This window comes from Paenibacillus sp. NPDC056722, from assembly GCF_042790635.1.
In the GTDB taxonomy this organism is placed as follows: Bacteria; Bacillota; Bacilli; order Paenibacillales; family Paenibacillaceae; genus Paenibacillus_AQ; species Paenibacillus_AQ agri.
The window spans coordinates 1-53105 of record NZ_JBHTYV010000021.1 but is presented as its reverse complement, the minus strand read 5'-3'; the positions used below and the strand labels follow the sequence as shown (position 1 = coordinate 53105).

Below are 53105 nucleotides of genomic sequence, written 5' to 3'. Positions count from 1 at the left end.
AGCGCCGATGGTACTTGGACCGAAGGGTCCTGGGAGAGTAGGACGCCGCCAAGCACATGAGCCCTTGTTGATTTAATCAACAAGGGCTTTTTTGTATTTTTAGAAATGAATAAATAGAAAAGCTCAAAGGTTATTTTTGTAAAATAAAGGCTGAATTACCTCGTTAACGTGTTTCGATGGTGGATAGAACCATTATCTTTGTCCGCCTATTGTGGACTTTTGTCCAAGAATTCGCTTACCTGTGCAGGCAAATTTTAATCCTGTAATTGATGATGTAATATTCTTGACAGTGCAAATGCCCTTTGCTAAGATAGGCAATAATATATTTTTGGACATGCATCTCAAACCTACACTGAAGATACGATTTTGTACAACTTTTGTTGCTGTACTTTTGTCTGTCGTGAATGGACTCGATCGAGTTTTTCTTCATTTATAAAGTTTGCGGGCGGGTGGAATAAATACAACTATCGAGGAGGAATGACCCAGGTGTGGGAAGACAAGTTTGGTAAAGAGGGCTTGACGTTTGATGATGTGCTGCTGGTTCCGCGTAAATCCGAGGTACTGCCGAAGGAAGTAGACTTGACGACTGTTCTGAGCAAGAATGTAAAGCTGAATATTCCGCTTATCAGTGCAGGAATGGATACAGTTACTGAAGCGGCTATGGCGATCGCTATCGCACGTGAGGGCGGTATCGGTATCATTCACAAGAACATGTCTGTAGAGCAACAAGCGGAAGAAGTAGACCGTGTGAAGCGCTCTGAGAGTGGGGTTATTACTAACCCGTTCTCGCTTACTCCGGACCACTGGGTCTCTGACGCAGAGCATCTGATGGGTAAATACCGCATTTCCGGTGTACCTATCGTCGATGAGAACAAAAAACTGGTAGGTATCCTTACCAACCGGGATCTGCGCTTTATCCACGATTTTAACATTCAGATTAAAGAAGTAATGACTCGTGAGAATCTTGTAACTGCACCTGTGGGCACAACACTTCAGGAAGCTGAAGGCATTCTCCAGCGTCATAAGATCGAGAAGCTGCCGCTTGTCGATGAGAACAATATTCTTAAAGGCCTAATCACCATCAAGGATATTGAGAAGGCGATCCAGTTCCCTAATGGTGCGAAAGATGCACAGGGCCGTTTATTGGTAGGCGCGGCAATCGGAATTTCCAAGGATACTTTCGAGCGTGCTGAAGCACTGGTTAATGTAGGTGTCGATCTGATTACGGTCGATTCTGCCCATGGCCATCACATCAATATTATTGATGCCGTTCGTAAATTGCGTGAATTGTACCCTGAACTGACCATTGTTGCAGGTAACGTGGCTACAGGCGATGCAACACGTGAGTTGATCGAAGCTGGGGCTTCTGTGGTTAAGGTCGGTATTGGTCCAGGCTCGATCTGTACGACGCGGGTTATCGCCGGTATCGGCGTCCCGCAAATTACAGCAATCTATGATTGTGCGACGGTTGCCCGTGAGTATGGGATTCCAATCATTGCTGATGGGGGTATCAAGTACTCCGGTGAGATTACTAAGGCGATTGCCTCTGGTGCCCACGCTGTTATGATGGGTAGTCTTTTCGCAGGAACAGAAGAAAGCCCTGGTGAATCTGAGATCTACCAAGGACGTAAGTTCAAAGTATACCGTGGTATGGGCAGTATGAGCGCTATGAAACAAGGTAGTAAGGACCGTTACTTCCAAGATGACGACAAGAAGCTCGTTCCTGAGGGCATCGAAGGTCGTGTAGCTTTCAAGGGACCTCTTTCTGACACCATTCACCAATTGATTGGCGGTCTCCGCTCTGGTATGGGTTATTGTGGAACGAAGAATCTTAATGAGCTGCGCAATGACACGGCATTCATCCGAATTACAGGTGCTGGATTGCGTGAAAGTCACCCACATGATGTACAGATTACAAAAGAAGCGCCGAACTATTCCGTATAATGGAATAGAATGACTAAATAATGGACAGACCGGGCGATTTTCGCCGGGTCTGTCTTTTTTTGCAGATACCCCTGTGTTAGAATAGAACAAGCACTGAAATGAGTTTCAAAGGAGAGTAGTATCATTGAAGCATAAGAAAAAACAATTCAGCGGTAAACAATTCGTGATTAAGACAGCAACGGTAGGTTTGCTTTTAAATATGCTTTTGTCACCTTCGATTCCGGCAGCTTTGGCTGAAGCGGCGAAGACGCCAGCTACAACAGATTCCGGTAAAACACCGACCACGAAGGCTGTAACGAGTACAGTCTCCAAAATTCCTTCTGTAGATTCCTTAGGTCTAAATGTACGGTCAGCCGTTCTAATGGAGCCTACTACAGGCGAAATCCTAATGTCTCTAAATGCGGATGTTCCACTTCCTCCGGCGAGTATGACTAAAATGATGACCGAGTATTTGGTTGCTGATGCTGTGAAGAATGGACAGCTGTCTTGGGATCAAAAGGTTGTCGTGCAAGAGAATGCTTCCAAACAAGTCGGTTCCCGTATTTTCCTCGCTCAAGGTGATGAGCATACAGTTGAAGAGCTGTATATAGCAATGGCAGTTGGTTCGGCCAACGATGCCACCGTGGCTTTGGCTGAGCTGGTATCCGGTTCGGAGCAGCAATTTGTAGAGCTCATGAACCAGACGGCACAGAAAATGGGCATGAAGACGGCTTATTTTATCAACTCTACAGGTCTTAGCCGGGCGGATATGCCAGCGAAATTCCGTCCAGAAAGTGACCGTGAGACTGTAATGTCTGCTATGGATGCTGCGATTCTTGCTAGATACATTGTTACCGATCACCCGGACTTTAATAAGTTCACAACCATTCAATCTTATAAATTCCGCGAGCGTGATAAGAAGCCGATCATTAACTACAACTGGATGCTAGAATCAAATAAGGATATCGCCAACTTCAAGGCGTATGCTTATCCTGGTCTTGACGGACTTAAGACAGGTCATACTGCCAGCGCCGGGAACTGCTTTACAGGTACGGCTGTCCGTGATGGCATGCGCTTGATCAGTGTGGTTATGGGAGCAAACACTGAAGCGCATCGTTTCACCGAGACGAAGAAAGTCCTCGATTATGGATTTAATAATTTTGAGATCAAGCAGGTCGTTGCACCAAAGTCAGTGATTCAAGGTACTGAAACAGTGCCAGTGGTAAAAGGGAAGAATAAAGAAGTACCGGTAGTTACGGATCAAGGCGTAACATTTATCGTACCTAAAGGAACGGCTGCTCCGAAAATTGAGTCCACTGTTCAGACCAATGATCCAGCGACACTGGTTGCTCCTATTGCTACCTCCTCCAAGGTCGGCAAGGTGACGTATACTTACAAGGTAGACGGCATGGATCTCGTTCAACAAAAGACTGTGAATCTGATTACGGCAGAGGAAGCTGAAAAAGCGGGCTGGTTCAAGTTATTTCTTAGAGCAATAGGCGAATTTTTCGGTGATCTCTTTAGCGGAATCAAGAACTTGTTCTAACGAATTTTTTGTCTAATGAAGTAAATAATCCGAGTTAACGGGTTGTATATTTACGCTTCATGCAGTAAAATTACAAGTTAGATTAATGATAGTCAATCGGGAGGCATGGACATGGAAACAGGAACATCGCGAGTAAAACGAGGCATGGCAGAAATGCAAAAAGGCGGCGTCATTATGGACGTCATGAATGCAGAACAAGCAAAGATTGCCGAGGCCGCGGGTGCAGTTGCCGTTATGGCTCTGGAACGCGTACCTTCCGATATCCGCGCAGCAGGTGGCGTAGCACGGATGGCTGATCCTACTATTGTAGAAGAAGTTCTCAAAGTGGTAAGTATCCCCGTTATGGCAAAGGCGCGAATCGGTCATTATGTTGAAGCGAAGGTCCTGGAGTCCTTGGGCGTGGACTACCTTGACGAGAGTGAAGTACTGACTCCGGCTGATGAAGTGTTCCATATTGATAAACGTGAATTTACCGTTCCATTCGTTTGTGGTGCGAAAGATCTGGGTGAAGCTCTTCGACGTATTAATGAAGGAGCATCCATGATTCGGACTAAGGGCGAACCAGGAACAGGCAATATTGTTGAAGCGGTACGTCATATGCGCTTTATCAATAGCCAAATCCGTAAAGTGACTAACCTTTCCAAGGATGAGCTTTATAATGAAGCTAAAACACTTGGCGTTCCTTACGAACTGCTGCTTGAAGTTCATGAGCTGGGCAAGCTTCCGGTGGTTAACTTCGCCGCAGGCGGTGTAGCTACACCGGCCGATGCTGCTTTGATGATGCACTTGGGTGCTGATGGTGTGTTCGTCGGCTCCGGTATTTTCAAATCGGACAACCCTGAGAAATTCGCCCGTGCTATTGTGGAAGCTACTACACACTACACTGACTACAAATTAATTGCCGAAGTGTCCAAGAACCTTGGTGCACCAATGAAGGGTATCGATATTGCGACGCTGACACCGGCTGAGCGTATGTCGGAGCGTGGCCGTTAATAGAGAGAGGGTTCAGGATGAAAATAGGAGTGCTGGCGCTTCAGGGCGCAGTAACAGAACATATTGTCAGTATTGAGAAGACCGGTGCTGTAGGCTTACCGATTAAGCGGGTAGAACAGCTGGAAGAGGTTCAGGGGCTTATTATCCCTGGTGGTGAGAGTACTACGATCGGCAAGCTGATGCGCAAGTATGGCTTTATTGAAGCGATACGTGACTTTTCTAGCCAAGGTAAGCCTATATTTGGAACCTGTGCCGGTCTGATCGTACTTGCACAACGTATTGCCAGTGGCGAGCCTGGACATTTGGAGCTGATGGACATTACCGTGGCTCGGAATGCATTTGGCCGCCAGCGGGAAAGCTTTGAATGTGACCTGGAAGTCAAAGGGATTAATGAAGCGGTTCGTGCCGTATTCATCCGCGCCCCTCTTATTACTGAGGTGGGCCCTGAGGTCGATGTTCTTACTGTCTATAACAATGAGATTGTAACTGCACGCCAGGGCAATCTGCTGGTCTCCTCTTTTCACCCGGAATTAACCGACGATTACAGGCTGCATCAATACTTTGCAGATATGGTTCAGGCCGTCGGTACAGCTAATAAATAGAACTGTATATAAGAACATCTTGACTCTTTCAATGCTGTAACAGGCCTATTGAAAGAGTTAAGGCTGTTTTCAGGAGGGAAACTTTGTGTTAGATGTGAAAATATTGCGCAGTGATTATGCCCGCGTAGAGGAAGCACTTGAGAAACGCGGAAAATCGCTGGATTTGATTGCAGAATTCCCGGCGCTTGATTTGCGTCGCCGTGAAGTACTGCAAGAAACAGAAGGTCTTAAAAACCGTCGGAATACGGTTTCTGCAGAGGTAGCCAAGAAGAAGAAGAACGGTGAGCCTGCAGAGGACCTGATTACTGAAATGCGTACGGTATCTGACCGTATTAAAGAATTGGATGATGAGGTACGTGAGCTGGAAGTCAAAATCTCCGAGCTGACGATGAATATTCCGAATATTCCTCATGAATCCGTACCGGTCGGCAAGTCTGAGGAAGAAAATGTCGAGATTCGCCGGTGGTCAGAGCCGAAGGAATTCGGATTCACGCCAAAATCCCACTGGGAGCTGGCACAGCAACTGGATATTATTGATTTTGAAGCGGCAGCGAAAGTCACAGGCTCGCGGTTTGTTTTCTACAAAAGCCTTGGGGCTCGTCTGGAGCGCGCGTTGATCAACTTTATGATGGATCTGCACAGCGGAGAACATCAATATGAAGAAATGCTGCCACCTTATATTGTTAATAAGGACAGCCTTTATGGGACAGGACAACTGCCTAAGTTCGAGGAGGACCTCTTCAAGCTGCGTGACACAGAGTATTACCTGATTCCGACAGCTGAAGTTCCAGTTACTAACTACTACCGTGAAGAAATCCTGACAGCTGCTGACCTGCCCAAATACCACGTGGCTTACAGCTCTTGCTTCCGTTCTGAAGCCGGATCTGCTGGACGTGATACACGCGGCTTGATTCGCCAGCATCAATTCAACAAGGTAGAGTTGGTTAAAATCACCTCAGCTGAGACCTCCTATGAGGAGCTTGAGAAAATGACGGCCGACGCTGAGCGTGTCTTGCAACTGCTGGGCCTCCCATATCGTGTACTAGGACTCTGTACAGGCGATATGGGCTTCACCGCGGCTAAAACATATGATTTGGAAGTTTGGCTACCTGAAAGCGGAATGTACCGCGAGATCTCTTCCTGTTCCAATACAGAGGACTTCCAGGCCCGCCGTGCCAATATTCGTTACCGCAAGGAGCCTAAAGCTAAGCCGGAATTCGTACATACGCTGAACGGATCCGCACTGGCTATCGGTCGGACTGTAGCCGCTATTTTGGAGAACTATCAGCAGGAAGATGGCAGTGTGCAAATTCCAGAATGCCTGCAGCCGTACATGCGGAATGTGAAATCCATTACCCCAAAATCGGTTCAATAATAATATAGTTGCGTAATCTTTAGGTTGTGTGATATAATTCCTATTGCATGTGATTTTAGTTTTATTGGAGAGGTACCGAAGCGGTCATAACGGGGCGGTCTTGAAAACCGTTAGGGTGCAAGCCCACATGGGTTCGAATCCCATCCTCTCCGCCATTTATTTACAAATGCACACCGCATAAGGCTTTACGGTGATTATGATTGAAACGCACTAGACTGTTGAACAACGGTCTGGTGCGTTTTTTTGTGTTCGTGACCGTTAGAGAAAAATCTAACGGGAGGTACTCAATATGAATGTGAACACAGGAAAAACAGCCCATAAACGGGGGCGAAGAAAGAATAATTTAGACATACCTCAGCGGTTATTAGACCGCCTTACTCCTTCGGTCTTGGAAACGCCCCGCTCCACGATTCAAGAAGCCGAGAAACCTCGCCCTGAGACGTTGACACTGGACAAGCTATTTAACCGCTACTATGCCGCACGGCAAGCGGCAGGAGCAGCAGAACGCACCTTAGAAGACTACAGGAAGCATATGAACTGGTTTCGACGTTTCTTGGCATCGGAGTACAGCGGTCTAGATAACTTTGTACCTAACCGTGATGTCATTCGTGTATGGATTTCATCTATGTTGACGTTACAGAAGTTGAAACCTTCGACAATAAATATCAGATTACGTACAGTTAAGGCAATGTTCAATTGGGCTATAAGTGAAGGGATTATTAGAGAATCCCCTTTTGAGAATGTAGAATTATTGAAAGTACCTGAAGAAGACTTCCAAGTAATTTCAAAGGCACAGGAACGGAAGCTTTTTAATTGCTGTGAATTGACTACCTACTTAGGACTGCGTGATGCATTATTGATGTCTTTTCTGCTTGATACAGGAGTACGTATTGGAGAGTGTATGAGAATATTTGTAGAGGAAGTTGATTTACAGAATCGCTCTGCTTCCGTGCGTGCAGAATCAGCTAAAACTAGAAAAGCGCGAACAGTTTACTTTGGAGTAAGAACCCAAGAGCTATTGGTTATTTACCTAGCTTGGCATGAGATGAACGGACAAGCTCCAAATTTATTCTTGAATGAATATGGTCAGCCGTTAGATAAGAATTGGGCAACCAGATGTATTAGCTTCATAGGGAAGAAGGCAAAGGTTACAGGGGTTCGTATAAGCCCTCACACATTCCGACATACATTTGCTACTCGTTATATAAAGGCAACAGGAGACCCTTTTTCATTACGTCGATTGCTTGGGCATTCTTCAATGGAGATGGTCAACCGTTATGTTAATCAAGATGTTGCTGATGTTCGTGAGCAATACGAGAAGTTTATGAACAGAGGAGACTGAGCGGTGTTTACAGACTAAGGTATGGCTGGGAAGATGGTGTAACTGCCACCTGAACTTCTGGGCATTTGCAGAAAATATGTAAGCGTTGCTGTAGATAAGATGATGAGCACTATATAGGCTAACATTAGCGTTATTCTTTATGATATAATATGGGAGGGAATACCACTTAAAATACAACTATAATATAACTTCACTACCCCCCTTACTAAAAAATAAGGGGGGTGTTTTGCTATGTTTTCAACCAGTATTCTTAACCACTTTGATGATAACCTAGGGAATGGAATTAAAGAATTTTTGAAAACTTATTGGTTTGTAATTGGGATGCTATTTGGTGCCATCCTGTATCTGATTAAGCAAAAGTTTAAGAAATAATCTTGGGGAGGGGTAGGCTTAAAGCAAGAGAACAAAATCATTGGAATTGAGGAATACAGAAGGATGAAAACTTTAAGGAATTACCCTAAACCATAATCTATTAAGAAACTGACGGCAGAATAAATGAAGTCGTCAAATGAGAAGAAAATACGAGAAGATTGAGAAAGTTGCGGAACATCAAACATGATTAATAGGAGTGAGGGTTATGAGTTCTATAAAGCCGTTAGAGCAAATTATCGAAGATGAAAAAGCTTTGAGGTTACTGGAGATGGTTGGTAATTATTTTCAGTATATTGATGAAGCTCGGACAACATTAGATGATATGACAATCATACTTAGAGATATAATTTTAGAGCCATACAAATGTATGGCACTACCATACGATGCTGGCGTCGAGTTAGTTCGCGGTTTAGATAGGCTTGCACTAGGAAGGGATACAAAAGAAGAGTTCGTTGAATTTGTTGAAAATTGGAAGCAAAAGCAGGGCTGATATTTATCTTTTCCGCCGCCGTAAATTCCTCGAATTTCAGTAAGAAAGAGAAGACGATACTATACTTCTCTTTAAAATCAAATATGTGATTGTATAGGCGACTTTCTAAAAGAAGGTCGTCTTTTTTTGTTTCCGCGAATCTGGCAGTATCAGCATTCCACATGCACATGTTTCGTTTCCGCTTCCTTCTCCAGCATCCATTATGAGTTTAAATTTCATTCGACTATTTGGCGATTTTTGAAGCTGTCTTCTTAAATATATAGATGTGTCCGAATAAGGCATATTTGGACTGAATCAAAGCTCTATTTTAGAAGATTAATCAAAGGAGAAGTGGTAATGGAAAATTTAGTGAACTCAAATGTAGTTTGTGTCAGGTACGGCATTTCTAAGCGTACGCTATGCAGATGGAAACTTGAGGGATTACCTTCAGTCAAATTATCGTACAACATGGTTAGGTATCAGCTTGATGAAGTGGCTAAATGGATTGAAGCTAACAAAGTTATGGCGGAAGGAGCAGGAAGGAAATAGAATGAGTAGCGTAATCGAGAATGGATTTGAAGATGAATTGAAACCCTATATTGACGAAGATACAGGAATGCAAATGGCACTAGTAAACATGCACTATTACGAAGTGCGTAATAAGAAGCAACTTGAAGGCTTTCAGAGGAAGTTAGAGAAGGAAAGAGTTATGAAAAAAAGAGGGAAGAACTATGTAAATTGCTTCGATGAACCAATCAAGCAGATAGTTCCCAGAGCCAAAGGAAATGTGCTTGGAGCTTTGTTTGTCTTGCTCCATTTCATGCAACTTAATAAAGACGGCTTACTCTTAAAGAATGGGAAACCTGCAACTATAGCTGATATTGCTGATAGATTGGGTAAAAAAGAAAGACGAACTAAGGAAATTGTAAGTAATCTAGTTGACCTTGGTTTGATAAATAAAGGCGGAGATAACACAAGGAATACTACCTATAGCATAAGCGAGGATTATTTCATTATGGGCGGATTTGAAGGGGGAAGGGACGGTAAAGGTATGTTCTCAAGGTTATATCAATTACAATCCAGGGGGCAGTTAAAGAATATCACCTTAGAGGATGCGGATATCTTACTAAGAATACTCCCGTATTTTCATTGTCAAAAGTATTATTTGTGTAGTAACCCGTACGAGATGGATGTAAGCGAAATCTGTCACCTAAATGAAACTGAACTTGCCGAATTAATTGGAGTGCATCGAAACACGCTAATCAATCGTATGAAATCCCTTGTGAGGGCGGGATATATCTTCAAGGGTATAGGTATTAGTAACGCTTACTTCTTTCAAGTGAATCCAGATATTATGACAAGAGAGTTAGACCCTAATTCACCTGATGCCCGAGTATTAAGACAGCACTTTGCAGAATTAGCAAAGATAGACGAGAAGGAACAAATGTTAAAGGATTTAGGCTTGAATTAAGCCCCTTCCACATGCACAAAGAAGTATTGCACAAAATACTACACTAATGTTGCACAAAATACTGCACTAATTGAAAGTGGCATAAACCCTTGTGGCTGTAAGGCGAAAGCCACTTTTTAAGCAATTTGGATTATATAATATATATGTTGTTGTGTAGGATGTTCATCTGTATTCCATTGGCGGAGATATTGGGTTTTTTAATCAAAAATAAAGTTTTTACCACGAAGCGAAGCAAGTAATCGTCAATCTTATTCAATATGTTCTTGTTGACGATTCAAATTATAGGCATTAGCAAACAATATATTGCTGAGATAATGATATAACCTAATAAATGATTGAAGTACCCTGCCATCTTAAATGAATGGTTGGGTACTTGCGGCTTGAACTGGATTGGCATATATGCCGCATGTGTAAAATCATATTTACATTGGCAGAGGAATAGACAATATGACGTATTAATATCAAAACTATACTCTGCTTGCCAATGAATAAAATATATCTTATGCAAGTAATCGTCTATATCTAAGCGCTCACGTAATCACTCCTATTGTTGGCGGGCGTTAAGATTCAGATAGAAGGATGTTATGAGCTTGTCAAAATATTGCCAACCAGAATACTGCCAACTAAAATGGTGCTTAGCAGAATATTGCTTAGCAGAATGTTGCCGCTGGAACCGATGGATACATAATCATGACTTGTACTTCATCCAACTAAAGTGCGCTTGGTAAATCAGAGTTTTTGTGTGTGACCCTGCGTAGCCCGAACTTCCTCGTTCTGATTCCGTTCCGGCGAATATCCCCCTCCCCCACTTCAGATAAGGTATATTATCAGAATGAGGAAGTGTTGCTCTTTCAGAAGATTGTATTAAAGCTACTCTTTTCTTCCTAATTAAATATGTTATCTGTCTTTCAGAGTTTCGTAATCAAAAATATTTATGTTTTTATAAATAAAGTTGGATAATAAAAGACAAAACTTGTTTGTTTGACCCACCAAGATTTCAGATTTATTTAGATTTAGATATTTTCTCTAAATAAGTAAAACCAACCTAATCAGATTGTTTACAAATTTAACCACGATTTATTATACTGATTATGAGTATATTTCCAATCTCACGGGGGTAAACACATGACAGATAAAATTAAAGCTGGTTATTGGTCAGTAGCTACTCAAAAACATCTGAAAGTTTTTCAAAATGAAACTAAAGGTCTGGGTAATTTAGGTAATTTAAACTTAACAGGCAAGGTGGGTAGGCTTTTAGGAGCAATTCGCGGTAATTCTACAATTACAAATATTAATAAGCTCGAATCAATGGCATATAGCGTAGGGATTCAAAGCAAGGCAGAACTTAATATGATGGTTTTCCCGGTTTTAGAAAAGGCTTCAGATGGACAAATAGAATTAATAAGAAATACTGTGGGAGATGTAACTGGTCTTGCTGAGTATATGTTTGATAATTCTGAAGTTCTTGGAGTAGCAGGACAAGTTTTTGAGAACTTATATCCATCTGAAATTGAACGTGTTGTTATAGAAACATTGGACGAAACAAAAAAAATACCATACTTACAAAGTCAGCTCATCGAGATGCTTGCAAAACAGGGGTATAGTGAGGAACAAATAAGGATATCACTAGCCTTACAAGGTAATTTCAATCTAATTCAGAGACTTAGCAGGTCCAAGTCTGAAGAACCCATTATTAGCAATGAGTATGTCTGGGGCCAAAATCACGAAAAAATTGCCATGGCTGTTTCCAATATTGAAGTAGGTAAACGAGATACTTTAAAAGACGTAATTGATATTATTCAAAAAGCCCAAGGATATCCGCTTGAAGAGCTTCCTAATGGAACAATCGAGGTTTTACAACTTGCTAAAAAAATTGGTATGATTGACCCAATAAAAATTGTTTCTACAAGAGGGTTTGATAAGGAATTTGGTTTTAGTGCAAATCTATTAAAGAAAGAAGACTATAAAGACGACATTTTAGATGATGTTAAACTATTTTTAGCTTCTATTAGATTTGGTGAAAACTACACCGAGTTCACACGCATTAATAATCCTGAAGACTTCTTAAGAAGCCTACTTCGGTATGGTGATATTGGCCCTCACACCGCCAATCTAACGGATTACACAATGTTAGAAAGAAAAGGGATTGTGCAAGTAGTTAAAAAAACGAAGTCGGGGTACTATGGACCTAGAACGGGACCATGTTTGGAACTACTTAGAAGAGATGTTGCAGAAGAAGCACTTAAAATAATAAGCAGTCCAGATTATCAAATTAAAAATGACTTGGTAATTACCGACTTTGGTTCAATTGTGGATGCTAATTCAAGTTTGACCCCAGAAGAAATGCGAATTTATATGGGGCAAACTTCGGAAGCTTCTCAAGAAATTGAAGATTATGCATTGCGAATGCTTAGAGGAGAACTTTTAGGGTAGGAGGGATTACTTTGGAAAATAAATTGGGGAAATCGGACAGTACATCCGATTCAAAGCTTAAAATTGAAAAACATGAAGAAAAACCACAGCCCCTCGATGAGCAGAAGCTTGAAAAGAAACTTCAACCTCTTGATGAGCAGGAAATTGAAGAAAAACCCCAAACCCCTGATGAGCAGAAGCGGGAAGAAAAATTTCGGTTCCTTGATGAGCAGATTAAAATGCAACTGCCAATTTCATCAGAAACATCAGTAAAGGAAAGTAGTGTAAAAGCAACAAGTACAAAAAGTAGTCCAAAGCAATATCCTACTCGAAAAAATAATTATAACGATTCGAAAGGTAAAGCTTCCTCTAAGAAAGATGCTAGTATAGCGGAAGGCTATTTATTAGAGTATAGAATTAAACGTTTAATGTTCTATATGGGCTATTTCTCAACGATAGGCATTGATTTACGCAGTGATTATGATGCCAACTCCGATAAAATTACGGATTTAGATGTGTATGGTGTATATGTCCATAAGGACTTCACCACTAAAACAATATGGGCAGACTGTAAGTCCGGTGGAGTTGAAGTTCACAAAAGAATATCGTGGATAAAAGGAATTATGGGAGAAGCAGAAATAGATGATGTTATTTTTGTTTCGCCTAAGGCAAGAACCTCTGTGAAAGAGTATGCACGAAAATCCGGTATTCAGATTATGGACGTTGGAATCTTAGACAAATTAGAGCAACATTATGGAATAGCTAAAGACGATTGGCATGGTTCTTGGAATCATAATAAGCAATATAATAAAAGTGTTAAACTTTCTAAATTCTCAATTCCGAGTAATGCGCCTTATAGGAATATATCCAAATTCATTACATCTGACTACTGGGTGTTAGATAATTATTCACGTGTAAAAAAATCAATTACAGCATTGAGGGAACTTGCTCTTGTGTGTGAATTGCCGCTTAGTAAAGATGATTCAGAAACGGTAAAGTGGGCAATTTACGAACTAGTCACATTATTTTTGCTTGCAGTTCTGAACATTTCGAAAGAATTGTACTATTTCTCTGACGAGGAGAAACAACAATCTGTTCTTGAAGGACTATCGTCCAGTGATATTCCTAATAAACGTAGGAAGGAAATGTTTGATACAGCGCTGAGAATTGCTTTTGCTAAAGTAAAATCTATGTATCCTAATGTTGAACTACCTGATAAATTGCCAGATATCAATTTAGTACCGCCCAACTACTTTGAAGCTTTTACTGATTTAATTTTAAGAGTTACAAATAACCCATTCAATTATTACGATTTGTTGAGGTATTTGGATTATACATTAATGGAATATGAGCTGAACTCCAACAATCCGGACAACAATAAAATAAACAGTTTGTTTAATAACAGTCATGAAATAATCTTCGGTGCCAAAACTGTACTGAATTTTATTGTTCAGACAACAAAAATTCCTCGTTCTTATTTCAATTTATCATTTGGAGTAAACATTACAAGTTAATCTGCATGACTTGTTGACTTCATACTTCGGAGATACTAAGATGAAGCTATCCAACGGTCACGTACCGAAACGAACGTTTTAACTCAGACCGCTGTAGCGGTTCAACAATAAAGTGCTATGAAGTCAATCAGCGTAAGGGATTGCGGGTTTTTACAGCGAGGGGCGGTCTTGAAAACCGTTAGGGTGCAAGCCCACATGGGTTCGAATCCCATCCTCTCCGCCATTTATTTTCAAGAACATCATTTATATAACGAGTTGAAGCTGTCTCCTCTGGAGGCGGCTTTTTTTGTTTGGTTTCATTGGGGAATAAAAAGATGGGTTTCTCGGCAATGTATTAGAGAAGGAGGGTGATTATAACAATGAACCGAGATTTGCAATTGGATCAACAGCAATTGGTCTCCGCCTGGCAGGAACGCCTGCCTGCGCTTATGGAGGATGGCGACAGCTTCACTGTGCAGGGAGACGCAGCAGACCGCACTAGCCTGCTTATTCATTTTAATGCAGCAGGACATCAGGATTACTCACTGGATTTTCGCTGCACGTATGTGGACAGCAGGGAGGTAGCTGTGAACCTGATTGATGTGGAACAAGCAGGACGGCATATAGATGAACATACGGATGCCGTACAGGGCCTGGCACAGCAGTATGCGCGGCAGATACATGAATGCGCACAAGCCTTGAAAGATATTACTAATCCTTAGGAGGAGAGCGTATGAGCAAACCTAAAACGATTCAGGTTCCAGGAACGCAGAATTCCGGAAGAAGTCGCAAGGAGGAGCCTAAATCTAATGGACAGGAGCCACTTTCCGGTTCGAAAAAGGTGAAGCAGGCCAACCATGTGGATCATCATAATCCACAAGGATAAAAATTAAACCGACTTTAGTTCTTGAGTAATGTTTCTCAAAATTGTCAAATGGTATATCATTAGGGGAGGGAAACATTTCTTTGCATGGGAGAGGAGATATATAATGTTTAAAAAATGGGGGCTATCCGCGGCAGCGCTGTTGGTTGCAACAGCTGTAATTCTGCCAGGATGTGCAAGTAAGCAAGAACCACCGAAAGAAGCACTAAAGAATGCCGCAGCTAAAGCGGTAACACTCAGCTCTTATGAGCTGAACACCAAATTTGTGGTCAATAATTTATCTATTGATGCACCTACGGATGATCCATCGAGTGCGATGGCTACGCAGGTAATCAGTATGCTGAAGAACGCAGAGATTTCCGTGGACAGTGTATATCAAGCGGATCCGATGCAAACCGAAGCCACGCTGGTGCTTAACCTGAAGGGCGATATGGCTATGAGCTTTACTATTCCTATCGTTGCCACTAAAGAAAAAGTGTATATTAAGGTTCCATCTATACCGTTCTTCCCGATTCCAGAGAACATTGTTGGCAAATTTGTAGAGCTGGATCTCAAAGAACTGGCTGAAAAATCAGGTCAAGAGATCAACACTGCAGCACTGGATACTGAGAAAGCGCGCAAGCTTCAGAGCGAAGTTCTGGACGCTGTTCTGGCTCAGTACGACGAAGCTAAATACTTCAAAGATATCAAACCTAAGGATGCAGGACTTCCCGAAGGTGTGGATGCGAAGCAGGTCATTCAGTTTGGGCTGAACAATGACAATATTAAAGAAGCGATCACGATCTTCATCAATAACGCGCTTCCTAAACTCTTCGACGTAATCAGCAAGGAAGAATATAAGGATTTGTTGCAAGTAGATCCTGCGGATCTAGCAAAAGCTAAAGAGGAGATACTTGCCGGAAAGAATAAAGAAGAAATTGACAAAGATCTGGCCGATCTCGAAAAATACTTAACGATCAACCAGTTCCAGTTCAATACTGCAATCAATAAGGATGATTTCCCGGTGTATCAGAATCTTCTGATGGACTTTAAAGTGAACATTCCGGAAGATAGCACAAACATCGGACTGTCGGTCACTGGCAGCAACCAATATAGCAAAATCAACGAAAAAGCCGATTTCAAAATCGGTATTCCGCAAGGCGATGCTGTTGTAACATTGGATGAGTTGCAGAAGCAGTTTGGTGGTAGCTCTGATACATTTTAATCGGTAAAATATAAAAATCCCGCATGTGCCCTTTAAAGGCATGTGCGGGATTTTTTAAAAATATAATAATTTATATGTTTTACGCTATAAATCATCTTTATATTTCTCGTTGAAACGGATACCCTCCCTTAGAGGATGACAAAGCCGTTTCTACTTGACTCTACTTAAATTCGTCGGCAAGGATGGAAAAGGTCTGGTGATCCTGGTATTCTCCGTTGATCTTAAGGTACTTACGGGCCACGCCCTCGACCTGAAAGCCGTTCTTCTCAAGAACCCGGCGGGAACCTTCATTGTGGAGCAGGATACCTGCCTGCACCCTGTGCAGACCCAGTGCGCGGAAGGCATATTCCAATACAAGTCTGACCGCTGCGGTCATATAGCCTTTACCTTCGGTGTCCTTATCAATGAAATAGCCGAGGTCTGCATATTGAGCTACTCCACGTGCTACATTAGACAAAGTAATTTGGCCAATGAGTTTGCCATCCAGCGCATAAATTCCGAACATATAAGCCCGATCTTGTTCTGCATCGGCAGTCCGTAGGCTTATATGCTGCTGCTGGGCTTCAAGTGTGAAGAAATCATTGTCCCGCTTCGGCTCAAATGGCTGATGTGCGATTCGGTTGCGCAGGCGTAGAGCAAGCAATTCCTCGGCATCTTTAAGGGCTAGAGGGGAGAGATAGATTCCTTTGGATGAGTTGGATAAAGTGAGTGTCATTGTTCTATTCCTTTCTAATATCTTGACTTGCTATCGGAATTTCTAATTTGTCGGCTGTGGCCGGCTTGCGGCGCAAACGACGGAAGAAGGAGGTCAACAGTTCAGCGCATTCCTCCTGTAGAATGCCCTGAATGACCTCCGTACGGTGATTAAATCGCGGTTCCTCCAGCAGATTCATCAGGGTCCCCGCACAGCCCGCCTTAGGATCCGTTGTGCCGTATACAGTCAGTGGTACTCTGGATTGTACCATCGCTCCTGCGCACATGGGGCAGGGCTCTAGCGTAACGTAAAGTTTGCAATCCAGGAGCCGCCAAGAATTCAGAGCCTGACTGGCTTCTCGAATGGCTACCATTTCGGCGTGTGCAGTCGAATCCAGTGTGGTCTCCCGGAGATTGTAGCCACGTCCGATGATTTTATCATCATGTACAATAATTGCACCAATGGGAACTTCACCGAGCGCTTCTGCCTTGCGTGCTTCTTCGATTGCATACCTCATCCAATACTCATGGGCGGCTTGTGCATCTATAGGCGGTTCATATTCCATCTTACTCAAAAGTACATCTTCCCTTCGGATTTTGTTCCTATTGTTCAACGAACAAATATTCGTTCTGAACAAATTGTGTACAAGTCTGTGGATAACCGCCGACTTATACACATTTTTGTACACAATACGTTCTGATAATTTGTTTATATGTGCATAAGATGTGGATGGTTTCATACCCATTGTAGTGAATGTGTTTCTGTATTTCAATCCCCGTTCGTATTCCTACATTATAATGTTCTTTTCAAATGAAGGGGCAAAAGGTATGATAATGATGAACACTCCGCTAGGATTTACCAGCGGTAAGAGGTGAAAAGCGAGCTTGTCCATAAAAACTAAATTATCAGCCATTTTATTTGGTTCAGTGCTGCTTGTTCTAGTACTGAATCTGACACTTAACCTCTATGATGTGCGAAATAATTTGCAAAATGAAACGGAAAGAAACATGAGAATGACCGCCATGCAGATTGCCGTTTCCGTTGAACAGAGCAGCTATAGTTCCAATTATGTCGAAAGCCAGATTGCCAACAATTTGCGGATGGCTGCGATCCTGGCTTCACACGAGTTGGACCCTGATATTAAGAATGTGGACAACCGCCAACTACGAGAGCTATCCCACAAGCTGGGTGTGTCTAATATTTCGCTGCTTGTCAAAACTAATGATGATATCGTGATTGCCAAGTCTTCTGACCCCAAAGAGGTGGGCTTGTCCACCAAGGGCTGGGGTTTTTGGTATATTGCCTTCCTGGAGCTGTTCCTCAATCATCAGGTCACCATCGACCAAGGACAGACGCTGGACCATTTTTGGTCAGGGCCCTTCGAATACTCTACCTCCAATCCCGAATTTATCGAGAAGTGGGGATATTATTATGATGGGACAAGCAATTATATCATTGATCCTTATGTTCGTAGTACTTCCGTTAACGATTATGTCAAGATTATGAGCCCAGACGAAATTGTGAAGCAGACGCAAGAAGTTAATCCAGGGATTCTGGAGATTACGGGAATTAACCCAGAGACCTTTGCCCTGACCAGTATGTCATCAGATGGAAGCGATACATTGAATCTGAAGCTGCGCAATCGTCCCATTAAGTATGGCAGCTATGATTATGGCAATGTGCAGCAGGATAAGGCGGCTGTGGCTGCAGCTATAAGCCGGCAACAGCCAGTGCTGCTTGATACGGAAGCTCTGGGTAAAAGAGTGCTGAAAAGCTTCATCCCCATTATGCAGCCAGGGAGAGGCTCCTATGTCATCAGTGTGGTTATGGATTACTCGGTCATATCCTCGGTGATCCGTAAACAGCTGGTCAACAATAGCTCAACTAGTCTTCTGTTGCTGGTGACCTTCTTTTTAGGCAGTTATATTCTGTCCGGCTTTGTTACACGTCCAATTAAAGCAATCCTGGCCAAAGTCAATGATGTCGCCAGGGGGAAATTTGAGACGACGCTAAAGGTCAGTAGCCGGGACGAACTGGGACAGCTGGCTCAGCGGATTAATGCAATGTCTGATCATCTCATGCAGCGTACAAGCCGTCTCGGCCAGACGCTGGAAGAGAATCGTGCGGTCAAGGAGCACTTGGAATCGGTGATTAACGGAACATCCGATGCGATACACACGATGGATATGAATGGCCAGATTCTTAGTACGAATCGTGCATTTGAGGAGCTGTATGGTTGGAGCATCAATGAATCGGCAGGGAAAACCCCGTATCTCGTTCCCGCAACGGCCTTCAAGCTGGAAGCAGAGCGGCTGGAGGAACTAAAGAAGGGGAAGGTACTTCCGCCTGTGGAGACCTTAAGATTGAAGAAGGATGGTTCTATCATTGAGGTCAGCGTCAGTACCTCGGTGATCCGGGATGAGGAAGGCAATCCGCTGTCCTTTGTCCACGTCTCACGTGATATGACTGAGCGGAACCGGATGGAAGAACTGCTGAGACGCTCAGAGAAGCTGACTACGGTCGGTCAGCTTGCGGCAGGGGTAGCGCATGAGATCCGCAACCCGTTGACCACGCTGCGGGGCTTCCTGCAGCTGCAGCAGGAGAAGAAGGTCCTAATCCCGCTACATATTGAGCTGATGCTGTCCGAACTGGAGCGGATCAATCTTATTGTCAGCGAGTTTCTGATTCTGTCCAAGCCGCAAGCGGTTCACTTTCAACAGAAGGATGTCCGGTTTATCCTCAGTGATGTCATTTCCCTGTTGGATAGTCAGGCCCATCTGTTTGACATTGAATTCGTAGCCAGGTTCTCCGATGAGCCCGCAACGGTTCATTGTGAGGAGAATCAGTTGAAGCAGGTCTTTATCAATATTGTCAAGAATGCCATCGAGGCCATGCCGCAAGGCGGCACAATCACACTGGAACAGTATATCGCTGATCAAAGCGTAGTCATTGTGATTACGGACGAAGGTGAAGGAATTCCAGAAGACATACTGCCTAAGCTGGGAGAACCATTTTTCACCAATAAAGAAACCGGTACAGGATTGGGACTTATGGTTAGCCAGCGTATTATACAGGCGCATAAGGGCAGTATGGAGATAGCAAGTGAGGTAGGCAGCGGCGCTAAGGTTACAATTACTATGCCTGCTGCGGAAGCTGTTATCCCCCGCAAGAGCATGAATGAAGAACGGAGTGAATAGCAAGGTGAGAATCAATAAATTCATCAGTGAGACAGGCTACTGCTCACGCCGTGAAGCTGACAAGCTAGTTGAAAGCGGCAGAGTAACGATCAACGGAGAACAAGCAGTGCTTGGCAGTCAGGCTGAGCAGGGTGATGAAGTACGGATTGATGGGAATTTGCTGGAGACGGGCAATACTATCGTGTACATCGCATTGAACAAGCCAGTAGGCATCACCTCTACAACAGAGGAGCATATTAAAGGCAACATTGTTGATTTTGTAGGGCACTCTGAGCGGATCTTTCCGATCGGGCGGCTTGATAAAGATTCGGAAGGCTTGATTCTGCTGACTAACGACGGAGATATCGTTAACAAGATATTGCGTTCAGAGGGTCGCCATGAGAAGGAATATATAGTGACTGTCGATCGGCCGATCACACCATCCTTTATTACAGGGATGTCGAGCGGTGTGAAGATTCTGGGGGAGAAGACGCTGCCTTGTACCGTTACACGCATCACGGAGCGGGTCTTCCGGATTATTTTGACTGAAGGTAAGAACCGGCAGATTCGCCGTATGTGTAGCGCTTTCGGTTATGAGGTCAGACGTCTTCAGCGCATCCGTATTATGAATATCAATTTGGGCAGTTTACCGGTCGGACAATGGCGTGATCTGTCGCCTAACGAAAGAACTGAGCTAGGAGCCATGTTGAATTATGAATTGCTGTAGGCTCAGCAGTACCTTATAAAAGAATAACAACAAATAAGAGCGGCTCCTAAGGTTTACCTTTAGGAGCCGCTCTTTACTTGCCCACGACGGATAGCTAATTATCGGATGGAGGAATCCCTGTGAATTGCTTGAACTCCTGATACTTCCGAATGATGGAGACTTCAACCCGGCGGTTCTTCGCACGCCCTACAGGTGTGGAGTTATCCGCGATAGGATGGTATTCACCGTATCCGATCGGACTGAATTTCTTTGGATCGAGATTAGGGTTAAGCAGCAGAATCTTCATGAAGTGCAAGGCCCGATCCACACTGAGATCCCAGTTGGAAGAATAGCTAGTGTTGGAGATCGGGATATTGTCCGTATGTCCCTGAACGACTACATCGTAGTCGGGGAATTGCTGTAACATTGTTGAGATGGACTTAGCCAGCTGTCTGGATTCATCCTTGACTACAGCCTGCCCGGAAGCGAACAGGGCATTGTCGCTGATGGTAATCATAAGCTGGGACTGGTTCAGCTTGGTGCTGAGCAGATCGGTCAGTCCATTGTTCTTGATATATTGATCGAATTGCTTCTTGAGCTTCTCAAGATCTTCCTGTTCCTTCTGGCGCAGCTTGGCCATTTCTGCTTCTCCCGTATTCTTAGAGATGACATTGTTCATCTTATCGCTCTTACCCTGGTCCAGATTACTCTCGGATGGGGTTGCTGCCCGTTCTGTCAGCACGCCGGTTCCGCCGTTCAGAACGGAACTGAAGGCCTGGGCCATCTCTTCGAACTTCTTGGCATCGGTGGCGCTCATGGCATACATAACGAGGAACAAGGCGACAAGCAGGGTCATGAGGTCGGAATACGGCAGCAGCCAGGATTCATCGGCATGCTCCTCATGTTCCTCGTGTCTAGTCTTTTTGCTCACTCGAACCGGCCTCCTTCTCCAGCAGCTTGACGCGTTCCGTAGGTGTTAGGAAGACTGCCAGCTTCTGATTAATCGCAATGGTGGAGACCCCGGATTGAATGGACAGCAGACCTTCTACCATCATTAGGCGGACATCAATCTCTTGCTTGGAGAGCCGTTTGAGCTTGTTGGCAATCGGGTGCCACAGCACATACCCTGTGAAAATACCGAGTACGGTAGCAATAAACGCTCCGCCGATCGCATGAGCGAGCTTTTCCATCTCGGTCATATCGGCAAGTGCAGCGATAAGCCCGATTACGGCTCCGAGTACCCCAAGCGTAGGCGCGTACATACCGGCCTGGGAGAAGATCAGTGCACCGGCTTTATGACGATCTTCAGTAGCACGGATATCCTCCATAAGTACATCGCGAACGAATTCCTGATCGTTGCCATCGATAATCATCCGCATCCCGTTCCGGAGGAAACCATCCTCTATTTCATCAACCTTGGACTCCAAAGCCAGCAGACCTTCGCGGCGTGTGATGGATGCCCATTCCATAAATGTAGTAATTAGTTCCGCTTTGCTGACCATTTTCTTTTTAACAAAGATCATTTTGAACAAGCTAGGTACCTTTTTGATTTCTGAAAATGGAAAAGCCATAAAGATTGAAGCGGCGGTACCCAATAAAATAATTAAGTATGCAGCGGGAGTGGCCAAACTTTGGATGGGAGCGCCTTTCAGCACCATCCCGAAAAGAACAGAGACCAGACCAAAGACTAGACCGATTATTGTTGAGATTTCCATTATGCACCTCGTCCATGAGATTTAAGAAGTGATCCGACTTAGCCGCGTTAATCATCCTTGAAGCGCGGCAGGGCATCTTAACCCAAACGGAATAACTTATATTCTTATTTATCGACATCATTCCCTTTTTTGTGAAGTCATTTTTTCGGCTATAATGGATAAGGTAAGTTATTATTCATCAGTGAAGAAAACGGAGTGATACACATGGGCGTTAAACATGGCAGAGATTATGCAGAAATCCTGAACGAATTGACAGAAGCAGCCTCACGTATTACCGACGGATTTTTATTTTTTGAAATGGACCCGGAGGAATGGCAGGAGCTGCCACAGGAGTCGAAGCTTGAGGTATGGGAAGCGCTTGCCGAGGATCTGTTCTATGCACTGGGCAATGAACCGGTCATTGAAGTGGGGAGCGGGGTTGTGATTTACGACAAGGATACACACCGGATCAATATTTTGCTCGGCGATGAGGACTTGGCCTCTGTTGTTCTGGTTTAATAGGAATACAGGTGAGCGGAATTTGCCGCAGTCTGCCGCCCGTGGTAAAATTGACGGAGCGGAGTACTATTTACCGGGATTGAAGAATACAATTAAACCGAAAATTGTCTTTATCCTGGCACATCCCTTGGACCTCAGAAGCTAAGGGATGTTTTGTTTAAACAAGCAAAGAGGCAAGGCGATCGGAACTTTGCTACTAATAAGGTAAGGGAGGTAATAATGTGCTACTTACAGAGGAAGAACTGATCGAGCAGATCGGCAAGCTGGAAGGCTGGAAGCTGGTGAAAAATACGATTACACGCAAATATATGTTCAGCGATTATATGAAGGGAATAGCCTTCGTCGATGCGGTGGCCGCCATTGCGGAGGCTTTTGACCACCATCCGCATATTACGATTGATTATAAAGCGGTCACGCTTCGCCTGACGACACATGAAGAGGGCGGAATTACGCCGTTGGACATTCGTGGTGCACAAGAGTTTAATGAAGCCTTCGAGAAGGCCCGCTAGTCAGTCGTATAGTCCTTTAACATAGCAATGGTAAAAGAATACTCATACATGCGAAAAAGCCCGTGTCGCAGGATGTAGATCCTGACACGGGCGTATTTGTGTTGTCTCTCTAATGAAGCTCTACTTCTTCTCAGCCAGCCATGTGGCCACGTTCGCAATTTCCTCCGGCGCCAGCTTTTCCTTGAAGGAAGGCATTTGGCCCCGTCCTTTGGTTACTATACTGTAAATCCCGGCAGCGTCATGCTGGCCACCTTCGTTTTTCAAGCTAGGTCCTATCCCGCCCTGAAGCTGATCGCCATGGCAGGTGATACAATTGGCTTTCACAGTCGCTTCTGCCTTGGCGGCATCAAGCTGAATTTCAGGCATAGTAGGCTTGTTCTGTTCCGCTACCTCTTCTTTACCTGGAAGTGTGAACATTAGAACTACCGCAAAGGCACAGGCGGCAAAAAACAATCCGCTCATGATCCATTTTTGCATCCCCAATCGTCCCTTCTATGTAAGCTGCTCCCTACATTATAGCGGAAGGTGAAGCGTTATCATAGCATTTGTGGCAAAAAAATGAACGACTATGCGATACTTCTCTAAACTTCCTTTAACAAAGCATCATTTCTCATAGACCATACAATAAAATGGTTTACTTCCAGTGGGTGTCATTCGTTCGTAAGTGTCAGTAATCGTAAAACCACTTTTTTGATAAGTCCGAATGGCCCGCTGATTCCAGGTTAGTACCTCCAAATCGATTTCCCGCTCAGGGTAGCGTAGAACTGCAGCTTGGACGATGGCACGGACAAAGTGTTGGCCCATTCCGTGACCACAAAGCTCTGGACGCATACCAATCCCCAGACGCACCACACCCTCCATCGGGAATAGCTGTGCGAAGCCACAGAGATCGCCTTCATCGTTCAGCACAGACACATACTGCTCACTGCGCAGCCGGGCATCGCCAAACTCAATGCCGAGCTCCTCCATCTGTTGCCAGGGCATCCAGCCATATATATTGTAAGGAGGCTCATAGCTCCATTGGCAGATGTCTTCGGCATGGCTGGTCTCCATGGGTACCACATGGAACGTAACAGGTAAATGAATCATCGGGTGAGACCTCCTTTCCACAGGATAAAGCTCTATAATTTAATTATATACAAAAAGCATAAGATCAGGCGCAGAAAGTCAGGAAAATGTTGTTTGGTGAATTTCAGGAGGGGTAATGAAGAGTAACAGAAACGACAAAAAAGCCCTTCTCCAGATTTCGATAAAATCGGGAAAAGGACTGGCTTATGACTTATAAATTATTGTACATCGTCAAAATCTTGAGCATCCGTCGCAAGCGCCTGATAAGCATCCGTGCTCATCACGCGTTTAGCACCCACATAACGACTAACATAATAGCTTTCACTCAGCGAGCTGATCGTTACACCACGAGAAGATGAAGCATGGGCGAATTTGCCTTCGCCAACATAAACGCCAACATGGGAGATTCCTTTGCCACTGGTATTGAAGAATACCAGGTCGCCCGCTCTAAGTTCATCACGGGACACCGTGGAGCCCATCTGATATTGGGAACCGGATTGGTGTGGTAGGTCAATACCGATCTTGTTGAAGACATACATTGTAAAACCAGAGCAATCAAATCCACTTGTAGTCGTGCCGCCAGCTACGTACTTGGTGCCGATAGCCTTGTCAATCACCTTATCCATCTTGGAATCGGCGAAAGCGCTTCCTGCTCCAATAGCGGTAAGCATCATTGAAAAGCCAAGCACTGCTGCTGCTAATTTCTTCTTCAAAAGTGTAAACCCCTTCCAATGCCTACGAGGTTAGCTTAAGGGTTCGGTTGAAGGTCCCCTATGACCCCTCTTCAAACAGGAGGTCAATTCACCCAAAGTGGTTCCCCCGTTTCCCTAATGATTAGGGAACTCGGCATATACCGTTGATTAGAATTAGACTGCTATATGAATACATGACAAAACCTTATAAAAAGGTGACTCAATAATTACAAAAATGTTACTAAAAACTCACTGCGCTAATTGTAACAAACACAGCGTCGCTTGGCAATCATTTATAGCATATTTGTGCGCAAAAAATGGGATTTTAAGAGCGGATTCTCACTATTAACGTTGAAAATAGAGGACAAACTAAATTTTCCAAAATTTATTGAGTTTTTTGGCGCAAAATATGATTCATCTATTCCAAAGAGGTGTATACGTATACTATAAAATAGGAAAAACCCGGAAATTGACTATGATGATAATCAAGTCTCCGGGCACAGTATAGGTATGAGGTTAAATGGAATGATTGTATTTTAGAGGTTAGTTTAGTCGTAGGCAACCGCTTTATAAGCAGTTGTGCTCATGATTCGTTTGGCACCAATGTAGCGATCAGCCCAGTATTTCTCACTCAGTGAGCTAATAATGACACCGTGGGAAGATGAGGATTGAGCAAATTTACCATTGCCGACGAAGATACCGACATGAGATACACCGTTGCCGAGTGTGTTGAAGAATACGAGGTCTCCTGGACGCATTTGACTGCGAGAGATGGAGGTTCCTGCGTTATATTGCGATTGGGATGTGCGCGGCAACGAAATGCCGATGCTTTTGTATACATATGTAGTGAATCCAGAACAATCAAATCCGGCCGTGCTTGTTCCTCCAGTTTTGTAGGAGGTTCCGAGGGTTTTTGTAATAACCGTGTCCATTTTGGAGTCTGCTGAAGCGCTATTGGTTCCGATACCGATGGCGAGTGACAAACCTAGTGTGGCTGTAACAATGATTTTCTTAAAATTCTGTCTGTTCAAAAGATGTACTCCTTCCAAGGCCTGCGAGGTTAGCTTAAGGGTTCGGTAGAAGGTCCCCTATGATCCCTCTCTTACGAGATCAATTCACCCAAAATATGGTTCCCCCACTTCCCGGTGCAAGGAATTCGGCGTTTTATGCACCTAAAGTGTGACGTATCGACAACTGCATACATGACATAAGCGTAGATATTAAGAAATACCTTCAAAAGATTACAAAGTTGTTACTAGTAGTACAGAAGCCATTGTATCAAACCCGTTACCATTTTGCAAATCGCTCTGCTGAAGATGACAAAAAAAGAGTCGCGGCTCCTGTTATCCAGGAACAGTGACTCTTCTAATATGCCCTGAGGGGACGGATTTATTGTGGAAATGCTTTACTTCTCCATAGGTCATATTGAGCCGCAATGCCCCACAATTTGAGGAGTGTGGACGGGAGCGGAAGGAGTTGGCGGATCAGGAGTGCAGGCAAGCCAGGGAAGTAAATAATCCCCAAGGCGTAGAACACCAAGAGCAGCAGACTGCCTGCTCCCATCACGATTGATACCCCTATCGCGGTGAGAAGGCACCGTAGGGCGATTAGCAGGGAGGAGAACATGCCAGTTCCGGCTGTATAACCAAACTGCATGTACAATAGCAGCAAGCGGATAACATATACATAGGCACACCAAGCCAGAATATAGGGAACACCGTTCAGCAGCAGCTTATAGTCCATTAAAGACGACAGCAGCAGTGCATATATCTTGGGTGCGAACCAGTAAACGGGCAGGAGGGCGAGTAGCCACTCTACCAGGCTGAAGATCAGCACGGACAGACCATGCTTTTTCATGCCGGGGAAAAAGAACAGACCGCGTTCTCCTGAGCGCTCCTGATGCAGCTCATGAAGCAGACCCGCCCGAATGAACGGGGAAATGAGCAGTCGCAGCAAGGTTAACCCTAACAGCAGGCATAGCCAGCGCTGTACGTCAGGGTCGGAGGTAAGACTATGCTGACCCTCGATGTAGAACAGCAGCCTGGCCATACCGCTGCCCCCCGCGTTGTGGTCGGGATACCGCAGTAGGACTGATACTACGGCCTCCCGTACTAAACCATACATAAAATAGCCCCAGAGCAGCCGGTAGATGAATAGCAGTATCAGAATATAAGTTTGCTCCTTCAAACTTTGCCAGCCGCGAATAATTGATGTTTTCAAGCTCATCCACCTCACCAGACCAGAGTTCCAAGCACAGTTTCAAGCAGTTTCGACAAGGTTAGCGTCCAGCGGGAGAGGGTATCCGGCTTGATCTCCGCCAGCCTGAAATTGTTGATATGTTTGTTCTCCAGCAGAAGGGTGTGCTGGGGATCGATCTCTGCCGACAATAGCGGGGAGCTGGAGATCAGCTGGAACGCTGTATTCTTGTTGTCCCCATTCCAGACTCGCTCCACGGTGTGGCCATCAGAGAAGGTGAATTTAATGGGGACATTCGCGTAGTGGCTACCTCTGTTGCTGACCTTTACGATGGATTCGTAGCCTTGGCCGGTGCCGGCATTTTCTTTGGTACGCATCTGGATATCGTCGATCGAGAAATCAGGAGCTCCGCCGTCATAGATATAAAGATCGAAATAGTTCTGCCATGATTTCTTGGTCACGTTCTCTACGACCTTCTGAAAATCACGGGTAGAGGGATGGCGGAACCGGTATTTATTCGCATAGGTGGACAGGATGGTATCCATAGTTTTAGTGCCGACCTGCCGTTCGATGTCTTTCAGCACCAATTTGCCACGGAGGTAAACATTCTGGGTATAAGCATTTGCTCCGCTATATTTCCAGGTTTCCAGTGTGAGGGCCTGAGGAGAGGTCACCAGGCTGGCTTGAATGGGCAGATTGGCCATCACACCGTATTCTTGCTCCATTAGACGGTCTTCGGCATAGGAGGTGAAGCTCTCATCCAACCAGGCTTCCTCAAATTCGTTGCTGGCTAACATACCATAGAAATATTGATGGCCTATTTCGTGAACCACCGTTCGTTCCAATGAGGTGTCTGGAGAAGACTCGGATGCACCGAAGGCTGTAATCAATGTGGGGTATTCCATTCCTCCAGCCCCGTTGGCATCCTTGGGCGGAACCACTATTGAGAGTGTGGAATAAGGATACGGCCCGTACCATTTACTAAATGCGCTTAGGGCAGCCTTCGCAGCTTGGAAATAACGCTCCTTGAGGTCTTTATGCAGCGGGTCCAGGTATAGCTTGATTCGCACACCAGGAACTTCCGGCGTGGAGAAGGCCTCTTCGGTGACCACAAAATCAGGAGAGGCAGCCCAGGCAAAATCATGGACGTCGTCAGCGTAGAATTGATAAATTTTCTGATTCTGCTTTAGTTTAGCGGTCTTCACCGGGAATCCGGTGGCAGCCACGGTATACTCAGGAGGCACAGCTATCGTCACATTGTATATGCCAAAATCGCTGTAGAATTCTGATGTCCCGTGGTACTGATGCAGATTCCAGCCTTCCTGGGTTACTCCGCGGGTTCCGGCGGGTTCATAGACGCTAATCTTGGGAAACCATTGTCCGGCCATAACGAAGTTTCCCGCGATCCCCATCCGGGCGAATACTTTGGGTAGCTTGACCTCAAATTGCAGCTTGAGGGTTACACTTTCCCCGCCGTTTACGGGTTCAGGCAGATGTAACTTCACCAATGTGCGGTCATTGATATTTCCGTCATCGGGTTGAACATACTGCACTCTCTGGATGAGAGAAGTGCCTTCTGAGGTTCGCACATCCGTCAGGATCATGCTGCCGAACCCATTGTCGGGCATCTTGTCACTTCGCAGCTCACCGCCGGATTCTTTCATAAAAGTCGTATTGCGGGATTCAAAGGCATTGGGATAGAGATGAAAATAAAGATCGCTTACCGGCTTACGGCCGGGATGGTTCCAAGTTACTGTCTCTGCGCCTTTTAATGTGGCTGTCTCCGGTTCAAGCTTCACGTCGATATGGTACTCGGCGACTCTTTGACTCAGCGCCTCGGACACGGGAACGGGTGCGCTCTCCGGGAATGCCTGCTGCGCGTTGCCCTTTCCGGGCGAGACAGCGGGGGACTTGGCCGCTTTTTGGGCAGACATGCCTGCCAAGGCAGGGCTTGCACCTGGGTAGCTCCACAAGCTCCCGCCCAGCAGCGTTAGGGCGGCCAGAGCCAGAATGCTGATTTTGGTTCGAAATGTCGGTGGCTTCATACTGTGATTCCCTCCCGTTGACAAGCATCTACGGGATGTATATGTTTGCAATCGCCGGATTATTAGCTAAAATTAAATTATTCGTAAGAGGAAGGGCGTGCATCTGTGGATAACAAGCAACCGGAAGGCAAGAAACAGATTGCCTTGAATATTGTCAACGCGAAGAGCAAACATAAAGGATTTGGAGCAGGCTCAATTGATTTGAACAATGTGTCCCCCGTCATTATTGATAACGGCGAAGCTATCATTGATATCGGGGCTATGCACGCTAAGAGCAAGGTGGAGAAGGGCATTAAGTTCTCCATGAACCGTGAGGATGTTCCGAACGGGAGACAAGTCTGGGTCGTATGGGTAGCTGTAGACCGGACAGCCGAGGGCCAGCACTACGCCGGAATTACGGCTTGTGAGATGTGGATTGACACTGAAGCCCGTCGCGGGTGGAAGATTCTGGCCGAGCATGTGAACAAACTTGATTCTGCGTTAAAACGGAAAGTTATTGTGGAAGGGCTTGGCGAACCGGAAAAGGCGGCGCTGAAATCCCTGCTTATTTCGCATAATGAAGAGTGGTGGGAAACTTCGAGGGAAGAGCTGAAGGCGGCACTATCGGAATAATCTTCAGAATTTTGCCGGATTTATCCGTCCGTTAAGCAGACATCCCAGCAAAAGGCTGCATCTCCTGTACTAGGGGGATGCAGCCTTTTTAGTATTCTATAATTGCTAATAGAGCGGAGTGCGGCAACTCAGGCAAATCGAACGATATGGATTCCTTCCGGTACAGCCGATCAGCCGATCTTGGATTGCCTCGGAGCATTAAGCTTGCGCTTTAGTTGGCTTACCCGCGCTTGGCTGATTCCCAGGATCTCGGCGAGCTGCTTCTGATTGGCGAATGGATGCTCTTCAATGGCCCGCTCCAGTCGCTGTGTCATTTCTTCAGTCTTCTTCCGTTTGACACTGCTGCCAGGGTCGGCGGTAGCCTGAGGAAGGAGCGGAGAAGGTTCAGGCTCCTGCGGGAGACGCTCCGGATCACCGAGTTCCTTCAGGCAGCTGTTGCAGATGAATTGATCCTTGTAATAGCTCACGTGGTCCAGACTTCTGCAAAAGGTGCATTCCGTGGAGGTGTACTTTCTAAGCACAATAACATCCTCATTCATAATGAAAAATTCGATAGGATCTCCAATGTCGATATTGCGTGTCATGCGGATTTCCACAGGAACCACAATTCTCCCCAGACTGTCCAAATTCCGAATCATACCCGTATCTTTCATACCATGTCCCTCATTCACATGTTTAGATTTGGTGTTTCTTTTATTATAACAGAAATGTAAATTATTAGAGTTAAGAAAGCGTATACGTGAAGTGAACCTGTCGGTTATCCTCGAAAGACGTCCAAGTAAAGGATAGCGTATTGCCCGAACGTCCATTATATTGGAGCCGGTCGCCCGGATAATCAAAGTCCCAGTTCGGGTACTGCTCCAGCCAGGCCTGATCCTCTGACCCTAGAAGCTGTGTATAGAGCGCTGTACTTTCCCCGCTCTTGCGATCAATCAGGAACAGTGTTCCTTTCTGGTACGGACGCACCAGAAGGAAGTCCTCTTCGATGGCTTCGAGGGCAAAAGTATCGTCAATGCCGGTGAGCTCTGCTAAATTGCAGGTTTTGAAAATATGACCGTCCGGATTGACCAGGTAAAGAATGCTTTTGTTCATCATGACCAGATTTCCTTGATAGGCGGAGACATTCTCTTTCATCCCGAGATTGCGCATTCCTCCGTAGCTACTTACGGCCTGGCGAACCAGTCGTCCTTCATGCAGCAAAAACCGATAGTTACTGACATGAATATGTGGCTCACCAGAGGCATTATTAAGATCAAGTACATAGCTCGTTCTGTTCACCGTACGCACGCTGAGAGTGGTCCAATCCAACTGACGAACATTAGCGATTCCTGCCCTTACAGGTCGCCTCCCACTTTCTCCGCTATAGACAACCCCCTTTTCCTTATGTAGCCAGAACAATTCCCGCCCAGATACCGCTTTGAGATACCGTTCGGTGTATGGAACAGTAACATCTAGCTTACCGTCCCACCCAACAGGAAGGCTAAAGGCTTTGGTGAACAGGGTGGTCGGTACATAGGTGATGCCATCTCTGATGAGTGTGGGTGCACCTAGACTGATCACTTTATTGTCCGCCGTGTAGGCCTTTGTTTGTCCAACCTTTAGGCTAAGCGCCTGATAAAGACCGGTAACCTCAATACTGGATTTGTCTGCGTTCCACAGCACGTGGAGATCGAGCAGTGGTGCCATTTCTTTTAAAGGTAGGTAGATGGCGCCTTGCTGACGGAAGCCGGCATGTTCCAGCGATCGCCTGGTTTGTTCTGTCGGTGCAGCCGGAGAGACAGTAGCGGATCCTGTGCCAGCCGGAGCTGCTAGAGCAGAGCCTGATACCAACGAGCAACCCACGCTTGCGATAAAGATGATTGCGGCCCCATAGACTGCCAGCTTTGAGGGGACCATGGACAGACCTCCTTTATAAGGATACGGAATAATAAGCAGATATTTTCTGTCTGTGCGTAGAGGTTGCGGGGGTTATCTATGCCTTACATCCCAATACCCAGTTATAGGTTCTTAAATAAAAACCTCTCCGATTCAAAGGTCCAAAGGGAGAGGTTGCTTGGGGTTCTATTCTTTTATACCCAATTTTGGGCTGACGAAACGCTGAAATCCAATTCTTTATACCCAAGTAGGCCTAATTCATCCACCAGCGCTTGATATCCTGCCATAGGGAGTGACCTTCACCGGGATCATCTTTTCCGGGAACGGATTCTTCCGTTCGGTGGGCCTTTTCTCCTGCCCCGTGCAGATCGCAATATGCTGTGGGTTCTGTGCCGCTGATGAAGGTCTCCAGCACCTTGTCCGGACAATCGGCTGTAGCCAGCTTGCCGGATTGCTTATCAATATAGACACTAACTACACCGTCTGGAATTGGAAAAATCTTAGGTGGTACGTTTTCCAGCGCTTTCTCTGTGTACTGGGCAAAAATCGGGGCAGCGCGCCTACCGTCTGCCGTTGCGATATCCCGGCCTTTGTCGTATCCGACCCAGACGGCCGTCGATAATTCGGGGGTGAAGCCAACCATCCAGCCATCGGTATCGGTCGTGCCGGTCTTGCCGGCAACAGGCCGTTTGATAATGGAGGCTACGCGGTTCCCGGTGCCCCCGGTCTCGAACACGCCCTCCATCAGCCGGGTCAACACATAAGCTGCTGCCGGTTCCACTACGGCCTCTCCCTGAGGCTGAGGTGCCTCGTACAGAACGACTCCCTTGGCGTCTGTAATCTTCAGGATGGCTGTCGCAGGCATCCGGACACCGCTTCCGCCGATCACGGCGAAGGCTGAGGCCATTTCCAGCGGACTGACCGGTGAAGTGCCCAGCGCCAGGGAAGGCACGTGCTGGAGCGGGCTTTTAATCCCCATCTCCGCAGCCATCTCTGCTACCTTGTCCGCTCCAATCTTCATGATCGTATTCACAGCATAAATATTGTCCGAGGCAGCAATCGCCTGACGCATATTAATTTCACCCAGATACTTGTCGCCAAAATTACGGGGCTGGTAGGTCTTGCGGTTATTGTCATAATGGAACAGTGTGGGTTGGCTATTGAACACTGAAAGTCCGTTCATCGTCTTGGAAGACAGGGCCGCAAGATACATAATCGGCTTGAAGGAAGATCCGGGCTGGCGGGTGGTCGCCAATGCGTGGTTGAACTGGTTATTCCGGTAGTTTTTGCCCCCCACCATCGCTTTAATGTAGCCGGTGCGTGGATCTATGGATACCAGGGCCGTCTCCAATTCGCTAGCCGGGTCCATTCCTTTGCCGACGGCATCCTCTGCGGCTTGCTGCATGACCGGGTCCAGAGTGGTGTAGACATTCAGTCCACCCTGTTCGAATTCGTCGCTGTCGATATCCAGCAAACCTATCGCCAAGCCACGCACATAATCACGGAAGTAGGGAGCGGCTACGGTGGTGTCTTTTTCCCCTTGCGGCTTGAAATTGAGCTTCTCCTGTGCCGCCAGCTTGGCCTCAGCTTCTGTAATGTCGCCAAGCTCGGCCATAACAGACAGGATGAGCTGCTGGCGATTCTTGGCGTTGTCTATGTGATTGTAAGGGGAATAGTAAGTTGGCCCCTTGGGTACCCCGGCCAGCATCGCACTCTCTGCGAGGTCAAGATCCGCTGCTGATTTGCCGAAATACATTTTGGCCGCGGCTTCAATACCGTATGCTCCGTGGCCGTAGTAGATTTCATTTAAATACATGTTCAGGATTTCGTCTTTGCTATATTTCATCTCGAGCTGCATTGTATAGAAGGCTTCCTTAATTTTGCGGGTCCAGGTCTTCTCATGGGATAGATAGAGATTGCGTGCAAGCTGCTGGGTAAGTGTACTGGCGCCTTGCGAGCGGCCTCCTTCCTCCAGATTGACGAGGATGGCCCGGGCCATGCCCTTGAGGTCAAAGCCGGTGTGCTTATAGAATTTGCGGTCTTCAACCGCCAGCGTAGCTTGAACAAGCAGCGGCGAAATATGACTCAGCTCCACTGGATCGCGACTGCGTCCATCTGATGTGAAGGTGGCCAGTACATTTCCCCGGACATCAAGCAGCCTGGAGCGGACATCGTCCAGGGTAGGCGGCAGATCTTTCTGATATAGGTATCCCAGCAGGGCTCCGGCGGCCAGCAAGCATAAGATCGTTAAGGCTGACAGCAGCCGAAATGCCCGGCGGAGAGGACTTTTGCGTTTAGGCGGGTTGGCGGAATTGCTAGGCATTGCACCAGACTCCTTTCTTGCTCTTATCCTCATTATGGGAAAGGAAGTGACAGGATATTCACTGGGGCGGGGGAGGTTCTGACAGAGTAACAATTGCAGCACGGGGTATATATTAAAAGGAGGTGTTATCCCTATGAATTGGACACATCATTGGCACAGAGCAGCATTGACGCTCTTTTCAGCAGGACTGCTGGCGCTTTCAGGCTGGGGAACGGTTGCTTCTTCCGCACCAGCGCCCCAATCAGCTGCAGCAGGTACACCGGTTTGTGGAACGGGCGATCATGGTTTGCTGGAGGATTTACAAAAAAAACATGCCCAGCAAGCTGAAACGCCACTCACCTTCTCAGACATTGCATTTCTGAATAGTGACGGCCGAGCTGTTGGTAACGGCTTTATGATTGGCACCTCGGACGGCGGGTGTCATTTTCAAGAAATTTATCACGGACAGTGGAACTTCAAAGGAATTTCTTTTCCCGATAATGTGCATGGCTGGGCAATTGCTTCTATTGGAGAAGGACAGGCCAACTATCTGATAGCTAGTACAGACGGCGGCTCTACCTGGAAAAATCTCTCCGGGAAGGCAACAGCCTTCGACCGGATTGACTTTACGGACAGTAAGAACGGCTTTGCTTACAGCCGGAATGCAGTATTTACCACCAAGGATAGCGGCCAGAGTTGGACGGAGATTCCGACACCCGCCAATACGCGGGGTGCCTATTTCAGTAGCCCCAGCAGCGGTTGGAGTGTTGTCGTGGCACCCGGTAAGGGTTACCGGGTAATGAAGACGACTGACGGCGGATCAACCTGGAAGCTTTCGCTCCAATCCCGCATTGCTTATCCAACAAACGGTGAGATCTATGCGAAGGGCAACCAGGTATATGCCCTGCTGTATGGCGACTCAGGCATGTCGCAGACCTCATATTCGCTGTATGCCAGCTCAGACAAGGGCGGGAGCTGGAAGCGTGTAATTGCTCAGGCGACAGCCGGTGGTGGGCCTGCGCCGGGCATTGGATCGGCACAGCTCAAATCTGGGCCGGCATCCGGCAGACCTGGCAACATGCAGTTGGTTGGTAACAGCACCGCTTTTCTCGTCGGCTATTCTCCCGCTGGAGAGCAGGTTGCCGTAGGACGCACCGTGAACGGTGGCAGGACGTGGAGTAACTTGAAGCCTATACAGGGATTCGAGGGTACTATCTCCTTCCCGGACAGCAAGCATGGCTGGCTCGCCGTAAGGGAACAGGATCAATCAGCTGTATATGCCACCGCGGATGGCGGATCTACCTGGAAGCAAAGATTCGCCTTCAAAGATGCGGTAAGGTAGCTTCAGGCCGCTAGCTAAAGAGGAAGAGGCTGCTCCAGTCCTATTATATGGCTGGGGAAAGCCTCTTTTTGTACTTGGCGTCCATTGTTTAGTTAGTGAGCGTCTTTCGGTTGTGTAAGGAGCATCTATAGAAGAGAAAAATATGAAGCAATGAATCATCATCTTTGTAATAGCAGGGCAAGTGTCTTTTTTGTGTCGCTATGGTAAAATTAGATTCCGTGGAATCTTGCTCGAATAAGGAATTGAATTGCACCCTTGAACTGGATATAGTAGTACAATGGGAAAGCGAATTCGCCTTTGGTCTGCAGAGGCTTGCAGAATGGAGGAATGCAGGTGCCGGAAATTCAGAATCACAAATACGGCGTTTCAGTTACACTCGTAAGCCAGCATGAAGGTGAGCGTACTGTACTGAATACTACCGGAGAAGTTATAGCCAAGGGACAGCAGCTGTTCATCCGATATGTAGAGCCCGGGCAGGGCCCTCAAGGTGAGGAGACAGCTGTTCGTACAATGATAAAGATTGCAGGCAGCGAACTGAAGCTGATCCGCCATGGCGCGGTTGAGTCCGAGCAGAGCTTCCAAGAGGGACAGCGTTTGCCGGGCTTTTACCGCTCTCCCTATACGAACTTTAATCTGTCCACGGAGACCCGGAAGCTGGAGATTTCCCGAGACGGGCGCTCTCTGAACGTAACGTGGGAATATGATTTATACGTATACGAGGAGTTGTCAGGGCAGTTCGTACTCAGTTTGCATATACAGGAGGAACCAAAATCATGACACAGAGTCAAAATCCGCTCGAACTTATTAATGAACGGGTAAAAGAAGCCATTGCCGATGCAGTTGTTGCTGCGGGGCTGGTTGCACGTGAAGACCTTCCAGCCATCGTGCTGGAAGTGCCAAGAGACAAGGAGCACGGTGATCTGGCGACCAATGCCGCTATGCAGCTCACCAAAATTGCTAAGCGCAACCCGCGCCAAATTGCTGAGGCCATTCTAGAACACTTGGACAAGAGCGGCGCTTCCATTGAGAAGGCAGAGATTGCCGGACCAGGCTTCATTAACTTTACATTGTCCAAGCACTATCTTTATGATGTCATCACCCAGGTTGCCGCACAGGGAGACAACTACGGCCGCATTGACTTAGGACAGGGTCAAAAGGTAGAGGTTGAGTTCGTCAGCGCGAACCCTACGGGAAGTCTACACTTGGGACATGCCCGCGGCGCTGCTGTCGGCGATGCACTCTGTAATGTGCTGGATTATGCCGGTTATCAGGTAACCCGTGAGTACTATATTAATGATGCCGGAAATCAGGTTGCCAATCTTTGCAAATCTATCGAGACCCGCTACCTGCAGGAGCTGGGACAACCGGCAGAAATGCCGGAGGATGGCTATCATGGTGAAGATATCAAGGGATTTGCCAAGGAACTTGTGGCTGAGAAGGGAGATTCTCTGCTGGAGCTGACGCCGGGGGACCGTGCGGCATTCTTCCGTACCTATGGCTTGAATAAGGAATTAGATAAAATCAAACGCGATCTGGGACGTTTCCGTGTTCCATTTGATATCTGGTTTAGCGAGACCTCTCTCTATGAGAATGGAGCAGTCTTGCGTTCGCTGGACGATCTGCGTGAGCGTGGCGAGGTATACGAAGAGGAAGGCGCAACCTGGCTGCAGACGACCAAGTATGGCGACGACAAGGACCGCGTGCTGATCAAGAACGATGGTACCTATACGTATCTGACACCGGATATTGCCTACCATAACGATAAATACGGCCGCGGCTATGACAAAATGATCAACATCTGGGGTGCCGATCACCACGGTTATATTCCGCGGATGAAGGCAGCGATGTCGGCACTGGGCAATGACCCGGGGAAACTGGTTGTCCTGATTGCCCAAATGGTCAGCTTGTTCCAGAACGGCGAGAAAGTGAAAATGTCCAAGCGTACTGGTAAAGCGGTAACGATGGAGGATCTGATGGAAGAGGTTGGTATCGACGCCATCCGTTATTTCTTCACCATGCGCAGCATGGACTCTCATCTGGACTTCGATATGGACCTGGCGATCTCTACATCCAACGAGAACCCGGTATTCTATGTACAGTATGCTCATGCGCGGATTTGCAGCATCTTCCGTCAAGCTGAGGAACAAGGAATCGCACTGCCGGATTATGCCGAACTTGATTTCAGCAAGCTGAGTGCCCCTCACGAATATGACTTGCTACGCAAAATTGGTGAGCTGCCGGCTGAGATTGCTTCTGCAGCGGATGCTTACGCGCCGCATCGCCTGGTGCGTTATGTCTATGATCTGGCGGCGCTCTTCCACAGCTATTACAAGGCTGAGCGTGTCATTACCGAAGATTCGGCCCAAACATTGGCCCGTCTTGCTCTGCTTGGAGCAACGCGTACCACTATTGCCAATGTATTGCGTCTTCTAGCGGTATCCGCTCCGGACCGCATGTAATTCGTCCATCCTCAAGCCCCCGCCTGAACGGGGCAAGGGATGGTCAGCACACCGCCTCCAGCGATTTTTGGAGGCGGTGTGCTTGTGTCTACACAAAGAAGAGAAGTGCACATAGTTAGCTTCATGTGCTTTGCAGACGGCCGCCATCCTTGGTTACAGGATGGCGGCCGTTTTGAGCCAGTGACGCTGCGCCACTGGCTCTTGTCAATCCGCGCGCCGGCTGGCGGCATTCGCGGATGGGCCCCGCTTGGCCCTGATGCCTGCGCGTAGCAGGCGAAGGGCATCGGCAGCGCCGCCGCCAAGGGAGGCTCTGCGCTGCCCTTTACGCAGCCGCACCGGGCAAGCGGTGCGGCGCAGCAGGAGCTTCAGCTCCCGGGGGGTGAGCCCTGGCCGGAGAGCGAGCAGCAGAGCAGCGGCTCCCGTCACATGTGACGTCGCCATGGATGTGCCGCTCATTTCCTTGTAGCCCTCCTTCAGCCAGCAGGAGGGCACGCTTTCGCCGGGTCCGTATACATCGATGTACGACCCGCGGTTGCTGAAGCTGGCGACCCGGCGCTTTTTATCTATGGCGCCTACGGCGATGGTCTCCGGATAGCGCGCCGGATAATCCCCGCCGCGTTTGCCATCATTGCCTGAGGAAGCGACAATGGCAATGCCAGCGCGGTAGGCCTTCATGACGACATTATGAAGCGCCTTGCTTCGTGTCTTCATACCGAAGCTCATATTAATGATGTCGATCCGGTTCTGGACGCACCAGTCAATCCCCAGCACAATGTCGGACACATAAGCAGAGCCGTTGTGGTCAAAAGCTTTGACGGGATAGAGAATGGCTCTTGGTGCAACTCCCATCATGCCGCGTGTGCCGCCAGCGGCGGCCAGTGTACCGGCGATATGGGTGCCGTGGCCATTGTCATCCAGTGGTAGCATCCCCCGCCGCAGCAGATTGACACCTGTTGCTAGCGAATGGCGCAGATCAGGGTGACGGTAGTCGGCACCTGTATCAATAACGCCTACCTTAACTTGCACACCGGTTGACTTCGACCAGGCCTGGGGGGCATGAATCGCTTTCACTCCCCAGGGCATCACGGCGGTCCCGGTTTTTTCACTGGGCAGCGCATGGAGCTGTATGCGGTAATCGTCTTCCACGCTCAGCGTGTCTGAAAATTTATGCACCAGCTTTGCCGCGCCTGCGGCAGGCACAAAAAAAGCGCGGATCAGCGGAGAGACCTGCACCTGCCGCAGTCTCGTTTTTTTCGTACGTAGGGTCTTCCACTGGGATAAGGCTCCGGCGTAATGGCGGGCATCATAAAAGGTAACTATACGCCGTTCGTCATTCTTGGGGGCAGCCGATATCTCATCAAGCAGTATCTGCCAAAATCCGTAATAGTCCATGTGTTTTGCCGTCCCCTCCTCGGTGCCGTACTGAAATATTGTATGAGCGGAGGAGGGTAGCCGAATGGGAACTTGCCCTTTTTTAAGGAAATGGGCTGCCCATCGTGTCAAAAGACGGCGCTTCACATAAAATAAACAGAAGAGATTTAACACTCTCTTTGCAACATCCCGTAAGGAGCCATTCCTTGGCGTGGATACAGTCATGCGCGGAGGAGTTTCCTCCGCCTTTTTTAGAGAGGCCTTACACCTGTACGAACCGGCTTAGTCATTCATAAAAGTACATATTGATCGTTACCTGCGAAAAAAACGTTTCCCTGTCGGAAAATGCCGGCGGTTTTTTTGCGTCTGAAGCTTGTCCCTTTTGACTTGCATTTTGTTGCTAAATAGGTTTTACTTAGGTTTGTTACTGGATATTATTGAATTAAAGCCGTGAATAGTGAACAATGCGTGAGAGGAAGTGTCCTTTAATGAGTACGCCACTCAATTTAAAGCTGGACCCCGAGAAAGTAAAAGAAATGCCGATGGTGGACCTGGCTTTCCTAGTGCTGAAGGCGGCTAATACGCCGTTTTATTACCGTGACCTGATGGTCGAGGTGGCCAAGCTGCGCGGGATGACCGAAGAACAAACCAACGATACTATTGCCCAGTTATATACTGAGATTAACATCGACGGACGTTTTGCCTGTGTAGGAACGAACCTGTGGGGGTTGAAACGCTGGTATCCGCTGGAGCGCTCCGATGATCCAGTCGGTAATTCCAAACGTCCACGTATCATCAACGACGAGGATGACGATTTGGAAGACGATGATTTCACCGAGGAAGATGATAACTACGCATCCGAAGAAGAGGATTTCGACGCTATCGACGAAGATCGCGACGACCTCTATTCCGACGACGACAGCGAAGAAGAAGTTGACGACGATGTGGTTATTGACGAAGAAGACATCGACGAAGATGACGTGGACGATGAAGACTCCGACGCGGAAAGTGAAGAAGATTTGGACGATGAAGACGAGGAAGATAAATATTAATCCCGTTCTTTGAGGTAGTACAATTCTGCCCTTGACAGTGGAGAACCGTCAGAGTAAACTATTGCATGGGCTTATGATGAAAGTTAATATGTGTTTTCTAAAATAAAAAGTGCCCCGGTGCTACGGGTGTCACTTTTTTGTTTTTTTAGATGCCAAGGAGCCGGAATTTCCGCGATTTTAAAGGGGCGGAGGAAGGTCTTTTGTGCCGGCTAAAGTAACTTTTGATTTCCCCCGTTTGACGATAGAAAAACGGGTTACGATAAACATCATGCGTCGCCTGAATTTCTGGACTTTATTTAGGAGGGTTTTACAGTGACAAAGTATATTTTTGTAACGGGTGGGGTTGTGTCTTCCCTTGGCAAAGGCATTACCGCTGCTTCGCTGGGTAGGCTGCTTAAGAACAGAGGTCTAAAGGTGACGATTCAGAAATTTGATCCGTATCTTAATGTGGACCCTGGAACAATGAGTCCTTATCAGCACGGTGAAGTATTCGTGACAGACGATGGCGCGGAAACGGACCTTGACCTTGGACACTATGAACGGTTTATTGACATTAACCTGTCTAAGAACAGCAATGTAACGACAGGTAAAGTGTACTCCTCGGTAATCAGTAAGGAGCGCCGTGGTGAGTACCTGGGCGGAACAGTTCAAGTTATTCCGCATATTACGAACGAAATCAAGGAGCGTGTCTTCCGTGCAGGCCGTGAAGCCGGTTCCGATGTCGTAATTACGGAGATCGGCGGTACAGTGGGCGATATCGAGAGCCTTCCGTTCCTGGAAGCGATTCGTCAGATCAAGAGCGATATCGGCCGCGAGAACGTAATGTACATTCACGTAACCCTGATTCCTTATATCAAGGCAGCGGGTGAAGTGAAGACCAAACCGACCCAGCATAGTGTAAAAGAGCTGCGCAGCATCGGAATTCAGCCGAATGTGATTGTATGCCGTACGGAGCATGAGCTGTCTTCGGACATGAAGGCGAAGATTGCCCTGTTCTGTGATATCGACGCCAATGCCGTAGTGGAATGCCGCGATGCCTCCACGCTGTATGAAGTTCCGCTTAATTTGCGCGACGAGGGATTGGACGAGATCGTAGTTAACCATTTGAAGCTGACCACGCCTGCACCGGATATGCGGGAATGGGAAGGCATGCTGGACCGGATCAACAAACTGGAGCATACCGTTGAAATTGCCATTGTCGGCAAGTACGTTGCTCTGCACGATGCTTATTTGAGTGTGGTTGAATCCCTTTCGCATGCAGGCTTTGCATCCAACGCAGAAGTTAAGCTTCGCTGGGTAGATGCGGAATTGGTTACCGATGAGAACGTGGACGAGCAGTTGCGCGGTGTAGGCGGCATTCTCGTTCCAGGCGGCTTCGGCGATCGTGGTATTGAAGGTAAAATCTCTGCTATCCGTTATGCACGGGAAAAACAAATTCCATTCTTCGGTATCTGCTTGGGTATGCAGGTGTCTGTCATTGAATACGGACGTTCCGTATTGGGTCTGGAAGGAGCGAACAGCTCAGAGATTGATCCGTCTACGAATCATCCTCTGATTGATCTGCTTCCTGAACAGAAAGATATCGAAGATATGGGCGGTACAATGCGTCTTGGTCTTTATCCTTGTAAGCTTTTGCCGGGTTCCCTGGCGATGTCTTGCTACGATGATGAGCTTGTGTACGAGCGTCACCGTCACCGGTATGAGTTCAACAATGCTTACCGTGATGAGATTGAAAAAGCGGGTCTGGTGATTTCTGGTACATCCCCAGACGGACGTCTGGTAGAAATCGTGGAGCTTCCGGGTCATCCTTGGTTCCTTTCGGTACAATTCCATCCGGAGTTCATTTCCCGTCCGAACCGTCCGCAACCACTGTTCCGCGAGTTCGTCAAAGCTTCACTTACTCACTACAGTGCTCAATAAATAGTATATATAGCACCATAAAGGTGTTCGTGAGAGCCTCCATTTGGAGGCTCTTTTTCTTATGCTAGGTCCTATCTGACCTCAAGAATAATTTCAATTTTAATGTAAGTTGACATTTTGGTATTTTTAACATTTCCTATCAAGAAAAGTCGATCCGGACGATACATTTTATGGCATACATTTACGCATTTTATCCAATTAGCAGGATTTTGAATCTACACCACGAATTATAGGTTTCGTATGGACTAAGTTACAAAGGGGCCGTTAGCTGTGGAGAGCGCGGTATGGTCAATCTGCCTTAAATTCTGGGAGGGTATTGATAATGGAGAAAAATAAAGTGTTAATTGTCGACGATCAGAACGGGATCAGGATTCTTCTCATGGAAGTGTTCAACAGCGAGGGTTACACCACATTTCAGGCGGCTAACGGTAAACTTGCACTGGAAATTGTTCGTACCGAATCCCCAGACTTGGTCTTGCTCGATATGAAAATCCCGGGAATGGATGGGCTTGAAATTCTCAAGCATCTGAAGGAGATCAATCCGGAGATCAAGGTGATCATGATGACTGCGTACGGAGAGCTGGACATGATTAAAGAAGCAACGAAATTGGGCGCGCTTATGCACTTTACCAAACCTTTCGACATTGACGAGATGCGTGTGGCGGTAAATATGCATCTTCGCAATAAATCGGTCGATCAGTGCAGCTGAAGTAAGGATTCTGCTAAATGGCAGAATCCTTTTTTCGGAGGGGAAAACTTGGAAAAGGGCAGATAACAACAGGGGTGGATAAATATCGTCCCACCGGGACATTTTTTTGCTAGTGCTATTTAGTATTTGACACTGGATGTGCTATAATAAGCCTGTATGTGATAAACGGTTCTATAAATTATAGCGAAAACATCTTTAGGAGGATGAACCATGCCATTAGTATCAATGACAGACATGTTGAACAAAGCACTTGAAGGAAAGTACGCAGTAGGTCAGTACAACATCAATAACCTTGAATGGACTCAAGCTATTTTGGGTGCAGCCGAAGAAGAGAAATCTCCGGTAATTCTTGGTGTATCCGAAGGCGCAGCCCGTCACATGGGCGGTTTCACCACTGTTGTTAAGATGGTGGAAGGACTTATCCACGACCTGAAAATCACTGTTCCTGTAGCGATTCACCTGGACCACGGTTCCAGCTTTGATAAATGTAAAGAAGCCATCGATGCTGGCTTTACTTCCGTAATGATCGACGGATCTCACCACCCAATCGATGAGAACATTGAAATGACTAAGAAAGTCGTTGAATATGCTCACGCTAAAGGTGTTTCTGTAGAAGCTGAAGTAGGTACTGTAGGCGGACAAGAAGACGATGTTATCGGCGGCATTCAATATGCTGATCTTAACGAGTGCGTACGCATTGTTAAAGAAACTGGCATCGACACTTTGGCTCCAGCACTTGGTTCCGTACACGGTCCTTACCATGGCGAGCCTAACCTCGGATTCAAAGAAATGGAAGAAATCCGCGACGCTGTTAAATTGCCACTCGTTCTGCATGGCGGTACTGGTATCCCTGTACATGACATCGACAAAGCGATCTCCCTGGGTACTTCCAAGATCAACGTGAACACTGAGAACCAAATCGCATTTGCTAAAGTAGTTCGCGAAGTTTTGGCTGCTAAACCTGATGCTTACGACCCACGTACATTCATCGTACCAGGCCGCGATGCTATCAAACAAACCGTTATCGGTAAAATCCGTGAGTTCGGTTCCAACAACAAAGCGTAAGATCTGTTTTCTTAAGTTTTGAAGGACATTAGTCCATGAAGTTTTGAATAAGCATATCGGACAGGTTATACTGTCCTTTTCAGTTGAATATGATGATGTGGAGAGTACACCGCATAGCCGGTGTCTTTCCATTTTCATCGCCTTTATCATCAGAAAAGCCACAGCACGTATTGTCGATCAACCGCAATACACGTAGGGGGAACCTGTTAATTTATGGAAAAATTAATGATTGGCGGTGGACGTCCGCTGCAAGGTGTTGTTACAATCAGCGGAGCCAAGAACAGCGCGATTGCGCTTATTCCTGCGGCGATTTTAGCCGAATCTGAAGTTGTGCTGGATAATCTACCGTCCCTTAGCGATGTTGCAGTTTACTCCGAAATACTGGAAGAGCTTGGCGCAAGTGTATCCTGGTCAGGCAACCAAATGAGAATTGACCCCTCCCGTATTGTGTCCATCCCTATGCCTAATGGGCCTGTCAAGAAATTGCGGGCGTCTTACTATATGATGGGAGCGCTCCTTGGAAGATTCAAGGAAGCGACAATAGGGCTTCCCGGCGGCTGTAATTTTGAGCCCCGTCCGATTGACCAGCACATCAAGGGATTTGAAGCGCTGGGCGCAACAGTGACTAATGAACACGGCTCTATCCACCTGTATGCCAAGGAATTACGCGGGGCCAAGATTTATCTGGATGTATCCAGTGTCGGGGCCACGATTAATATCATGTTGGCGGCTTCAAGAGCCAAAGGCTCTACTATTATTGAAAATGCGGCTAAAGAGCCTGAGATTATAGATGTAGCTACACTCCTTAATTCAATGGGCGCCATTATTAAAGGTGCCGGTACGGAAACCATCCGGATCGAAGGCGTTACGGAAATGCACGGCTGCCGTCACTCCATTATTCCTGACCGGATTCAAGCTGGAACATATATGATTGCTGCAGCGGCAACGCGCGGCAACGTCCTTATAGATAACGTCATCCCTAAGCATCTTGAGGCTTTAACCGCCAAGCTGCTGGAGATGGGCGTAGATATTGAAGAGCTTGATGAGAGCATTCGTGTAATTGGCAGAGCCAAGTATGAGCATGCAGATGTCAAAGCGCTGATTTACCCGGGCTTTGCCACCGATCTGCAGTCCCCAATGACCAGCATGTTGACTCAGGCTGAAGGTGTTAGTGTGCTGAGTGATTTTGTTTACAGCAATCGCTTCAAGCATGTGCCGGAACTGGTTCGTATGGGGGCCAAGATTCGTGTCGAGGGTCGTTCGGCAATCGTGGAAGGCAGCAAGCTTAATGCAGCCAAAGTCAAAGCGGCTGATCTGCGGGCTGGTGCGGCGCTTGTTATCGCCGGCCTTACAGTAGAGGAAGGCATCACCGAAGTAACGGGCGTGGAGTATATTGATCGTGGCTACGATCATTTGGTGACAAATCTCCGTAATCTGGGGGCTGACGTTTGGCGCGAGAACGAATAGAATGAATTTATAGGGTTTCCCGCTAACTGGAAGGAGTTTATTTTGCAAGAAGACTGCATATCTCCTTCCAATTCGGGTAATCCTATTCTAATGAGGATTTTGCCGGACTCTTATTTTTTGTTGATATAGTTCAGTGTACATAGAGCTATATTCACGGACTCATTATAAAAATTGAATAGGTGGTTATTACATGGATCTTCAAATTTCCGATCTGGAAGAAATGAAGCTGACCGACTTGTACAAGCTGGCCAAGAAATACCAGATTCCTTACTACGGGCAGATGAAGAAACGGGAGCTGATCTTTGCCATCCTTCGGGCGCAGGCGGAGCAAAGCGGGCTCATGTTTATGGAAGGTGTACTGGAGATTCTGCCGGAAGGCTACGGATTCCTAAGGCCGATCAACTACTTGCCAAGTGCGGAGGATATTTATATCTCAGCCTCCCAGATTCGCAAGTTTGATCTTCGAAGCGGAGACCTGGTATCGGGGAAATGTCGGACCCCCAAAGAAAATGAACGTTATTTTGGATTGCTTCAGGTCAATGCCGTTAATGGCGAGAACCCTGCCAGCGCAGCGGAACGCCTGCATTTCCCGGCGTTAACACCTCTTTATCCGCAAGACAAGCTGCCGCTTGAAACATCCCCTACTCATTTATCTACCCGAATAATGGATTTGCTCGCTCCTGTAGGTCTGGGGCAACGCGGTTTGATTGTAGCGCCTCCTAAAGCAGGGAAGACGCTCCTCCTAAAAGAAATTGCCAACAGCATTTCCACTAATAATCCTGAGATAGAACTGTTTGTGCTTCTGATCGATGAACGTCCCGAGGAAGTAACCGATATGCAGCGCTCTGTGAAGGGTGAAGTTGTGGCCTCGACTTTTGACGAATTGCCGGAGAATCATATCAAAGTAGCTGAGCTCGTGCTTCAACGTGCGCTTCGTTTGGTCGAGCACAAGAAAGATGTTGTTATTCTGCTGGACAGTATTACGCGACTCGCGCGTGCATACAACCTTGTTGTACCTCCATCTGGACGGACGCTGAGCGGAGGGATTGATCCTGCTGCTTTCCATCGCCCTAAACGGTTTTTCGGATCGGCGCGTAATGTGGAAGAAGGCGGTAGTCTGACGATTCTGGCTACAGCATTGATCGATACAGGTTCACGTATGGATGACATTATTTATGAAGAGTTTAAAGGTACAGGTAATATGGAGCTGCATCTGGATCGTAAGCTTGCGGAACGACGTATTTTCCCTGCGATCGATATTCGTCGTTCAGGTACGCGCCGTGAAGAGGTATTGCTGAGTAAGGAAGAACTGGATACCATTTGGGCTATCCGTAAAAATATGAATGAGTCCTATGATTTTGTGGAAGGCTTCCTCAAAAAGCTGCGTGACAGCAAGACGAATGCCGAGTTCCTGGCATCATTTGATGTTGCAGGTAAAGAGTCTGCCAGTGGCACGGCCAGCAGTGGCGGTACATCGAACAGCGGAGCATCTGCACGCCGCACGACCCGCTCGAAGGCACCCACCGTATCCACAACCTAGAACGAGAATAAGAGGAGACTAACATGTATTTGGTATATGCCGATGAGAAAGGTAACGTATATGATCATCCCGAGCTGTATGGGCTAGCCCGCAGCGGGGATATGATTGTCGAAATGCTGGAGGAAGAGCTAATTCCACTGCCTGAGGGTGCTACGCTGGTTGGTCTGCCTAACACACGGGCAGTGGGCATGAATCCGGCAACCGGTGAAATGCTGCCGCTGCCCGAAGGTTCTCAAGCGGTTGGGGCATTGATGCCGCAAGGTTATACACGGTTATGCCTTCCCGGCTATGTCAAGACAGATAAGTCTTACAAGCTGCCCCTGTTCGGTTATTCGGCAGTGGTATGGAAGGACGGGCGCTTCTATGTAGGCGCAGAGCTTACAGATGATCCTGAACAGTGGAACCCGCTTAACTGTGATCGGGATCTTGTCAAGAAAGGTGTAGGCGATCTGACGGCTAAGTATCCAGAGAACCGTCTCTTTGGACATTTGTCCAATTGTGCACTTGGTTATGAATGCTTAACCTCCTCCAACACCTTCCTGGGTCGTTGGGAGGGCGCTGTACCTGTCTCCTATTCTTGCAATGCAGGCTGCTTCGGCTGTATCTCCGAGCAACCGGATGACAGTGGCTTTGTCTCTCCACAGACGCGGATGAACTTCCGCCCGCGTGTAGACGAACTGGTAGAAGTGATGTTGGAGCACCTGAAGACGCCAGAGTCCATAGTTAGTTTTGGACAAGGTTGTGAAGGTGAGCCGTCGACACAAGCTAAGATTATTATCGAAGCTATGCGAGAAGTGCGTGCTACTACCGATATGGGTTACATTAATATCAATACGAATGCGGGCTTAAGCGACCATATCCGCGGAATCGTTGATGCTGGGCTTGATCTGATGCGTGTCAGCACCATCAGTGCGTTGGATGATCACTACAATGCCTACTACAAGCCGCGGGGTTATACTTTAGCCAATGTTGAGAAATCTCTGAAATATGCGGCATCCCAGGGCGTGTACACGTCGATCAACTATCTGATCTTCCCTGGTGTGACCGATCGTGAAGAAGAGATCGAAGCCATGGTGGAATTCGTGCGACGCACCGATCTCAAGTTGATCCAGATGCGGAATCTGAATATTGACCCGGAGAGTTATCTGGAATTGATCCCTCCAGCTCAAGGGGAGATCCTCGGTATGAAGACGATGTTAGACATTTTCCGGGAAGAACTTCCCGGTGTGGTTATCGGCTCATTTACCCATGTGCCGCCTGCTAATTTGACCCGTGCCAAGTCTGGTCGGATACACGTTTAGCATTGGAAATGTAAATTTGAAACATATTGCCCATTTGCATGTTTCGTGCTAAACTATGCTCATGTGTCTATTAACTCTGAGTCCGCATGAGGCTTAGGGCAAGAGAGGTGAAATTCAAATGCAAGAAGCAATTCAACCAAAGTACAACATTACTAAGGTAACCTGCGCATGTGGCAACACTTTCGAATCCGGTTCTGTTAAACAAGAGCTGCGCGTCGAAATTTGCTCCAACTGCCACCCGTTCTTCACTGGCAAGCAGAAGTTCCTGGATGCCGGCGGTCGCGTTGATAGATTTAAGAAGAAATACGGTATCTAATTCAATTAGCCCGTTTGCGGCATAATTATTAGATCTAGCCCCCGGCTTAATGCCGGGGGTTTTTCATTGCTCCAAATTATTGGGCGTTATTATTCCTGTAAAGCATGTGATGGGGAGCTGTTAATTCTCCGAGGTTGATTTTTGTCCGAGCGTAGGATATACTTAACTTCGCCGTGCTAGACGGGGAGGTAGCGGTGCCCTGTAACTCGCAATCCGCTGTAGCGAGGTTGAATTCCTGTTAGAGGTGCTGTCGATGTGAGGCCTTGGTCCCTATGGGCTGTGTTGACGGTTGGGTCCTCCGCAATGAGTGCTTGTGAACCTGGTCAGGTCCGGAAGGAAGCAGCCATAAGCAAGTTTGCTCTTGTGCCGGAGGGTGGCCTAGCCCGAGCAGTCAGTAGGGTTGCCGCTTGGATCGCAGCCATCAATAACAGGTGCACGGTTTATATGAATAAATGACAGCATCTTTGCGATAAGCGAGGATGCTTTTTGTTTTTGGTCAAAGTCTGGAGAATATAGTATAATGAGTTAGCGACAAATGCCAGGAAAGTGGCACTTGAGAGAGGGTAATGCATAGTGGAACATATCGCGCTGTACCGTGCTTGGCGGCCGCAGTCGTTTCAGGACATGGTAGGACAACAGCACATTATCCAAACGCTGCAGAATGCTATACGGGAAGACAGGGTCTCACATGCCTATCTGTTCAGCGGTCCGCGGGGGACTGGTAAGACCAGTGCTGCCAAGGTGCTGGCCAAGGCGGTCAACTGTGAGCGCGGCCAGGGGCCGGAGCCTTGCAACGAGTGTCCATCCTGCCTGCGGATTACTGCTGGCAATGTCATGGATGTGCAGGAGATTGATGCGGCGTCCAACCGGGGTGTAGAAGAGATTCGTGACCTGCGGGATAAGGTGAAGTACGCGCCTACCGAAGTGCGTCGTAAAGTGTATATTATTGATGAAGTGCATATGCTGACAACAGAAGCGTTCAATGCGCTGCTGAAGACGCTGGAAGAGCCACCGCCCCATGTAATGTTCATACTGGCGACGACAGAGCCTCATAAGCTGCCGGCAACGATTATTTCCCGTTGTCAGCGGTTTGATTTCCGCCGGGTATCATTAGAGGAGCAGACGGGTCATCTGAAGCAAATCTGTGAGAAGGAAGGCATCTCCGCAGATGATGACGCTCTGCAGTACATCGCACGTCTCTCTGATGGGGGGATGCGTGACGCGCTTAGTATTCTCGATCAGATATCTTCCTTTACAGAGGGCCAGGTTACCTACCAGCAAGTGCTTGGAATGACTGGGGGAATACCTTCGGAACAGTTCGCCCGTCTGGCCAGAGCGATTTTGGAAGGCGATATGGGACTTCTTCTGGAGCTTGTTGAGCAGCTTATGCATGAGGGCAAAAGTGCCGATAAATGCCTCGAAAATTTATTGTATTACTTCCGGGACCTGCTTATGATTAAAATGGTTCCGAATGCCGATCACTTAACCGACCGTGTCCTGAACCCAGCGGATTTTAAGGATATGGCAACCGCCTTCAGCCGTGAGCAGCTGTTCGGAATTGTGGAGACGCTTAATCGTTATCTGGGTGAGATGAAATATGCTACCCATCCACAGACACTGTTCGAAGTAGCGCTAATGAAGCTTTGTAGCTTGCAGGAAAGTGCCTCGGTTCCGGCTGATGCGGTCATTTCTTCTGGCGCCTTCCAAGGAGCTGCTGCAGGAGGAGCTGCCGCTTCTGACCCTGGTGAGCTGGGCGTGCTTAAGAAACAGATCGCCACACTGGAGAAGAAGTTGGAACAGGCCTTGCAGTCAGGTGGTATTTCCGGAGGGCGCGAGGGTGCACAGGCTAGACCTGCCTCTGTGCCTAGTGCTGCTCCGCGGATCAGCACGGCTTCCAAGATGCCGCCACAGGTGGATAAATTCATCGCCGGTAAGGACAGTGCTGACTTTGCGTCTATTTATAAACAGTGGAGCCTAGTGCTGCAAGGTGTGAAGGAAGAGAAAATCACCGTCCATGCCTGGTTTGTGGATGGAGAGCCTGTATCGGTTATGCAAGACGCAGTTCTGGTTGCTTTCAAGAACACCATACACCGGGATACTACTGAGAAGCCGGCTAACCGGCAGGTGATTGAGGGTGTTCTGGCTGCCCGTCTGGGCAAGCCGTACCGTCTTGTAACCATCATGCTTCGCGATTGGAATGAGGCTTCTATGAAGTCTGCCGAACAGCCTGGCAAGGAAGAATTGCGCCTGGAGCATGAACACGAGGCAGGAGCAGCAAAACAAGAACCTTGGATTGATGAGGCGATCCAGCTTTTTGGAGAAGACCTTGTTGTCATAAAAGAATAATGCTTTCAGCAGATTAGCGCCAAACGGCGCATTCCAAAGGAGAGATCGATTATGAACAATATGAACCAAATGATGAAACAAGTTAAAAAAATGCAGGAGCAAATGCTCAAAGCTCAAGAAGAGCTTGGCAGCAAAACAGTTGAAGGTTCATCTGGTGGTGGCGTAGTTACCGTACAAGTGAACGGACACAAGAAACTACTGTCCATTCAGATTAAACCGGAAGCAGTGGATCCGGATGATGTGGAAATGTTGCAGGATCTTGTGATCACTGCTGTGAATGATGCGTTGACACAAGCTGAAGATTTGGCAAACAACGATATGGGTAAATTTACTGGCGGAATGAAGATTCCTGGTTTGTTCTAGACCATTACTCCATTTAGCCTAAAGGAGAAACATTACTTTGCATTATCCCGAACCGCTAGCTAAGCTGATCGATGCTTTTACGCGTTTGCCGGGGGTTGGTCCGAAGACGGCCGCTCGTCTTGCGTTTCATGTGCTGAATATGAAAGAGGATGAAGTCATTGATTTTGCTAAAGCGCTGGTAAGCGTCAAACGCAATCTTCACTATTGCTCGGTGTGCTGTAACATTACCGATACTGACCCGTGCCGGATCTGTCAGGATAAGACGCGTGATGCGTCTGTAATCTGCGTGATTCAGGATGCCAAGGATTTAGTTGCCATTGAGCGTACTAAGGAATTTAATGGTTATTACCACGTCCTCCAGGGAGCGATCTCGCCAATGGAAGGTATTGGACCGGATGATATCCGTCTGAAGGAGCTTTTGGTAAGACTCGGCGACGAGCGGGTGAAGGAATTGATTATGGCGACAAATCCCAATATTGAAGGGGAGGCGACAGCTATGTATATTTCGCGGCTAACGCGCCCTTTTGATATTAAAATCACTAGAATAGCCCACGGCTTGCCTGTAGGTGGCGATCTGGAGTACGCAGACGAGGTCACACTGTCTAAGGCCTTAGAAGGCCGTCGTGAGCTGTTTTAGATCGTAAGGTGCTTTAGAGTATGTAGAGAAGTCCCAAGGAAGCTAAGGGGCTTCTTTTTTTGCGTTCAGAGCTAATCAGGGGTGTCCTGTTATAAGAAGTTATAGATTTGTGGTAGTTTTTTAGTTCTAAGTTTGTCCCGTTCCCTATATGAATGAGAATGAACGAATGAGCGGTAGCGTTCTTGTTGTTCACACTTATTCGGAAGGGGAGCTGAGCATGGGCTGGTGGGGTGCATGGCGGGGGAACGCTGAGAAGGAACGGGAGTATGATGAAGGTTGGAACACGTTTATAGAAGTTCGCAAGGCGCAAATGGAATGGGAACGAGCCTACCTGATGTTCGATGAAGCGCTGGGCCAGGATCAGATAGATTACGCTATTTATATCTTAGAAGCGGCGGAACGTAAATATCAGATTCATCTAAAGCATGCCAAGAGTTTGGGGCTTAACTGGAAACAACTATAAAGAAATGGAACAGAGTTGATAAAGGAGGAGAGACATTGTTGAGATTAGTGGCTATTGGAGTATTGAGCATATCCGTTCTTCTATTGTTTCTGATTGCATTTCGCAAAAAACTGGGTTTCAGCTGGTTAAGTTTATTCGGAACTCATTTAATCCTGGCAGCGCTGGGTATTTACTTAGTGAACTTCTCAGGCGTTATAACAGATGCGCATATTCCCCTTAACCCGGCAACTATAGGCGCAGTAACGGTTTTAGGGCTGCCTGGAGTACTGATGTTATTGGGTTTGAAAATAACTTTGTTTTAAGGGTTGACGCAGTACCGGTTAATATGGTACATTAATTCTCGGCCCTTGAAGCAAGACATCTTCGAATGACTTGATGAAAAGGAAGCGAAAAAAAGAAATTAAAAAAACGCTTGACAGAAAAACGGTCGCCATGATATATTATAAAGGTCGCTGCTGAGACATTGAGCGGCGGACAAGCAAGACATTGATCTTTGAAAACTGAACAACGAGTGAGTATCGAATTCACGAAAGTGAATTCAAAAATGAGAATTTTTAATTCTCGTCAGATGTTTCAAAATG

Annotated in this window: 49 protein-coding genes, 1 tRNA gene, 1 other RNA gene and 2 riboswitches; of the genes, 37 read left to right on the top strand and 14 right to left on the bottom strand. The window is 46.9% G+C overall.

The genetic code is table 11. From position 1 onward, the window contains the following. Positions 1 to 486 precede the first annotated feature (486 nt). From guaB to ACFRAM_RS27585, 15 genes are all read left to right on the top strand, one after another. The gene (gene guaB, locus ACFRAM_RS27655) at positions 487 to 1944 is read left to right on the top strand and encodes an IMP dehydrogenase (RefSeq protein WP_175369938.1); all 1458 of its coding nucleotides are present in this window, start codon (positions 487 to 489) and stop codon (positions 1942 to 1944) included. A 124-nt stretch (positions 1945 to 2068) separates the two neighbouring features. Next, positions 2069 to 3469, top strand: coding sequence for a D-alanyl-D-alanine carboxypeptidase family protein (locus ACFRAM_RS27650; protein ID WP_379470157.1), 1401 nt, complete (start codon positions 2069 to 2071; stop codon positions 3467 to 3469). Positions 3470 to 3580: 111 nt separating this feature from the next. Continuing rightward, positions 3581 to 4462, top strand: coding sequence for a pyridoxal 5'-phosphate synthase lyase subunit PdxS (gene pdxS, locus ACFRAM_RS27645; RefSeq protein ID WP_175369932.1), 882 nt, complete (start codon positions 3581 to 3583; stop codon positions 4460 to 4462). A 17-nt stretch (positions 4463 to 4479) separates the two neighbouring features. Next, complete coding sequence (pdxT, locus tag ACFRAM_RS27640; protein WP_175369931.1) at positions 4480 to 5064, top strand: pyridoxal 5'-phosphate synthase glutaminase subunit PdxT; 585 nt, start codon at positions 4480 to 4482, stop codon at positions 5062 to 5064. 85 nt (positions 5065 to 5149) lie between these two features. Beyond that, positions 5150 to 6439 carry a serine--tRNA ligase gene (gene serS / locus ACFRAM_RS27635; RefSeq protein WP_379470154.1) on the top strand — a complete coding sequence of 430 codons (1290 nt, stop codon included), beginning with the start codon at positions 5150 to 5152 and terminating at the stop codon, positions 6437 to 6439. A gap of 66 nt (positions 6440 to 6505) precedes the next feature. Beyond that, positions 6506 to 6594: transfer RNA gene (locus tag ACFRAM_RS27630), tRNA-Ser, on the top strand. A gap of 134 nt (positions 6595 to 6728) precedes the next feature. Then, the gene (locus tag ACFRAM_RS27625) at positions 6729 to 7781 is read left to right on the top strand and encodes a tyrosine-type recombinase/integrase (protein WP_379470153.1); all 1053 of its coding nucleotides are present in this window, start codon (positions 6729 to 6731) and stop codon (positions 7779 to 7781) included. Positions 7782 to 8358: 577 nt separating this feature from the next. Continuing rightward, positions 8359 to 8643, top strand: a complete 285-nt coding sequence (locus ACFRAM_RS27620; RefSeq protein WP_379470151.1) for a hypothetical protein — start codon at positions 8359 to 8361, stop codon at positions 8641 to 8643. A 336-nt stretch (positions 8644 to 8979) separates the two neighbouring features. Beyond that, complete coding sequence (locus ACFRAM_RS27615) at positions 8980 to 9171, top strand: helix-turn-helix transcriptional regulator (RefSeq protein ID WP_379470149.1); 192 nt, start codon at positions 8980 to 8982, stop codon at positions 9169 to 9171. Between the two features lies 1 nt (position 9172). Beyond that, positions 9173 to 10093: a hypothetical protein gene (locus ACFRAM_RS27610; protein ID WP_379470147.1), complete on the top strand. Its 921-nt coding sequence runs from the start codon at positions 9173 to 9175 to the stop codon at positions 10091 to 10093. A 1125-nt stretch (positions 10094 to 11218) separates the two neighbouring features. Then, entirely contained in the window at positions 11219 to 12526 is a 1308-nt protein-coding gene (locus ACFRAM_RS27605) for a hypothetical protein (protein ID WP_379470145.1), read from the top strand. 11 nt (positions 12527 to 12537) lie between these two features. Continuing rightward, entirely contained in the window at positions 12538 to 14019 is a 1482-nt protein-coding gene (locus tag ACFRAM_RS27600; protein ID WP_379470143.1) for a hypothetical protein, read from the top strand. 359 nt (positions 14020 to 14378) lie between these two features. Next, the gene (locus tag ACFRAM_RS27595) at positions 14379 to 14720 is read left to right on the top strand and encodes a hypothetical protein (protein ID WP_175369929.1); all 342 of its coding nucleotides are present in this window, start codon (positions 14379 to 14381) and stop codon (positions 14718 to 14720) included. A gap of 11 nt (positions 14721 to 14731) precedes the next feature. Beyond that, entirely contained in the window at positions 14732 to 14884 is a 153-nt protein-coding gene (locus ACFRAM_RS27590; RefSeq protein ID WP_066368058.1) for a small acid-soluble spore protein P, read from the top strand. A gap of 103 nt (positions 14885 to 14987) precedes the next feature. After that, the gene (locus ACFRAM_RS27585; RefSeq protein ID WP_379470140.1) at positions 14988 to 16085 is read left to right on the top strand and encodes a hypothetical protein; all 1098 of its coding nucleotides are present in this window, start codon (positions 14988 to 14990) and stop codon (positions 16083 to 16085) included. 160 nt (positions 16086 to 16245) lie between these two features. Here ACFRAM_RS27585 and ACFRAM_RS27580 read toward each other — a convergent pair whose 3' ends face one another. Then, the gene (locus tag ACFRAM_RS27580) at positions 16246 to 16800 is read right to left on the bottom strand and encodes a GNAT family N-acetyltransferase (protein WP_175369927.1); all 555 of its coding nucleotides are present in this window, start codon (positions 16798 to 16800) and stop codon (positions 16246 to 16248) included. 4 nt (positions 16801 to 16804) lie between these two features. After that, complete coding sequence (tadA, locus tag ACFRAM_RS27575; protein ID WP_175369937.1) at positions 16805 to 17344, bottom strand: tRNA adenosine(34) deaminase TadA; 540 nt, start codon at positions 17342 to 17344, stop codon at positions 16805 to 16807. A gap of 319 nt (positions 17345 to 17663) precedes the next feature. Here tadA and ACFRAM_RS27570 point away from each other — a divergent pair, with 319 nt between their 5' ends. Both ACFRAM_RS27570 and rluF read left to right on the top strand, forming a co-directional pair. After that, a complete protein-coding gene (locus ACFRAM_RS27570) occupies positions 17664 to 19976 on the top strand; it encodes an ATP-binding protein (protein ID WP_379470137.1) in 2313 nt (770 codons plus the stop codon). Between the two features lie 4 nt (positions 19977 to 19980). Further along, positions 19981 to 20682 (top strand): 23S rRNA pseudouridine(2604) synthase RluF, encoded by a 702-nt coding sequence (gene rluF / locus ACFRAM_RS27565; protein ID WP_175369925.1) that lies wholly within the window; start codon positions 19981 to 19983, stop codon positions 20680 to 20682. Between the two features lie 94 nt (positions 20683 to 20776). On the opposite strand, the gene motB is transcribed toward rluF, so the two are convergent. Both motB and motA read right to left on the bottom strand, forming a co-directional pair. After that, positions 20777 to 21592 carry a flagellar motor protein MotB gene (motB, locus tag ACFRAM_RS27560; protein ID WP_175369924.1) on the bottom strand — a complete coding sequence of 272 codons (816 nt, stop codon included), beginning with the start codon at positions 21590 to 21592 and terminating at the stop codon, positions 20777 to 20779. After that, entirely contained in the window at positions 21576 to 22376 is an 801-nt protein-coding gene (gene motA, locus ACFRAM_RS27555) for a flagellar motor stator protein MotA (protein ID WP_379470134.1), read from the bottom strand. The genes motB and motA overlap by 17 nt, the downstream gene beginning before the upstream one ends. A gap of 204 nt (positions 22377 to 22580) precedes the next feature. On the opposite strand from motA, the gene ACFRAM_RS27550 reads away from it, so the two are divergent. Continuing rightward, on the top strand, positions 22581 to 22874 hold the full coding sequence (locus tag ACFRAM_RS27550; RefSeq protein WP_175369922.1) for a hypothetical protein: 294 nt from the start codon (positions 22581 to 22583) through the stop codon (positions 22872 to 22874). Positions 22875 to 23095: 221 nt separating this feature from the next. Next, positions 23096 to 23383, top strand: coding sequence for a 4a-hydroxytetrahydrobiopterin dehydratase (locus tag ACFRAM_RS27545; protein ID WP_066368090.1), 288 nt, complete (start codon positions 23096 to 23098; stop codon positions 23381 to 23383). Between the two features lie 120 nt (positions 23384 to 23503). Here the strand turns inward: ACFRAM_RS27545 and ACFRAM_RS27540 are convergent, their stop codons facing one another. From ACFRAM_RS27540 to ACFRAM_RS27515, 6 genes are all read right to left on the bottom strand, one after another. Beyond that, complete coding sequence (locus ACFRAM_RS27540) at positions 23504 to 23860, bottom strand: c-type cytochrome (RefSeq protein ID WP_175369920.1); 357 nt, start codon at positions 23858 to 23860, stop codon at positions 23504 to 23506. Positions 23861 to 23986: 126 nt separating this feature from the next. Beyond that, entirely contained in the window at positions 23987 to 24472 is a 486-nt protein-coding gene (locus ACFRAM_RS27535; RefSeq protein WP_379470131.1) for a GNAT family N-acetyltransferase, read from the bottom strand. Between the two features lie 197 nt (positions 24473 to 24669). Next, a complete protein-coding gene (locus ACFRAM_RS27530; protein WP_379470129.1) occupies positions 24670 to 25164 on the bottom strand; it encodes a C40 family peptidase in 495 nt (164 codons plus the stop codon). A gap of 4 nt (positions 25165 to 25168) precedes the next feature. After that, positions 25169 to 25310: riboswitch (cyclic di-AMP (ydaO/yuaA leader) on the bottom strand. 381 nt (positions 25311 to 25691) lie between these two features. Further along, the gene (locus tag ACFRAM_RS27525) at positions 25692 to 26174 is read right to left on the bottom strand and encodes a C40 family peptidase (RefSeq protein WP_379470127.1); all 483 of its coding nucleotides are present in this window, start codon (positions 26172 to 26174) and stop codon (positions 25692 to 25694) included. Between the two features lie 3 nt (positions 26175 to 26177). Beyond that, positions 26178 to 26315, bottom strand: a riboswitch (cyclic di-AMP (ydaO/yuaA leader). A 217-nt stretch (positions 26316 to 26532) separates the two neighbouring features. Then, positions 26533 to 27363, bottom strand: a complete 831-nt coding sequence (locus ACFRAM_RS27520) for a hypothetical protein (RefSeq protein ID WP_379470125.1) — start codon at positions 27361 to 27363, stop codon at positions 26533 to 26535. An 11-nt stretch (positions 27364 to 27374) separates the two neighbouring features. Then, positions 27375 to 29384: a M1 family metallopeptidase gene (locus ACFRAM_RS27515; RefSeq protein ID WP_379470123.1), complete on the bottom strand. Its 2010-nt coding sequence runs from the start codon at positions 29382 to 29384 to the stop codon at positions 27375 to 27377. A 105-nt stretch (positions 29385 to 29489) separates the two neighbouring features. Here ACFRAM_RS27515 and ACFRAM_RS27510 point away from each other — a divergent pair, with 105 nt between their 5' ends. Beyond that, the gene (locus ACFRAM_RS27510; RefSeq protein ID WP_379470121.1) at positions 29490 to 29996 is read left to right on the top strand and encodes a YwhD family protein; all 507 of its coding nucleotides are present in this window, start codon (positions 29490 to 29492) and stop codon (positions 29994 to 29996) included. A gap of 170 nt (positions 29997 to 30166) precedes the next feature. Here the strand turns inward: ACFRAM_RS27510 and ACFRAM_RS27505 are convergent, their stop codons facing one another. The 3 genes from ACFRAM_RS27505 to ACFRAM_RS27495 all read right to left on the bottom strand — a co-directional run bounded on the left by ACFRAM_RS27505 (position 30167) and on the right by ACFRAM_RS27495 (position 34194). Beyond that, positions 30167 to 30649, bottom strand: a complete 483-nt coding sequence (locus ACFRAM_RS27505; RefSeq protein ID WP_379470117.1) for an AbrB/MazE/SpoVT family DNA-binding domain-containing protein — start codon at positions 30647 to 30649, stop codon at positions 30167 to 30169. 70 nt (positions 30650 to 30719) lie between these two features. Beyond that, a complete protein-coding gene (locus tag ACFRAM_RS27500) occupies positions 30720 to 31892 on the bottom strand; it encodes a copper amine oxidase N-terminal domain-containing protein (protein WP_379470115.1) in 1173 nt (390 codons plus the stop codon). Between the two features lie 232 nt (positions 31893 to 32124). Further along, positions 32125 to 34194, bottom strand: coding sequence for a transglycosylase domain-containing protein (locus ACFRAM_RS27495; protein ID WP_379470113.1), 2070 nt, complete (start codon positions 34192 to 34194; stop codon positions 32125 to 32127). Between the two features lie 133 nt (positions 34195 to 34327). On the opposite strand from ACFRAM_RS27495, the gene ACFRAM_RS27490 reads away from it, so the two are divergent. The 3 genes from ACFRAM_RS27490 (at position 34328) to argS (ending at position 37974) form a co-directional block, all read left to right on the top strand. Next, positions 34328 to 35515, top strand: a complete 1188-nt coding sequence (locus ACFRAM_RS27490) for a WD40/YVTN/BNR-like repeat-containing protein (protein WP_379470111.1) — start codon at positions 34328 to 34330, stop codon at positions 35513 to 35515. A gap of 333 nt (positions 35516 to 35848) precedes the next feature. Beyond that, the gene (locus ACFRAM_RS27485; RefSeq protein ID WP_379470109.1) at positions 35849 to 36292 is read left to right on the top strand and encodes a YwiB family protein; all 444 of its coding nucleotides are present in this window, start codon (positions 35849 to 35851) and stop codon (positions 36290 to 36292) included. Further along, positions 36289 to 37974 (top strand): arginine--tRNA ligase, encoded by a 1686-nt coding sequence (gene argS / locus ACFRAM_RS27480; protein WP_379470107.1) that lies wholly within the window; start codon positions 36289 to 36291, stop codon positions 37972 to 37974. The genes ACFRAM_RS27485 and argS overlap by 4 nt, the downstream gene beginning before the upstream one ends. A 204-nt stretch (positions 37975 to 38178) precedes the next feature. Here argS and ACFRAM_RS27475 read toward each other — a convergent pair whose 3' ends face one another. Beyond that, positions 38179 to 39366 carry a S8 family peptidase gene (locus ACFRAM_RS27475; protein WP_379470105.1) on the bottom strand — a complete coding sequence of 396 codons (1188 nt, stop codon included), beginning with the start codon at positions 39364 to 39366 and terminating at the stop codon, positions 38179 to 38181. Positions 39367 to 39833: 467 nt separating this feature from the next. Here ACFRAM_RS27475 and rpoE point away from each other — a divergent pair, with 467 nt between their 5' ends. From rpoE to ACFRAM_RS27405, 14 genes are all read left to right on the top strand, one after another. Continuing rightward, positions 39834 to 40397 (top strand): DNA-directed RNA polymerase subunit delta, encoded by a 564-nt coding sequence (rpoE, locus tag ACFRAM_RS27470; protein ID WP_379470103.1) that lies wholly within the window; start codon positions 39834 to 39836, stop codon positions 40395 to 40397. A 312-nt stretch (positions 40398 to 40709) separates the two neighbouring features. Beyond that, entirely contained in the window at positions 40710 to 42317 is a 1608-nt protein-coding gene (locus ACFRAM_RS27465; protein WP_379470101.1) for a CTP synthase, read from the top strand. A 322-nt stretch (positions 42318 to 42639) separates the two neighbouring features. After that, positions 42640 to 43026 carry a response regulator gene (locus ACFRAM_RS27460; RefSeq protein WP_066368165.1) on the top strand — a complete coding sequence of 129 codons (387 nt, stop codon included), beginning with the start codon at positions 42640 to 42642 and terminating at the stop codon, positions 43024 to 43026. 210 nt (positions 43027 to 43236) lie between these two features. Then, a complete protein-coding gene (gene fba / locus ACFRAM_RS27455) occupies positions 43237 to 44091 on the top strand; it encodes a class II fructose-1,6-bisphosphate aldolase (RefSeq protein ID WP_066368169.1) in 855 nt (284 codons plus the stop codon). Positions 44092 to 44304: 213 nt separating this feature from the next. Then, positions 44305 to 45558, top strand: a complete 1254-nt coding sequence (locus ACFRAM_RS27450) for a UDP-N-acetylglucosamine 1-carboxyvinyltransferase (protein WP_175369903.1) — start codon at positions 44305 to 44307, stop codon at positions 45556 to 45558. 190 nt (positions 45559 to 45748) lie between these two features. Then, on the top strand, positions 45749 to 47098 hold the full coding sequence (rho, locus tag ACFRAM_RS27445; RefSeq protein ID WP_175369902.1) for a transcription termination factor Rho: 1350 nt from the start codon (positions 45749 to 45751) through the stop codon (positions 47096 to 47098). Between the two features lie 23 nt (positions 47099 to 47121). Beyond that, positions 47122 to 48399 carry a radical SAM family protein gene (locus ACFRAM_RS27440; protein WP_175369901.1) on the top strand — a complete coding sequence of 426 codons (1278 nt, stop codon included), beginning with the start codon at positions 47122 to 47124 and terminating at the stop codon, positions 48397 to 48399. Between the two features lie 118 nt (positions 48400 to 48517). Then, positions 48518 to 48715 carry a 50S ribosomal protein L31 gene (rpmE, locus tag ACFRAM_RS27435; RefSeq protein WP_066368182.1) on the top strand — a complete coding sequence of 66 codons (198 nt, stop codon included), beginning with the start codon at positions 48518 to 48520 and terminating at the stop codon, positions 48713 to 48715. Positions 48716 to 48886: 171 nt separating this feature from the next. Then, positions 48887 to 49154, top strand: an RNA gene (ffs, locus tag ACFRAM_RS27430) — signal recognition particle sRNA large type. 134 nt (positions 49155 to 49288) lie between these two features. Continuing rightward, positions 49289 to 51061: a DNA polymerase III subunit gamma/tau gene (gene dnaX, locus ACFRAM_RS27425; RefSeq protein ID WP_379470097.1), complete on the top strand. Its 1773-nt coding sequence runs from the start codon at positions 49289 to 49291 to the stop codon at positions 51059 to 51061. Positions 51062 to 51112: 51 nt separating this feature from the next. After that, on the top strand, positions 51113 to 51424 hold the full coding sequence (locus ACFRAM_RS27420) for a YbaB/EbfC family nucleoid-associated protein (RefSeq protein ID WP_175369899.1): 312 nt from the start codon (positions 51113 to 51115) through the stop codon (positions 51422 to 51424). A 37-nt stretch (positions 51425 to 51461) separates the two neighbouring features. Continuing rightward, entirely contained in the window at positions 51462 to 52061 is a 600-nt protein-coding gene (gene recR, locus ACFRAM_RS27415) for a recombination mediator RecR (RefSeq protein ID WP_175369898.1), read from the top strand. Between the two features lie 166 nt (positions 52062 to 52227). Then, entirely contained in the window at positions 52228 to 52524 is a 297-nt protein-coding gene (locus tag ACFRAM_RS27410) for a DUF2508 family protein (RefSeq protein WP_246316889.1), read from the top strand. Positions 52525 to 52559: 35 nt separating this feature from the next. Next, on the top strand, positions 52560 to 52826 hold the full coding sequence (locus ACFRAM_RS27405) for a pro-sigmaK processing inhibitor BofA family protein (RefSeq protein WP_379470093.1): 267 nt from the start codon (positions 52560 to 52562) through the stop codon (positions 52824 to 52826). Positions 52827 to 53105: the final 279 nt, after the last annotated feature.

Excerpts from the sequence above, each read along its gene's own strand:
- pdxS (WP_175369932.1), top strand. The coding sequence starts at position 3,581 with ATGGAAACAGGAACATCGCGAGTAAAACGAGGCATGGCAGAAATGCAA.
- pdxT (WP_175369931.1), top strand. The coding sequence starts at position 4,480 with ATGAAAATAGGAGTGCTGGCGCTTCAGGGCGCAGTAACAGAACATATT.
- ACFRAM_RS27625 (WP_379470153.1), top strand. The coding sequence starts at position 6,729 with ATGAATGTGAACACAGGAAAAACAGCCCATAAACGGGGGCGAAGAAAG.
- ACFRAM_RS27620 (WP_379470151.1), top strand. The coding sequence starts at position 8,359 with ATGAGTTCTATAAAGCCGTTAGAGCAAATTATCGAAGATGAAAAAGCT.
- ACFRAM_RS27615 (WP_379470149.1), top strand. The coding sequence starts at position 8,980 with ATGGAAAATTTAGTGAACTCAAATGTAGTTTGTGTCAGGTACGGCATT.
- ACFRAM_RS27610 (WP_379470147.1), top strand. The coding sequence starts at position 9,173 with ATGAGTAGCGTAATCGAGAATGGATTTGAAGATGAATTGAAACCCTAT.
- ACFRAM_RS27605 (WP_379470145.1), top strand. The coding sequence starts at position 11,219 with ATGACAGATAAAATTAAAGCTGGTTATTGGTCAGTAGCTACTCAAAAA.
- ACFRAM_RS27595 (WP_175369929.1), top strand. The coding sequence starts at position 14,379 with ATGAACCGAGATTTGCAATTGGATCAACAGCAATTGGTCTCCGCCTGG.
- ACFRAM_RS27590 (WP_066368058.1), top strand. The coding sequence starts at position 14,732 with ATGAGCAAACCTAAAACGATTCAGGTTCCAGGAACGCAGAATTCCGGA.
- ACFRAM_RS27585 (WP_379470140.1), top strand. The coding sequence starts at position 14,988 with ATGTTTAAAAAATGGGGGCTATCCGCGGCAGCGCTGTTGGTTGCAACA.
- ACFRAM_RS27580 (WP_175369927.1), bottom strand. The coding sequence starts at position 16,800 with ATGACACTCACTTTATCCAACTCATCCAAAGGAATCTATCTCTCCCCT.
- tadA (WP_175369937.1), bottom strand. The coding sequence starts at position 17,344 with ATGGAATATGAACCGCCTATAGATGCACAAGCCGCCCATGAGTATTGG.
- motA (WP_379470134.1), bottom strand. The coding sequence starts at position 22,376 with ATGGAAATCTCAACAATAATCGGTCTAGTCTTTGGTCTGGTCTCTGTT.
- ACFRAM_RS27550 (WP_175369922.1), top strand. The coding sequence starts at position 22,581 with ATGGGCGTTAAACATGGCAGAGATTATGCAGAAATCCTGAACGAATTG.
- ACFRAM_RS27540 (WP_175369920.1), bottom strand. The coding sequence starts at position 23,860 with ATGCAAAAATGGATCATGAGCGGATTGTTTTTTGCCGCCTGTGCCTTT.
- ACFRAM_RS27535 (WP_379470131.1), bottom strand. The coding sequence starts at position 24,472 with ATGATTCATTTACCTGTTACGTTCCATGTGGTACCCATGGAGACCAGC.
- ACFRAM_RS27515 (WP_379470123.1), bottom strand. The coding sequence starts at position 29,384 with ATGAAGCCACCGACATTTCGAACCAAAATCAGCATTCTGGCTCTGGCC.
- ACFRAM_RS27505 (WP_379470117.1), bottom strand. The coding sequence starts at position 30,649 with ATGAAAGATACGGGTATGATTCGGAATTTGGACAGTCTGGGGAGAATT.
- ACFRAM_RS27500 (WP_379470115.1), bottom strand. The coding sequence starts at position 31,892 with ATGGTCCCCTCAAAGCTGGCAGTCTATGGGGCCGCAATCATCTTTATC.
- ACFRAM_RS27495 (WP_379470113.1), bottom strand. The coding sequence starts at position 34,194 with ATGCCTAGCAATTCCGCCAACCCGCCTAAACGCAAAAGTCCTCTCCGC.
- ACFRAM_RS27490 (WP_379470111.1), top strand. The coding sequence starts at position 34,328 with ATGAATTGGACACATCATTGGCACAGAGCAGCATTGACGCTCTTTTCA.
- argS (WP_379470107.1), top strand. The coding sequence starts at position 36,289 with ATGACACAGAGTCAAAATCCGCTCGAACTTATTAATGAACGGGTAAAA.
- ACFRAM_RS27475 (WP_379470105.1), bottom strand. The coding sequence starts at position 39,366 with ATGGACTATTACGGATTTTGGCAGATACTGCTTGATGAGATATCGGCT.
- rpoE (WP_379470103.1), top strand. The coding sequence starts at position 39,834 with ATGAGTACGCCACTCAATTTAAAGCTGGACCCCGAGAAAGTAAAAGAA.
- ACFRAM_RS27460 (WP_066368165.1), top strand. The coding sequence starts at position 42,640 with ATGGAGAAAAATAAAGTGTTAATTGTCGACGATCAGAACGGGATCAGG.
- fba (WP_066368169.1), top strand. The coding sequence starts at position 43,237 with ATGCCATTAGTATCAATGACAGACATGTTGAACAAAGCACTTGAAGGA.
- ACFRAM_RS27450 (WP_175369903.1), top strand. The coding sequence starts at position 44,305 with ATGGAAAAATTAATGATTGGCGGTGGACGTCCGCTGCAAGGTGTTGTT.
- rho (WP_175369902.1), top strand. The coding sequence starts at position 45,749 with ATGGATCTTCAAATTTCCGATCTGGAAGAAATGAAGCTGACCGACTTG.
- ACFRAM_RS27440 (WP_175369901.1), top strand. The coding sequence starts at position 47,122 with ATGTATTTGGTATATGCCGATGAGAAAGGTAACGTATATGATCATCCC.
- rpmE (WP_066368182.1), top strand. The coding sequence starts at position 48,518 with ATGCAAGAAGCAATTCAACCAAAGTACAACATTACTAAGGTAACCTGC.
- ACFRAM_RS27420 (WP_175369899.1), top strand. The coding sequence starts at position 51,113 with ATGAACAATATGAACCAAATGATGAAACAAGTTAAAAAAATGCAGGAG.
- ACFRAM_RS27410 (WP_246316889.1), top strand. The coding sequence starts at position 52,228 with ATGAGCGGTAGCGTTCTTGTTGTTCACACTTATTCGGAAGGGGAGCTG.